The following is a 57,251-nucleotide window of genomic DNA, read 5'->3' on the forward strand; positions in this document are numbered from 1 at the left end:
ACCCACGCCATCCGCAATCCCACGATCAGGACCGCGCCGACCAACACCGGCCGAACCTCGCCGGTCTCCATTGCGACTTGGTTACCCGCCCGTACTTGTCGACTACCTCAGCGGCCCAACACCGGCCGAACCTGGCCGGTCTCCATTGCGACGGCGGCTTCGCGTGCTCGCTGGGCGAGGCGGGCGCGGGCCAACGCCGGCCGAACCTGGCCGGTCTCCATTGCGACCGTCGGCATGGCCCCCGAGGTCACCTACGGCACCTACGTCCAACACCGGCCGAACCTGGCCGGTCTCCATTGGGATTCGCTTGTGTAGACGCCGATGCGGAAGCCCGTTGCCCGGTCATAACTGATCTTGACCGCTCATTCTCCGCTCGTGGCCTCGCAGGCACGTGCAGGGAGTTTGTCGTACCCGTCAGGTAGGTGTTCCAATGCCATCAAAGTTGACGGGAGTGATCATGTCTGGGCTTGTTGATCGTCTTATCTCGGCGGTTGGTGCTGATCGTCGGGAATCGGGGATCGGATTCAACGCCGTATACCAGCCGGTAGGCGGTCAGGGTGGAAAGATCATGCCGCCGACACTTCCAGTGCCCGACGATGTGAAGCGAGCTGCCCAGCGGGATGGGCGGTCGCTGCGTCCGTACCTGTTCGAGGAGCGTCTGATCGACGGCGAGCGACGGGACACGGTGGTACTCGACCAGGTACCGTCGCAGGCCAACCGGGTAGAGGAAGCGCTGCTTGCGGCGCGTGACACGGGTCGGCTCGACCTTCCGATGTTCGAGCTGCTGATGAAGGACGAGGGCATACGGCTGACGTCGCTGGACTTCCCTCACCGGTACGCGGACGCGTATCTGCGCGACAGTGAAGTGGCCGGCGTACGGTTCGACAGCAGCGAAGTGGGCCAGGCGCTTCGACTGGCAAGCGTGAATGACGTTCGGCCGCTGTACCGGCGGGAGCCGTACTCGTTGATCTTCGGTGCGTGGGATTCGCACCGAAAGGGCAGGTGGCCGAAATTCGCCCGGCTCTACTCCTCGATGATGTTCGGCACCGAGTGGCTGACGGGGGAGCGTCGCGCGGGCCGGTTCGATCCGATGAACATCACGGGTGCCATCGACGACAAGGCAAAAGCCGAGGGAAACTGGCGTTTTCTGCCCGAGGGCACCAAGGCGAAGGGCGGCAAGCTCAGCGAGATCGGGCACGGACACATCGCCCCGAATGCCTCGCATGGTGGGGTGACCGTACGGGAGGTGCGTCGGCAGGGCTGGATCTCGTGTGCCGGTCTGGAACGACTGCGCTTCGGTGACGCCTCACCGGAAGCCGCGACCCTGGCTCGGGCGACGCTGGCGGCGCTGGCGCTGGCGGGGGACCGGTTGGCGTTCGGCCGCCCGTCACTGTGGCTGCGCTCGGGCTGTGACCTGACGAAGGTCTCCGAGACCCTGTTCTTCGAGGTTGTGGGCGGTGCGCAGGAGCCGATCGAGGCAAGCAGCGCCGAGATTCTCGCTGCGTTCGTCGAGCTGCGGGACCGGGCCGCTTCCGCCGGCATCGTCATGGAAGCCGACGTGATCGAGGTGGCCCCGACCAAGCAACTGGCCGAGGCGATCCGGTTCGCACTCCGGTCAGCCGCCCCGGACGCCGGGGAGTAAGCGGTGGCGTTGAGCATCACCGTACGACTGCGGGATGGCCGTTACGACGCGGCGTTTCCACCGGATCGGGTGGAGTGGCCACCCCATCCGGCGCGGCTGTTCTGCGCTTTGGTGGCCTCCGCGGATTACGACACCGGTACTACGGAACCGGCCGGAGCCAGTGCCGATGATGTGGCCCTGCGTTGGCTGGAGTCCGCCGGGCCGCCGTTGGTGTTGGCGACCCCGAGGAGCGAGGTCGGTCAGTTCGTGCGCGAGGGATTCGTGGTTTCCAACAAGACCAAGGCGCCCGACAAGAAGAATCCATTCGGCGGCAGCACTGTCTGGCCGGGCCGGACGAACGGGGAGAGCCTACGTCGAGGTGCGCTGCCCGCCGATGAGCACCTGGCCTTCATCTGGCCGGACGCACAGGCCGACGACGCGACCCTGTGGCGGCTGACCCGACTCACCCGGCGGGTGCCCTATCTGGGTCGCTCGACGTCGAGCGCCGAGGTGCTGATCCACGACGAAGTGGTGGCACATCGTCCTACCTGGACGGCGTACCGGCCGACTCGGATCGGCACCCCTCGGGCCATCGACCTGCGCGTTCCATATCCCGGCTACCTAGACCAGCTACGAGCCGCATACGACGATGGGCATCGCGCGTGGGAGGTTTGCCGGAGCATCGCCTACCTCGCCGACGAGGATGCCACCACCGACGAGGCAGCCGACGAGACGGCAGCAGCGGGGGCGGTCGGGCCGTACCGGGATCTGCTGCTGTGGCCGATCGAGCGGGGTACGGTCCCGATCAGCGGAGACCGACTGCTCGCCGTGACGGAGATGCTGCGTCGGGCGGCGATCAGTCGGATCGCCGACCCGGTGCCGGCCCAGGCCAGCGGGCATGGTGCCGACGGTCGCCCGCACGTGGCGTTCGTGCCGCTGCTCGATGCCGGTCACCAGCATGCCGACGGGCACCTGTTGGGGGTCGGGGTCGCCGTACCGGTAGAACTGGCCGGGGACGACCGGTTGGCGATCCTGCGTGGCCTGCTCGGTGCCGACGGCGAGGATCCGATCCGGGAGTTGCGCGGCGGCACCGCTGGTCTGGTGCGGCTGGGTGACCCGACCGACCTGCCGTTGACGTGGGGCCTGCGGCCCGACCGGTGGACCGGTCCACCGAGCGGCGGACATCGCTGGGTCAGCGTCACCCCGGTCATGCTGGACCGCTATCCGGGGCGTCGCGACCCCGCCGAAGTGCTCGCCGACGGGTTCGTGACCGCCGGTTATCCCCGGCCGACGTCGGTGACACTGCTCGAACGCCCGATAGTACGAGGAGCGGTGCAGATGCCCCGTCGAGGCAGCCTGCCGGACAAGCGGGCTCGACGCCCGATCCTGCACTGTCAGGTGGAGTTCCCCACCCCGGTACGCGGACCGGTGATCGCCGGTGCCCTGCGCTATCTGGGCTGTGGGATGTTCGTGCCGGAGGTGTCCCGTGCCGGGCGTTGAAAAACTGTCCACTGCCGATTTCGCCGAGTTCGTCCGTGAGGTGCACGGGCGGATGGTCCCCACGCCGAGAGGCGAGTGCCTGCGGGAGCCTTTCCCCTGGCAACAGGCGTTGCTGGAACGCATCGTCGCCGAGGAGCGCTGGCCGGACGTGATCGACGTACCGACCGGGCTGGGCAAGACCTCGGTGTTGGATGTCGCCGTGTTTGTGGCCGCACTCCGGCCACAACTGGCCCGGCGTCGCATATTTTTCGTTGTCGACCGGCGACTCGTGGTGGACGAGGCCCACGAGCACGCCAGCCGACTGCGGGACGCGCTGCGGGTAGCGACGGAGCCGATCAGTCGCCGGGTGGCGGCCGCCCTACGTGGACAAGACGCCGACCAGGGGCAGAACCTCGACCAGGAGCAGCACGACGACCAGGAGCAGAGCGACGACCAGAGAGCCGGGGACGTACTTTCCGTCACCCGGATGCGGGGCGGCGTCACCTGGGACCGGATCTGGGTGGACCGGCCCGACCGGTACGCCATCGTGACGGGCACCGTCGACCAGGTCGGCAGCCGATTGCTGTTCCGGGGCTACGGAGTGAGTGAGTTTGCCCGCCCCATCGACGCCGCCCTGGTCGGCACCGACAGCCTGATCATCGTGGACGAGGCACACCTGGCGACCGCGTTCCGCACCACCGTCAGCGCGGCGATCGGGCTCGACTCGTGGCCACTCGCTATCCGCCCCACGGTAGTCACCATGTCGGCCACCACACCCGACGAGGAGGACACTGGGCAGCCGGTGACCGTACACGGCATCACCGCCGACGACGAACAGAAACCGGCGTCCGGCGACCGCCTCCGGGCGGCGAAGCGACTGCGGTTGACCGAGGTGAAGACGACCCGCAAGAAAGCCGAAGTGGACGTACCCCGGGCCCTGGCCGACCTGGCCACCCGGCTGGCGTCCCGGGGCGTGGTCGGCGTCGTGGTCAACACTGTGTCCCGGGCCAGGGCGGTCCGCACCCTGCTCGCCGGCACGGTCGAGGTGATCCTGCTGACCGGCCGCAGCCGCCCGATCGACCGGGAGATCCTGCTCGGCAGATACTACGACCGGATCAAGGTCGGGCGGGATCGCGCCGACTCCCGGCCCCTGGTCGTGGTCGCCACCCAGACCATCGAGGTCGGGGCAAACATCGACCTGGACGCGCTGGTTACCGAGTCGGCGTCGCTTTCGGCGCTGGTCCAGCGCCTGGGCCGACTGAACCGGCTCGGGCTGAGCACGACCCCGGCCCCGGCCTACGTCGTACACCACAGCGCCGTCGACGCCGACGATCCGGTGTACGGCCCAGCCCGGCTCGTCGCCTGGCAGTGGCTCAGCAGCCACGCACCAGTCGAACGCGCTGTCGACGTCGACGTAGACCCGGCGCTCGGGCTGGACGCGTCACCGGCCGCCCTACGGGCACTGTCGGCCGCCGCGCCGGCAGCGGCCCACGCCGGGCAGCCGCCGTACGTGCCGATGCTGTCGGCGACGACCCTGGACGCCTGGACCCGTACCTCACCGACACCGCACCCCGACCCACCGGTCGCCCCCTTCCTGCATGGCCTACGGGACGAGGTGCCTCCGGTCACCGTGCTCTGGCGTACCGGGCTGCCCCTCGACGAGCCGAACCGCTGGGCGTCGACGGTGGACTTCGTACCACCCGTCACCGAAGAGTCGATCGAAATCCCCGTACGCGAGGTCCGTCGCTGGCTGCTCGGCGAGGCCAGCGACCAACCGGTGGCGGACATCGACCTTCCAGAACCCGACGCGTACGACGAGCAGCCCGCCGAGGCGGCCACGGACCGGGACGTACGTCGTGCCCGGGACACGCAGGGGCGACCGCTGGTCCTGCGATATGTGGGGCGCGGCGTCGCCGAGGTGATCCCCAGCGGGGCGATCCGGCCCGGCGACACGATCGTGCTGCCGACCGAGTACGGCGGCTGCGACCGGTTCGGTTGGGCCCCGGCGAGCACCACCGGGGTCGTGGACGTCGCTGACCTCGCCGCCCGGCGCGGGAAGCCGATCGTGCGAATCGGCCCCCACCTGCGGCAACTCGCCGCATATGCCGCCAGCTTCGACCCGGTGCCGGGCCTGTCGAGCATGTCGCACCTCGCAGCCCTCGACGACCTGCTCGACTTCGCAGGCACCGACGACGCCCCGGCTGCGGTCGCCTACGAGAAGCGACTCAGGGAACTTGTCTCGGCGCTGCCCGAGCGGGAGCCGCTACGTGCTGTCCTGGCGGCGCTGCCGGGCGGGCGGTGCACGGTCACCGCGACACGTCAGGTCATCCCGTCAACCGGCGAGACGTGGGCCCCCGAGTTTCCGATCGTGCTGTCCGCCGCCCGTTCTCGGCGGGCCGACGATGACACCGAGTCGGCCAGTTCCAGTCCGGCCTATCCCGGCAAACGCATCACCCTCGATCGACACCAGACGCAGGTCGCCGCACTCGCGGCCCGGATAGCAGCGAACCTTGCGCTGCCCGAGCGGGTGGTGGCGAGTGTGTGGGCTGCAGCCCGATGGCACGACGAAGGTAAACGGGACAGCAGGTTCCAGGTGATGTTGCACAAGGGCCGGCATGCCGCCGCCCAACTCGCACCCGAACCCCTGGCCAAGTCGGGTATCGACCCCACCAACCGGGCCGAGGCGCGACGTGCCCGCATCGCCGCCGCATATCCGGAGGGGATGCGACACGAGGCGCTGTCGGCCCGGATCGCCGCCCTTCGCCTGGTCGAGCATCCGGATGTGGTGGATGCGGCGCTGGTCGTACACCTGGTGGCCAGCCACCACGGACGCAGCCGGCCGCTGCTGCCGCCTGTCGTAGACAAGCGCCCGGTCCAGATCGACATAGCGGGACTGCCGGTGATCGACAGCCAGGAAACCGTGGACTGGGCGGCCCCCGCCCGGTTCGCCGACCTGACCGAGCGGTATGGGCGTTGGGGCCTGGCGCTGCTGGAAACCGTCGTCCGGCTCGCCGACATCTGGTGCTCCATCAACCCGGAGGAGACCGAATCATGACCGCTGCGGTCGAACTCCCGGCACTCGATGGCCGGGACACCCTCGGTTTCCTCGCCGCGCTCGGTGTGCTGCGACTACTCACCGACGAGGCGAAGATCGAGACACGGTTGTCGTTCAGCGAGTCCAACGCCAACGCCATCCTGCACAGTCCACTCACCTCGATAGACGAAGTGGTAGACATCCTGGTACACGTCGTCGACCACATTCCCTCGGCTGGCGCGATTCCCGGAGTGCCGGCCGGGTTCCCCCAGCAGCCGGGCACTGGCAAAGATCCGATGCGCGTGCCCCGAGACCAGCTCCGGCGAACCTTCGCACAGCTCGCAGATGGTCAACGCGGCCCGGAGGCCTGTCGTTGGCTGGCGGCATTGCTGACAGACCTCGCCGCTGACCGCGAGGGACGGGCGGCGCTCACCCCGTATTCCGCGCCGGGCGGCAAACAGAGCGTGCGCTCCTTTTTTGTCAAGCCGCTGGAACTGCTACGCAGCAAGGAACCCGCCACGCTCGTCCGTGAGGCGTTGGTCCGCTGGCGTCGAGTCGACAACTACACGGGCGAAAACCTTGACCATCGGGTGCTCAGAAGCGCTGCCGACCATCCCAGCGGTGAATCCGTGCCGGCCGGTGTGCCCGGAGCCACCTGGCTGGCCATCATGGCGCTGCCCATGCTCCGGTTGACCGGCAACGGCACCAACCCCCAAGCCACCCTGTGGCATAACGTGGTAGGCAGCCGGCAGCCGATTATGGTCTGGCCACTGTGGCGACAACCCCTTGATTCGTACGCGGTTGTCGCGCTGCTCGAACACCCGGCGCTGCGCCCACGGCAGGGCACCGACGCTCCCGTGGTGCCCCGAGCCGGCCTGGCCCCCCTCGGCGTGTTCTTCGTTGGTGCCGCCGCCCGGCAACCCGTCAAAGGCGCAAAGTCAGCGGGCGTACTGGCACCGACCCGGATCAGTCTCGTTGACTGACCTATCCCTCGCAGTCGACGGGCCAAGGTCAAGCGGTTCGAGGAAGCACGAAGGAAGATGGTACTGCCACTGCTCCATAGCGGTTGGCGAGTTCATTGATAAATGAAGAGATACGCCCGATTTGTCGCTCAGGTTAGGAACCCTAGGCTCGCACGCCTTGAGCGGGGGGTTCCGAACCGCAAAATGTCCACAAGAAAGGCAACTCGGACAGGATTTGGTTATCGTAATTTTGGTGGCTGCCTATATTCGCAGCTCGCGAGCCCCAACACCGGCCGAACCTGGCCGGTCTCCATTGCGACGTGTATGCGCTGCGCACATCGTAGCCGCACACCCCGGCGCCAACACCGGCCGAACCTGGCCGGTCTCCATTGCGACCTCGGGGAGGTCTTCGGCGTTGGCCAGTACGCAGCATCCCAACACCGGCCGAACCCGGCCGGTCTCCATTGCGACCCGGGCATCAAGCGGTATTCGCGCCGACTGATCAACCCCAACACCGGCCGAACCTGGCCGGTCTCCATTGCGACGGCTTCGGTGGCCGACCACGACGGTCTCGCAATTGTTCCACCAACACCGGCCGAACCCGGCCGGTCTCCATTGCGACGCGGTGTTCGGCCCAGGTGCCGTGCATGTCGGCGACGCCAACACCGGCCGAACCCGGCCGGTCTCCATTGCGACCCGGTCGACACGGACGACGAAGCTGCCTTTGCGACGTCCAACACCGGCCGAACCCGGCCGGTCTCCATTGCGACCCGAAGTGGTACTGCTCATCCACCTCGAAAGCGCTGTCCCAACACCGGCCGAACCCGGCCGGTCTCCATTGCGACACCCACGCGCGCACCGCGCAAGAAGCCCGCGATCAGGTCCAACACCGGCCGAACCCGGCCGGTCTCCATTGCGACGTCCGCCTTGGACAGCCAGATGTTGACTGCCCCCCGGACCAACACCGGCCGAACCCGGCCGGTCTCCATTGCGACTTCACCTTCCAGGCCCGCATCCCGCCGTACGAGTTGCCAACACCGGCCGAACCCGGCCGGTCTCCATTGCGACGAGGCCGGCATGCCTTCTCCCCTCTCGCGCTGCTATTGCCAACACCGGCCGAACCCGGCCGGTCTCCATTGCGACTTGCCTCTCTCGGCCTCGCAGCGGGAGGCATTGGAGCCAACACCGGCCGAACCCGGCCGGTCTCCATTGCGACAGGTCGAGGAAGCCATCGATCAACTGACTGCCACCCTGCCACCCTGCCAACACCGGCCGAACCCGGCCGGTCTCCATTGCGACATGCTCAGCCACAGCGGCACCGGTTTCCAACCCCAGCCAACACCGGCCGAACCTAGCCGGTCTCCATTGCGACCATCTGGCAGGAAAGGGCATGGGCGACGTGCGCAGTACCAACACCGGCCGATCCTGGCCGGTCTCCATTGCGACACGATGGGCGGCACCTACGAGTCCGGGCCGACCGGCCCCAACACCGGCCGAACCTGGCCGGTCTCCATTGCGACGCCGTCGGCCAACACCGGATGAACCTGGCTGGTCTGCTACATTGTGGCCAAATGGTTGTGGTTTTACTACTCTGTGCTCGGAGCGTTTTTTAGCGCAACTCCGTTGCTTAGATAAGGGGATTTGTCGGAATTGGAGATCGCGTATTGTACGCGATTCCACAGTTTTGGCTGTAAGAGTTCTTCTGCTTCCCTTGGTGTGCAAAATTTGTATTCGAGTAGCTCGTTGTCGGTTGGCTTGAGTTTGGTGGATTGCTGGGAAGAGATTGTGCCACCATCGAAAATAAACATCAGACTATCGTCCCATGGGCCATGTGGTGCTACCCAGTCGATGGCAAGTATCTTCCGCACCTGAATTTCGAGACCAAGCTCTTCTCTTAACTCTCTTTCGGCGGCCTTGTGTGGAGGTTCATTGGCTTCGACCATGCCGCCGGGTAAATCCCAGTCTGGCTTGTAGCGTGGATTGACCAGCAGGATCCGGTTGTCCTCATCGCGGATTAGGACGTCCGCTCCTACCCGCTTACGTGCCTGCTTGGCGTTCCCCTCTGCAAGATATGCGTTCCATGCCGCCGGATCGCGTTGGTACAGGGGGCGGTCGTCGTTCATGTGAGCTGCCTCGATAATTAGATTGAAACGTTGTTGACAATGTTGATCCAGTTGCGCTGCCGGACAGCATCGTCGATTCGGATGATTAACGCCGGGACTTCGGCGTGCCGCGACGCGTGTGGTCGCATGAGTATGGACACATGGGCGAGTTGCGCGGCAAAAACGGCTGATCCAAGGTCAGCGGTTCGATCCAACACCTCGCGGGTGATGCCGCATGCCTCATCGAGGTGGTCCCTTCCCAGTAGCGTAGTCACCAGCATGAGTCGGGCTAAGGCTTGGCTTCGGACACGCTCTTGGCTTTCGGCATCTACGACGATCTGGAGCCTTTGATGTGTCTCCGTCAGATCTCCGATTCTTTGGAAACAGCGCGCCGATTCGATGGCAAAAGAGATCTCGTCAAATGGGCTGAGCCAGGTGGATGCTCTGTCCAATCCAATGCTGAAGCTCTGCTCGGCTCTGCTTAGCGTTTGTGTTGCCTCGACATGGCGGCCGCTGCTGGCAAGACCGCGCGCTTGCATCGCCATTAATCTGGCTTTTAGTGGCCCGTATACCGGCCCGTCTTTCAGAATCTCCAATCCCTGGAATGCGTACGTCAGGGCCTCGTTCGCGTTGCCGTGATGACTCGCGAGGTGGCTGCGCCCAGCGTAGATTTGGGCAGCAAGTTGTGAATCGGCGCTCCTCTCGGCAAGCTCCGATGCAGTAAGTAAGTGTTTGTGGGCGGCAATGGCTGACCCTGTGTCATGTGCCATCCACCCTGCCATTTCGTTGAGTGACGCCCTGGCGGCCAGTGCTGTCGGCGAAAAAGCATCATTCTGGCTTTCGGCTCGGAGCGACTTGGCCAAATAGGCGCTGATGGCAGCGTAGAGGTGGCCCCCGCCGACCCTACGGTCTGCCCTTCGTAAGGATCGCAAAAAATCCAAATCGAAATCAGGCGAGTTGGCATGGTTGCTTGACGTGCTGGCGGCAGGTTCTGCCGGGGGCAGTGAAAACCACAACAAGTCTTCTGGAATACCGAGGAGGACAGCCCACGCAATCAGGCGTTCAATATTCCTGAGCGGTGGGCCGTTTTCCAGACGGCTGAGCTGGGCCTGAGTCTGTCCCATCCAACCAGCGACGACGTCCTGCGCTAGCGGTCGGGCACCGTGATGGGAGTGATGACGATAGACGCGGATGACGCGGCCCATGTGACGCGCAGACAACGCAGCGCGCATCTGGTCAGTGTTCCAACAGTCCCTCGGCATGGACGGTGGCTGTAGCAGGCGACGACTTCGTGCTCGTTGGCAGCTCTCGCATTGGCTCGTCCGGTTGTCCCGAGCTAGCCATGTTCCACACGAGCATCGGCGACGCGTTCCATCAGCCCGCATCAAGCACCTCGACGTCCAGTCGACAGCAGAGGCTATGAGGCTAGCGGATGTATGAGGTTTTCGTATGCATCGTAGTAGTGCAATGCATTCCGGTTTTTCTGATCCCTGACCAGGCTCATTGCATGGCCCGGGGCGGGTGCTGGCTCCGGTGGCGGGGCGATTCCCTGATCGATTGTGTCGCTGCTCCCGCCCGTCCCGGTGCCGTTCCAGGTTGTCGGGATGGTGCAGGGGTGAGCGCTTGTGGTGGGTGTGGACGGCGATGGGTTCGGCCGGTTGGGGTCGATAGGGGTACGGGATGCGGTGGGGCGCTGGTTGTGGCTGGTGGAGGCCGACACCGAGTTGAGGCCGTTCCTGGTGGGGGTGGATCGGGTCCGGCTGGCCGGGCATCTGGCGTTGTTGCTGACGGCGGCGTTGGGTGGCCCGACCGGTGACGTCGTCCGCCCGTGCGCAGCAGCATGGGCGGGGCTCGGTATGTCGGAGGGGCAGCATCGTCGGGCGGTCAACTATCTGGTGGGGACGTTGCGGGCGATGGGCGTGCCGCCGGCAGCCGCTGACCGGGCTGGCCGGGCGTTCACCGAGGAGACCCCGGTATGAGCGCGGGTAACGGACCCGAGTTGATGGCGTCGTGGGCAGCCACGCTGCAGCATGTCGACCAGGCAGCGGAGCATTTCTGGTATCTGGTGGAGGACTGCCGCCCCGGACTGCTGCCGGCCGGGGACGCGACGCTGTTCCTTACCGGGCTGGGACGGCTGGTCAGTGGTGGTGATGACGCGGCGGGTCGGGCGGCGTTGTTGGCGGTGTTGGGTCGGGCGTACCGGCGGATGCGGATGTTCACCCCGCATCATCTGCCGATCGGTGACGCGCTGATCGACACGGTGGCGAGGTTCGCCCGCCCGTGGTGGTCGCCGCGACTGGCGAGGGATTGGCAGCGGTTGTACGAGCCGACGATCCGGGCCCTGGCCCGGGTGGGTCGTCGGGTGGGGGAGGGGCCGGCCTGGTGGCCGGGCGAGGTGGTCGACCACGATCAGCCCGCGCCGGGCATCGCCATCGTTACCGTACGACCCGAGCGGCCGATGCCTGTCTGCCCGGGTCAGACGGTGCCGGTGACGGTGTCGCAGTTCCCGGGCCGGTGGCGCTGGTATTGCCCGGCGAACGCGCCCCGCCCCGATGACACCCTCGAACTGCATGTGCGGGCGGTCCCGGGCGGCAGTGTGTCCCATGCCCTGGTCGACCAGGTATGTCCTGGTCAGCAAGTGTGGCTCGGGCCGCCGTACGGTGATGGGTTGTTGTTGGACCCGGACAGTGACGCGGATCTGCTGTTGGTGGCCGGTGGCACCGGTCTTGCTCCGTTGCGGGCTCTGGTGGAGCAGGTCGCCGCCACTCCGGACAACCCTCGGCGGGTCACGTTGGTGGTCGGGTCACGCAACTTCATGGACCTGTACGACGCGACGAGTCTGGACAAGTTGCAGTGTGCGCATGACTGGTTGACGTTGGTGCCGGCGGTGTCACATGACCTGGAGAACACCGAACCGGAGGAGCGGGGTGACGCGTTGAGCCTCGCCGTGGCGCACTACCGCCCGGGGCAGGATGTGTACGTGTGTGGTCCGCCGGCGATGAACCGGGCCGCGATGCTGCGGCTGCTCGTTGCCGGGGTGCCAGCCGAGCGGATTCACCTGCCCGACGAGTACGAGAGCCTGCACCATGGGTACCTACCGCAGTCGTAACGGCGGCCCGTTGACCGCCGACGGCATCCGCAACGCGCGGTTGTCGTACACGAGGTTTGGTCGACGTGGCTACCAGCCGGCGCAGGTCGACGCCCTGCTTGCCCGGCTGGCGAAGGAGACCGCCGACCGCTGCCAGCAGATCCGACTACTCCAGGCCGAAAACGATCGGATCAAGGACGCTCTGCGCACCTGGCAGACCGAACAGGCCAACCACCAGCACAGGTGAGCGGTCGTGAGTGGAACACCAGATACCTCATCCGGGTGAGATGACGTATCTGGTGTGCCAGCGAGCATCAGCCGGAGCCGGGGCGCGTTGGTGGGTCTGCTCTGTATACGGCAAATTGAGCAGGTCGCCACCGCTCCGGGTAAGCCCTCGACGGCACTGCTCTACTATCAACCGGATGACGAGCGGGATCGATGCGCCGAAGCGGCGCTACCTTTCGTGGCTGCGACCGTTTCACGTCGTGTTACTCGGTACGGTCGTGATCGCGATTCTGTTGCTCGCGCCGATCCGGATCGGGCCGGGGAATCACGAGAAGGACACCAGTTGCGGCAGCGCCTTCGATATGGACCTGAGCCCGTGGCGGAGCGTGCCGCACGATTCGGAGCAGGCGTACTACCTGGATCTGGCGTACAAGACCTGCACCATCCGACGCATCGATCGGCTGGCTCAGGCGGTGGGTGTGCTGTCGGTGACCTTCCTGATCGTGGCCTTCATGACCCGACGCTCCGGATCGCCGAGATCAGACCGGTCGTCCGGGGGTCCGGACCCATCGTGACGCGAAGCCCGTTCATCACGTACCCGAAGGCGATGCCCTCGGCCGGATCGGCGTAGCCGAGCGAGCCGCCGTGGCCGGGGAAGCCGAAGGCAGTGGGTGACCACCAGGGCTGTTCCGGCAGCGGTAGGCCGAAGCCGAGCCCCGGTCGGGTCGGCACCATCAGTACCCGATCGACTCCGCTGGCCTGCTCACGGGTGGCGGTGGCGAGGGTGGTCGCGTCGAGGATCCGTACGCCGTCGACCTCGCCGATCAGGCCCGCGTAGAAGCGGGCCAGCGACGAGGCGGTGCAGATGCCGTTGACCGCCGGGATCTCCGCCGACCAGGTGCGCGGGTCGGTGAGGTCGAGTGGCGGGTCGGTCACCGCCATCGACCGGAGCACCAACGAGGTCGGATCGGTGTACGCGGCGAGAATCTCCCGCATCGCCTCGGGCATGGCCTCCGGCACCGCCTCGGGCACCGCCTCCTGCGTAGCCGCCCGTACCGCCTCCGGCTCAGCCTCGGCGGCGGCTGTGGGTGGGGTGACCGGCTGCTCGACGAGCCGGGCGACCCGGTGTGCCTCGGTGGCGGGCAGTCCGATCCAGAAGTCCAGGCCGAGGGGTTTGGCGATCTCGTCGGCGAAGTAGGTGCCGAGGCTGCGTCCGGAGACGCGGCGTACCACCTCGCCGACCAGCCAGCCGTAGGTGAGTCCGTGGTAGCCGTGCGCGGTGCCCGGCTCCCAGACGGGTGTCTGGGCGGCCAGCGCGGCGACCATCGGCTCCCAGGCCAGCGCCTGTTCCAGCGGTATCGGACGGTCGAGTACCGGCAGCCCCGCCTGGTGGGACAGGAGCCAGCGGACCGGAATGTGGCCCTTGCCCGCTGCCGCGAACTCCGGCCAGTACTCGGCGACGGGTGCGTCCAGGTCGAGTTGTCCACGTTGGGCCAGCAGGTGGGCACAGGCCGCCGGCACGCTCTTGGTGGTCGAGAAGATCACCTGGAGGGTGTCCTCCCGCCAGGCGCGGCCGGTGGTGGGATCGGCGAGCCCACCCCACAGTCGGACCACCTCCTGGCCGTGCCGGTAGACGCTGAGGGCCGCGCCGATCTCGGACCGCGTCTCGAAGTTAGCCAGGAACGCCTCCCGGACCGGCTCATAACCCGGTGCCACACTGCCGCTGACCACGGACATGTTTCTCCTTCCGGAGCGTCTAGCCCGGACGACGATCGGCCCGGACAATGCATGTCAGGGTATCCTGACAGTACATGTAAGGGAACCCTGACGAACATATGCTTGCGGGATGGTGGAGGAGCTGGTTCCCGGACATTCGGACCTCATCGGGTTCCGACTGCCGGACGGGACGCTGAACACCGACGCCGCAGCGCCTGCCGGCACGGTCGGCTACCGGGCCCGATGCAGTTGCGGCTGGGTCGGCACCAGCGACTATCCAGCCGCCGAAGAGGGACTCTGGATGGCCACCACCGAGTGGAGTGGACACATCAGGCCGATCCTGGTCGCCACCCCGCCCGGCTGGCTACTGAGCCGTTCCGACACCCTCCGGGACAACGTCGCCGAACTGGCTGCTACCTGGCCGTTGCAGGCGCTTGGCGTACTCGCCGAGGTGGAACGCTGGCAACGGCCGTTGATCGAACGGGCCGTGCTGGCGGCCCGGGAGGCCGGGCTTTCCTGGGCGGAGATCGGCAACGCACTCGGCATCAGCCGCCAGTCCGCGCACGAGCGCTTCCGTAACGTCGCCCCGGCCAAGCCACCCGCCTGACGGTCGGTCCGGCGAGCGCGAAGGGCCGCTCAGAGCCGGCCAGCCTCGATGATCCGGTGTAGGAACTGCCGGGTACGGGCCTCGGTCGGCTCGCCGAGCACCTGCTCCGGCGGCCCCTGCTCGATCACCCGTCCGCCGTCGAGGAAGCAGATCCGGTCGGCGACGTCCCGGGCGAAGCCCATCTCGTGGGTGGCCAGCACCATGGTCATACCCTCGGACTTCAGGTCACGGATCATGGTCAGCACCTCGCCGACCAACTCCGGGTCCAGGGCCGAGGTGACCTCGTCGAGCAGCAGCAGCCGGGGCGAGTTGACCAGCGTACGGACGATCGCCACCCGCTGCTGCTGGCCGCCGGAGAGCCGGTCCGGAAAGGCCCGTGCCTTGTCGGCCAGCCCCACCCGGTCGAGCAGGGCCAGCGCCTGTGCCTCGGCATCGGCCCGGCCGCGTCGGTGCACCCGCCGGGGTGCCAGGGTGATGTTGTCCAGCACGCTCAGGTGCGGAAACAGGTTGTACGACTGGAACACCATGCCGATGCGCTGACGTACCCGGTCCGGGTCGACCTTCGGGTCGGTGAGGTGCTCACCGTCCAGGTGGATGGTGCCGTCGTCGATGTCTTCCAGCAGGTTGACGCAGCGCAGCAGGGTCGACTTGCCCGAGCCGGACGCCCCGATCAGCGCCACCACCTCGTGTTCGGACACGTCCAGGTCCAGGCCGTCGAGGACGGCGTGGCCGCCGCCGTACGTCTTGCGCAGTCCTCGGCAGGTCAGCAGCGACATGTCACCTTCCCGCCTGTCGGCGCGCGGCCCGCAGCGTCACCCAGTCGGTGACCGCGATCAGCGGAATGGCCAGCAGCACGAAGAGCACCCCGGCCAGGATGTACGGGGTGTAGTTGAACGTCTCGGCGGTGGCGATCTGGGCGGCCCGTACCGCGTCGATCGGACCGGCCAGTGAGACCAGCCCGACGTCCTTCTGGAGCGCGACCACGTCGTTGAGCAGCGGCGGGGCGACCCGGCGGACCGCCTGTGGCAGCACCACGTGCCGCATCGCCTGCCGGTAGGTCAGACCCAGCGACCGGGCGGCGGCGATCTGACTCGGGTGGATCGACTCGATGCCGGCGCGGAACACTTCGGCGAGGTAGCCGCTGTAGGTGATCACCAGCGCCAGCCCGCCGAGCACCAGCACCGAGGGCATGCCCTGCAACCGCAGGCCCGGCACGCCGAGGGTGAGCACGTACAGGACGATGATCAGCGGCAGGCCACGGAACGTGTACGTGTAGCCGGTGGCCAGCATGCGGACCGGAAAGAACACCGCGCCGCGCAGGGTCCGCAGCACCGCGATCACCAGACCGAGGGCGAGCGCGCCCAGGGCGCAGAAGAACAGCAGCCGTACGTTGAGCCACAGCCCGGTCAGCACCTCGGGCAGCGCGTCCCGGGCGATGTCCAGGTTGAGGAAGGACTGCTTGACCCGATCCCATCCGGGAGCCCCGGTGACCGCCACCACCAGCAGGGTGCCGAGCACGGCGGTGGAGGCGGCGGCGACCAGCACCGAGCGGACCGTCTGCCGTCGCCGGTAGGCGGCCCGCTGGCGCTGGATCTGCGACGGCTGGTAGCCACCCGTCGTCTTGCTGTCGACCGGCGTCACGCCGATCCGGTCGTGCAGGGTCACGTCTGTGCGTCCAGGGTCACGTCGGAGTCGGCCGGGGTCACGTCAGTTCGGTCGCGCCCGCCGCCTGGGCGAGCCACTTCTTCTCCAGCTCGGCGAGGGTGCCGGCGTCGCGAAGTTCGTTGACCGCCTTGCTGACGCAGCCGGTCAGCGGCGAGTTCTTGTCCAGCAGCAGCCCGAACGCCTCCGGCACCCCGACCTGCGGCACCTGGCCGACGATGGTGGCGTCGGTGAGCTCCGCCCCGGTGATGTAGAAGGCGGTGGGCAGGTCGACGACGAGGCCGTCGATCTGGCCGTTCTGCAGTGCCTTCTTGGCGTCGTCGTTGCTGTTGTAGACCTGCGGCTTGGTGGTCGGCTTGATCACGTCGGTGATCGCCTGGTAGCTGGTGGTGCCCACCTGCGCGCCGAGCTTGGCGTCCTTCAGGTCGGCCAGCGACGCCTTGCCAGCGATCTTGGAGGACTTCAGCGCGATGACGGTCTGCCGGACCAGGTAGTACGGTCCGGAGAAGTCGGCGGCCTGCTTGCGTTCCTCCGTGATGGAGAACTGGTTGATGTCGAAGTCGAAACTCTTCGGCCCGGGGGCGATGGCGTTGTCGAACTTGACCCGGGTCCACACCACGTCGCCGCGGGCGTACCCGAGCTTCTCCGCCACGGCGTAGGCCACCGCTGCCTCGAAGCCCTCACCGTTGTCGGGCTTGTTGTCCTTGAACCACGGCTCGTATGCCGGGTCGTCGGTGCCGACGGTGAGCTTTCCGGCGGTCAACGTGCGCAAGGCGTCCTTGGTGCAGTCGGCCTGCGACTGGTTGGTCGGGGCCGGGTCTGCGTCCTGGGGAGCGCAGCCGGCGAGGGCGGCAAGGACGACGGTCGCGAGCGCGACGGGGGCGTATCGGCTGGCCATGGCCGACAGCATAGGGGTGGGAGGCGGAAACATTCCCCCCTGATGTGGTCGGGATCATCGGCGGGGTCGCAAGTCGGGGTTTCGGCGTCCACCTGGTGGGTGGGGGTGACCCGGCGGCAGGGTCCACGCGGTGTGGCTGCGAGAATCCGATTCCGTGAAGACGTTCGAGGAGCTGTTCGCCGAGTTGCAGGCCAAGGCCACTGCCGGCACCCCGGGCTCGGCGACCGTGGCCGCGCTGGAGCGCGGTGTGCACGCGATCGGCAAGAAGGTCGTCGAGGAGGCCGCCGAGGCGTGGATGGCGGCCGAGCACGAGGGCCCGGAGCGGACCGCCGAGGAGATCTCCCAGCTGCTCTACCAGGCCCAGGTGCTGATGATCGCCGCTGGCCTGGACCTTGAGGACGTCTACCGACATCTCTGAGTGCCCCGACCGATTCCGATCGAACTCGAAGGAGCACCGGAGAAATGCTGCGCATCGCCATTCCCAACAAGGGCACCCTGTCCGGCCCGGCCGCTGAGATGCTGCGCGAGGCGGGCTACCGCCAGCGCGCCGACAGCCGCGACCTGGTCTGCCGGGACGACGCCAACGACGTCGAATTCTTCTACCTGCGTCCCCGGGACATCGCCGTCTACGTCGGCTCCGGTGACCTCGACCTCGGCATCACCGGTCGGGACCTGCTCGTCGACGCGGGCAGCCCGGCCGAGGAGGCGCTCGACCTCGACTTCGGTGGGGCCACGTTCCGCTTCGCCGCCCGCGCCGAGGCCGTCTCGTCGGTGGAGCAGATCGCCGGGCAGCGCATCGCCACCGCGTACCCCGGGGTGGTGGAGCGCCACCTGGCCGACCGGGGCATCAAGGCCGAGGTGATCCGCCTCGACGGCGCGGTCGAGAACGCCGTACGCCTCGGCGTGGCCGACGTGGTGGCCGACGTCGTCTCCACCGGGGCCACCCTGCGCCAGGCCGGTCTGACGATCATCGGGGAGCCGATCCTCCGGTCGTCGGCGGTGCTGATCCGTCGCCTCGACGCCCCGGCCAACGCCCAGGCCGACCAGTTGCTGCGTCGGTTGCAGGGCGTCCTGGTCGCCCGCCGCTACGTGATGCTCGCCTACAACGTGCCGACCGAGTTGCTGGTGCGGGCCACCGCGCTGACTCCGGGCATCGATTCGCCGACCGTGTCGTCGCTGCACCGGGAGGGCTGGGTCGCCGTGCAGGCGATGGTGCTCCGCGACGAGGTGCACCGGATCATGGACGAACTCTACGATCTCGGTGCGCGGGCGATCCTCGTCACAGACATCCACGCCTGCCGGCTGTGAAGCTGAGCCGGTGATCATCGGCTCTGATCTACACCGTCCCGCCCGTCTACTCCGTTCCGCCCGGTCGGTACGGCGGTGAAGGTGCTACCGGCCTGGGCGGCGCTCATCCTGGCCGGCCTGGGTGGGGTCGCCTCGGCCGCGCAGAGTGCCGCCAACGCCGAACTGGGCGACCGGGTCGGCCACCCCGCCGTCGGGGCGGTGGTCAACAACCTCGGCGGCAGCCTGTTGGTGCTGGTCGGGCTTTCGGTGCTGCCGTCGATGCGTACCGGGCTGGGGCAGTTGCGCCGATCCGGGCTGCCGTGGTGGGCGTACCTGGGTGGGCTGGGCGGTGCCGCGATCGTGATCGTGGCGACCTATGTCGTACCGGTGCTCGGGGTGGCGGTCTTCACCATCGCCCAGGTCGCCGGCAACAGCGTGGGCGGGCTCAGCGTCGACCGGGCCGGGCTGTCCCCGGTCGGCCGGCTGGCGCTCACCGGCCCCCGGATCGCCGGGGCGGCGCTCGGCGTCGGAGCCGTCGCCCTGGCCCAGGTCGGTCGCCCGGTCGGTGACCTGGGCCTAGGCTTGGTGCTGCTCGCGGTGGCCGGTGGAGTGGCGGTCGCCCTGCAGGCCGCGCTCAACGGTCGGGTCTCGGCAGCGGGCACCATGGCCGCCGGTACGGCGGTCAACTTCGCGGTCAGCACCCCGGTGGTGATCGTCGCCGCCCTGGTGCTGGGGGCGCTCGACGTGCTGCCCGACGCGACCTGGCCAGCCGACTGGTATCTCTACCTCGGTGGGGCACTGGGCGTGTGCATCGTGGTCACCCTGCTGATCGGGGTGCGTTCGGTGGGCGTGTTCCGGACCGGTCTGGCCGTGGTGGCTGGACAGTTGGGTGGGGCGCTGCTGCTGGACGTGGTGCGTCCCGCCGGCCCCGGGGTGGGCCTGCCGGTGCTCGCCGGCACCCTGCTCACGCTGCTGGCGGTAGTGGTCTCCGGCCGGGCGATCCGGCCCGCGCCGGCCGGCACCTGACCGACGGATGGCAGACTAGACGGCGTGAGCGGTTCCGAGGTGGTACGACTGCGTCCGCAGCGCATCCGGGTGATGTGCTGGTCCCTGGCGGTAGCCGTGGTGGTGGTGTTCAGTCTGATCGCCACCTCGTTGACCGGGCCGACCGGTAGCGGGCCGGCCACCTTCCAGCGGGGTGACCAGTTCGCCATGATCGGGCTGGGGTTGCTGGTCGCAATCGGGATCCTGATGGTGACCCGACTGCGGGTCGAGGCGGACGCCCAGGGTGTCCGGGTCCGCAACGTGATCGGCTCCTACGACGTGCCCTGGGACGAGGTCCGGGCGGTACGGTTCAACCGTGGTTCGGCCTGGGCCAGCCTGGAGCTGGTCGGTGAAGAGCAGTTGAACATCCTCGCGTTGCAGGCGGCCGACAAGGAGCACGCGGTGGCCGGGGTCCGGGCGCTACGCGCGTTGCACGCCACCCACCAGCAGACCGTCACGCCGCAGGCCGGCTAGCCCAACCTCGGGCCGGCAACCCAACCGCAGGCCGGCTAGCCGAGCAGACCGTCACGCCGCAGGCCGGCTAGCCCAACCGCAGGCCGGGTCCCCGAATCGAAGGACGCCCGCGTCGCGAGCGCCGGGGTGGCCGAGTCGCAACCAGCGACCCCACCTGGTAACCTTCGTGGGTCGACCATGCTGGTGTGATGTTGTGACCACGCAGAGGCAATCGTGCGGACACACAATCACAGCAGCCATGAAGTGGAGCGCCTGCTCCCACCCGAGTCGCCACTAACTGGTGGCCGGGTCCGGTCACCGGATCGGTTCGTCCGATCCGGTTGTGCGGCACCTGGTGCCGCCGTCGACCGGTCGAGCGGGCCCTGGCATGCGCCGGGGCCTTCTGCTTTCCGGGTTGGTTCCCACCGGGGGACCCACCGGGGTCGGCTCAAGTTGAGGAAACGGACTTGAGGAGGCCCCATCAGCGTCGAGCCACGCGTGAACGAGCAGATCCGGGCACGAGAGGTCCGGCTGGTCGGCCCAGAGGGCGAGCAGGTGGGCATCGTCCCCCTGGAACGCGCTCTGCAGCTGGCCGCGGACGTCGACCTGGACCTGGTTGAGGTTGCGCCGATGGCGCGCCCGCCGGTGTGCAAACTCATGGACTTTGGCAAGTTCAAGTACGAGAGTGCACTCAAGGCGCGCGAAGCCAGGCGTAACCAGCAGCAGACCGTCATCAAGGAGATGAAACTCCGGCCGAAGATCGACCCGCACGACTACGAGACCAAGAAGGGTCACGTGGTGCGGTTCCTCAAGGCGGGTGACAAGGTCAAGGTGACGATCATGTTCCGCGGTCGCGAGCAGAGCCGGCCGGAGCTGGGCTACCGGCTTCTGCGGCGGCTCGAATCGGAGATCTCGGACCTTGGATACGTCGAGGCCGCACCGAAGCAGGACGGCCGAAACATGATCATGGTTCTGGCTCCGCATCGGGCCGTCAAGGCGTCCGCAACGGCCGCCAAGACGGGCTCGCCGCGTGAGCGGGAGGCCGGTGCCGTCGAGGTAGAGGCACCACCGGCCGAAGCGGCCGGACCCGCCGGGACCACCGGCGAGTAACAGGGGAGAAACGGTTCACATGCCGAAGATGAAGAGCCACACCGGAATGGGCAAGCGGGTCAAGGTGACCGGTCGTGGCAAGATCGTGGCGGAGCAGGCCGGCAAGCGCCACCTGCTGGAGGGCAAGCCCTCCACCCGCACCCGCCGGCTGACCGGCACGGTCGAGGTGGCCAAGGCCGATGTCAAGCGCATCAAGAAACTGCTTGGCCGCTGACGCGCGCCACTTTGACCTGAAGGAGAAGTTGAGATGGCACGCGTCAAGCGGGCTGTGAACGCCCAGAAGAAGCGCCGTACCCTGCTGGAGACCGCCAGCGGCTACCGGGGGCAGCGCTCCCGGCTTTACCGCAAGGCCAAGGAGCAGGTGCTGCACTCGATGCAGTACGCCTACCGGGACCGTCGCGACCGCAAGGGCGACTTCCGGCAGCTGTGGATCACCCGGATCAACGCGGGCGCCCGCGCCAACGGGATGACCTACAACCGGCTGATCCAGGGCCTGCGGCTGGCCGGTGTCGAGGTGGACCGGAAGATCCTGGCCGACCTCGCCGTCACCGACGAGGCGGCCTTCGCCGCCATCGTCGAGATCGCCCGTGCCGCCGTGGCGGCTGAGGGCACCGGTGGCGCGGCCGCTCAGGCCGCCTGACCCAACCCGCTACACCTGGAAGAGGCGCTCCCCATGACCGCACGACAGTCCGGGGGGCGCCTCGCTCCGGGTCCAGCCCCGGAGACCTCGCTGTTCACCCCCCGTACGCCCCGGGTGGTCGCCGCCCGTCGGCTGCACCGCCGGCGTGACCGGGACACCACCGGCCGGTTCCTCGCCGAAGGGCCGCAGGCGGTCCGGGAGGCGCTGGTCGGACCCGCCGGGGTGGTCGAACTCTTCGGCACCCCGGCCGCCCTGGATCGCTACGCCGACCTGGCCGCACTCGCCGCCCGCGCCGACGTACCGGTCTCGGCGGTGACCGACGAGGCGCTGGCCGCACTGACGGAGACGGTCGCACCACAGGGCCTGGTGGCGGTCTGCCACCACCTCGACGTCCCCCTGGCCGCCGCGCTGGACCGGGCACCCCGCCTGGTCACCGTGCTCGCCGGCATCCGCGACCCGGGCAACGCCGGCACGGTGCTGCGCACCGCCGACGCCGCCGGGGCGGCTGCGGTGGTGTTCGCGGGCGAGACGGTCGACCCGTACAACGGCAAGAGCGTGCGCTCCTCGGCGGGCAGTCTGTTCCACGTCGACGTGGTCCGCGCCGACGACCCGGCCGGGGTGGTCGCCGCGCTGCGCACCGCCGGCCTGACCGTGTTGGCCGCCTCCGGCTACGGCGAGACCGACCTGGACGACCTCGCCGACTCCGGTGGCCTGGCCACCCCGACCGCCTGGCTCTTCGGCTCCGAGGCGCACGGGCTCCCCGCCGAGCTGGCCGAGCTGGCCGACGCCCGGGTACGCGTGCCACTACACGGCCGCGCCGAGAGCCTCAACCTGGCTGCCGCCGCAGCGGTGTGTCTGTATGCTTCAGCCAGAGCACTGCGACGTGGGCTGTGAGCCCGCAGTCGCGAATCTGGGAGAGGTGACCACCCCGTGATGAGCGCCGTACGGCACTCGTTTAGCCAGCCCGCCGGTCGCGGCGGGCGGCAGGGCTGACCTTTCCCCTGTGCACCTCCCACCGGCGGGCTGCGGCGAAGCCGCGTGTCCGTAAACTCGCCATCGCCGCCCGACGAGGGCCGGCGCCGCCGTGAGGGAGTGCCCGTACGCCATGACCTATCGCAACGATCCGTACGACCCGAAGCAGGTCGCCCTGCTCGACCAGAGTGCCCTGGACGAAGCCGTCGCCGCCGCCGAGCAGGCGTTCGCCGCCGCCGGTGACCCCGACGAGCTGGCCGCCCTGCGGCACCAGCACCTGGGCGACCGGGCCCCGATCTCGCTGGCCCGCCGGGAGATCGGCGCGCTGCCCCCGGCGGCCAAATCCGACGCCGGCAAGCGGGTCAACGAGGCCCGCCGGGCGGTCGAAGCCACCTTCGCCAGCCGCCGCGAGGAACTGGAGCGGCAGCGGGCGGAGCGGGTCCTCGCCGACGAACGGGTCGACGTCACGCTGCCGTTCGACCGCCGACCGCAGGGCGGCCGGCACCCGCTGAACACGCTGATGGAGGAGATCAGCGACCTGTTCATCGGGATGGGTTACGAGATCGCCGAGGGCCCCGAGGCAGAGCTGGAGTGGGCCAACTTCGACGCGCTCAACATCGGACCGGACCACCCGGCCCGGGGCCTGATGGACACCTTCCATCTGGACCTGCCCGGCCTGGTGATGCGTACCCACACCTCGACGGTGCAGGCACGCACCATGCTGACCCGGCAGCCACCGATCTATGTGGTCTGCCCCGGGCGGGTCTACCGCACCGACGAGCTGGACGCCACGCACAGCCCGGTCTTCCACCAGGTCGAGGGACTGGTGGTGGACAAGGGCATCACCATGGCCCACCTGCGGGGCACCCTGGAGCACTTCGCCCGCTCGATGTTCGGCGAGTCGGCGCAGCTGCGCTGGCGTCCGCACTACTTCCCGTTCACCGAGCCGTCGGCCGAGTTCGACGTCTGGTTCCCGGAGCACCGGGGTGGGGCGCAGTGGGTCGAGTGGGGCGGCTGCGGCCTGGTCAACCCCCGGGTCCTGCGCGCCTGCGGCATCGACCCGGACGTCTACTCCGGATTTGCGTTCGGCATGGGCATCGAGCGGACCCTGATGGTCCAGCACGGCGTACGGGAAATGCGGGACATGGTCGAGGGCGACGTGCGGTTCACCCGCGCGTTCGGGGTCGGGGCGTAGCGAGATGCGGCTTAGCGGGATGCGCCTCGGCGGGATGCGGAACGAAGCAACGGAGACGGTGGTCTGAGTCATGCGAGTGGGAATTTCCTGGCTACGGGAGTACGTCGACCTGCCCGCCGACCTGTCGGTCGAGAACCTCGAACAGGCCCTGGTCGAGCTCGGCATCGAGGTCGAGTCCGCGGTGGATCTGCGGACCACGGTCACCGGGCCGCTGGTGGTCGGCGAGGTGCGCGAGATCGAGGAGCTGACCGGGTTCAAGAAGCCGATCCGCTTCTGCCGGGTGGACGTGGGCACCGCCAACGGCACCGGCGAACCGCAGGAGATCGTCTGCGGCGCGACCAACTTCGCCCCCGGTGACCGGGTGGTGGTGATCCTGCCCGGCGGCGTACTGCCCGGCGGGTTCGCCATCGGGGCCCGCAAGACGTACGGGCGCAACTCCAACGGCATGATCTGCTCGGCCCGCGAACTGGGCCTCGGCGACGACCACTCGGGCATCATCGTGCTGCCGGCGGAGAGCCCGGCCAAGCCCGGTGACGACGCCCGACCGGTGGTGGGGCTCGACGACATCGTGGTCGAGTTGGAGATCACCCCCGACCGGGGGTACGCCATGTCGGTGCGGGGTGTCGCCCGCGAGCTGTCCCACGCGCTCGGGCTGCCGTTCCGGGACCCGGGTGTCGTGCCGGCACCGGGGGCGACCGCCGAACCGGCGTATCCGGTGCGGGTGCTGGACACCGTCGGCTGTGACCGGTTCGCCGCGCGGGCGGTGCGGGGCATCGACCCGCTGGCGCAGAGTCCGCAGTGGATGCAGCAGCGGCTGACCGTCGCCGGGATCCGGGTCATCTCCCTGCCGGTCGACATCACCAACTACCTGATGCTCGAACTGGGCCAGCCGATGCACGCCTTCGACCTGGACCGGATCTCCGGACCCCTGGTGGTCCGCCGGGCCGAGGCGGGGGAGCGGCTGACCACCCTGGACGGGGTGGACCGGAAGCTGGCCACCGAGGACATGGTGATCTGCGACGACACCGGTCCGATCTCCCTGGCGGCGGTGATGGGTGGCGAGACCAGCGAGGTCATCGCCGGCACCACCAACGTGCTGTTCGAGGCGGCGCACTGGGACCCGGCGATGGTCGGCCGGACCGCGCGGCGGCACAAGCTGTTCAGCGAGGCGGCCAAGCGCTGGGAACGGGGCGTCGACCCGGCCCTGCCGCTGGTGGCGATCGACCGGGCGGTCGCGCTGCTGACCGCACATGCCGGCGGCACCGCCAGCGCCGAGATCCTGGACCTCGACCACGTGTCGGCCCCGACGCCGATCGTGTTCGACCCGCAGCTTCCCGGCCGCCGGATCGGCGTCGACTACGCCCCGGCCCGGGTCACCGAGTTGCTGGAGCAGGTCGGGTGCGCGGTGACCGAGGGCATCGACCGGTTGGCCGAGGACCCGGGGTCGGTCGCCGCTGCACCGGCCTCCGCCGCGCCGAGGGCCTCCCGGAACGGCAGCGCCGAGCCGGCCGGTCTCGTCGTCACCCCGCCCAGCTGGCGGCCGGACCTGACCGAACCGATCGACCTGGTCGAGGAGATCGTCCGGCTGGACGGCTACCACCGGGTGCCGGCGATACTGCCCCAGGCCCCAGCCGGGCGAGGACTGACCGCCGAGCAGCGGCGTCGCCGTTCGGTGGCCCGGAGCCTGGCCGACCACGGCTACGTCGAGGTGCTGGCCTACCCGTTCGTGGCACCCGAGGTGTTCGACGCGCTCGGGCTGCCCGCCGACGATTCGCGCCGGTCCGCCGTACGACTGGCCAACCCGCTGTCGGAGGAGGAGCCGCTGCTGCGTACCACGCTGCTCGGCCCACTGCTCGGCGCGCTGCGGCGCAACATCGGCCGGGGGCAGCGGGACCTGGCGCTCTACGAGATCGGCCTGGTCTTCGAGCCGAAGCCGGGGGCCGGTGCGCCGCCGGCCATGGGGGTGGACGACCGGCCGTCGGACGCCGACCTGGCCGCCGCCGAGGCGGTCGTGCCGCGCCAGCCGTGGCACGTGGCGGCGGTGCTCGCCGGCGAGCTGGACCCGGCCGGCTGGTGGGGGGCGGGCCGCCCGGCCGGCTGGGCCGACGCGGTCGCCGCCGCCCGGCTGGTGCTGGCCACCGCCGGTATCCCCGACGAGCGGGTCACCGTCCGGCAGGCCGACCGGGCACCGTGGCACCCGGGGCGCTGTGCCGAGGTGCTGGTCGACGATGTGACCGTCGGGTACGCCGGTGAGCTGCACCCGTCGGTGGTCGACGCGATGGAGCTGCCGAGGCGTACCAGCGCCATGGAACTCGACCTCGACCTGCTGCCGCCGGCCCCGGTGGTGCCCGCCCCGTTGATCTCCAACTTCCCGCCGGCCCTGATCGACGTGGCGTTGGTCGTCGACGACGAGGTACCCGCCGCCGAGCTGCGCCGGACCCTGGCCGAGGGGGCGGGGGAGCTGCTGGAGTCGATCCGGCTGTTCGACGTTTACACCTCGGCCGAGCAGTTGGGGCAGGGGCGCAAGTCGTTGGCGTACAAGCTGACCTTCCGTGCGTCGGACCGGACGCTCACCGCCGAGGAGGCGGTGGCCGCCCGGGACGCGGCGGTTGCTCGGGCGGCAGCCCGGTTCGGCGCCACCCTCCGGGGGGCCTGACCCGGTGGGTACGGCGGTCGTCGTCATCGTGGTGGCCGGCGTCCTGGCGTCGGTCGTCGCGGCGCTGGTCTGGCTACGGCGGCGGCTGCTGATCGTGTCGGTCGTGGGTCGCAGCATGGAGCCCACGCTGCGGCCCGGCGACCGGGTGTTGGCGCGGCGGGTGCCGCTCGCCGCCATCCGACGCGGCGACGTCGTGGTGGTGGTGGCCCCGGTGCGGGCGACGACTGACTCGACGCGACTAGAGACGGGCGCGCCCGCCCTGCTCATCAAACGGGCGTACGCGGTGCCCGGTGACCCGGTGCCGGTGGATCGGGTGCCGATCCTGCGCCGGGAGCCGGAGCCGGTGGTGCCGGCGGACCGTCTTGTCGTGCTCGGCGACAACCCGCCGGTGAGCTACGACTCGCGCGAGTGTGGCTACATCACCGGGCAGGGCGTGCTCGGTGTGGTGATCCGGCCCCGCCTACCGTCCCGATAGTCCGGCACGGCGCGCCGGGTGGATCCGGCCCCGGATCCACCCGGCGCGCCTGGTGTCGTCAGCACAGCGAGGTCATCGTGACCCCACTGGCACTGCAGTAGTAGCCGCACGAGCCGCAGGTCGTCTTACACGTGGGCGTGTAGCTGCAACGCTTGAAGTGGCAGGTGCCGCAGGTCGCGCACCACGGGTCCGGCGGGCAGCCGGCGGCAGCCGTGACCTTCGGCACGACCAGCCCGAGCATTTTTTCGCCGAGGGCTTCCAGGCGACGGAACATCTCGTTCACCTCCTTCCGAGTCCGAGGAGGTCCGAACCTACGGTGGCCCGCTACAGCGGAGATACAGCCTGCTGGGGCAGCCTGCCGGTGACCGGGCAGGAGCGGTAGTCAATCGATGTATGTCGACTGTAGGTCGGGCTCCTACGGTGGGCCTCCCGAAGCTGATCGTGGAGGCAGTCGGAATGGGTTACCTCGAATTGACCGGCCGATGTCTGCTGGGCCTGGTGTTCCTGGCCGCGGTCGTCGGAAAGCTCCGTAACCGGTCCGCGATCGACGAGTTCGCCGACTCCATCGTCCAGTTCGGAGTGCTGCCGGCAACGTGGACACGACCCGCTGCCCGGCTGGTGCTGGGTGCCGAGGGCGTGATCGTGCTGCTGTTGGCCGTACCCGGCACCATGCCCGTGGGCTACCTGCTGGCCATCGGGCTGCTCGGCGTACTCACCGGCGCGATGCTGGTCGCCGTACGGCGTGGCCGCCGGCCGGCCTGCCTGTGCTTCGGCACCGCCGGTACGCCGATCGGTGGTCGGCACGTGGCCCGGAACATTCTGCTGATGGCGGTCGCCGTCGGCGGCCTGCTGGTGACTGTCCTCAACGACCCGCCGACAGGTATCGGCGAGGTGCTGCTGGCCGCCGCGACGGCCGTCCCGCTGGCCGCCATCGTCGTGCGTCTCGACGACATCGTCGACCTGTTCGCCCCGACCTCGGCATCGCCGACCACCCCTAGCCGGACCTGAAGGAGTGTCTGATGTGGTATCTCACCGTTGCCGTCGTTCTGGTCGCCGTGCTCGGCCTGGTGAACCTGGTCTTCACCCTCGGGGTGGTCCGCCGGCTACGCGAGCACACCGAGCTACTCAGCGGCCAACAGGCCAAACAGCCGGAGGCGATGCTTGAGGGGGGCGGCGTGCCGGCCGAGTTCCGGTCGACATCCACCGACGGTCGGGTGTTCACCCGTGCCGAACTCCGGCCGATGACCCTGGTCGCGTTCGTCTCTCCCGCCTGTGACCTGTGTGAGGAGCAGATACCCACCCTGCTCGACCGGGCCCGGCATATGCCCGGCGGACCGGAACACGTGTGGGTGGTCGTGGTGGGCAAGGGACCGGAGACGGAACCGTACGCCGAGCGCTTCCGGGAGGTGGCCACGGTCTTCATCGAGCCAGGCAACGGCGACCTTCCGCTCGCCTTCAAGATCAATGGATATCCGGCGTTCGGCCTCGTCGACGAGAGGGGCGAAGTAACCAACAGCACCTTCGGCATCGCCAGGTTGGACCTGCCGGTGGCCCGATGAATGTCGGAACGGGGGCCGGGGTGCGACTCGCCCCGGCCCGGGCCCTCCGGCACGCGCGCGACGCCCTCGGGCTCACCTGGCGCGCGGCCCCCGTCGGAACCGCGGCCGACCTGGGACTCGCGGTACTCGTCGGCCTGATCCCGGTGCTCGCCGCCTGGCTGACCAAACTCGTGCTCGACCGGCTCGTCACGGGCACCGGCACCGGGCTGGTCGTACTCGGAATGGGCCTGGCGGGCACAGCGGCGGCCGGGGCGGTCCTCCCGCACGTGCGCAAGTACGTCGAGGCCGAACGGTCCCGGGCGGTGGCCCGGATGGTACGCCGACGGCTCTATGCCGCGCTGCAACGCTTCGTCGGCCTGGCCCGGTTGGAGAACCCCGCGTTCCAGGACCAACTCCAGGTGGCGCAGCAGACCGGGCACCTCGGTCCGGCACAGCTCACCGGCAACGTACTGGCCACCGTGCAGAGCGTCATCGGAATGACCGGCTTTATCGGCGTACTGCTGGTGCTGAACCCGTGGATGGCGGTGCTGGTGCTGCTCGCCGCCCTGCCGACCCTGTGGATCCAGCTTCGGCTCAATCGGGGTCGGGCGGCGATGCTTCTGCGGCTGGAACACTTCCAGCGCCGGGACCTGTTCTTCTCCCAACTGCTGATCGGCATTCCGGCCGCCAAGGAGATCCGCCTCTTCGGCCTCGGCCGGTTCTTCGGCGACCGGATGCTCGGCGAACTGAGCGGGATGCACGATACCGAGCACCGGCTGGACCGTCGGGAGATGCGGGCCCAGGTGCTGTTGGGTTTGTTCGGCGCGGCGGCGGCCGGCACCGGGATCGTCTACACGATCGGGGTGGCCAGCGACGGGCGCCTGAAGATCGGCGACCTGGCACTCTTCCTCGCCGCCGTACCCGGGGTGCAGAGCGCCCTGGCCAGCCTGGTCGGCCAGATCGGTGCCATCCACCAGGCACTGCTGCTCTTCGACCACTACGACGCGGTGGTACGTGCCGAGCCGGACCTGACACTGCCAGCAGCCCCCCGCCCCGCCCCGCCGCTGTGCGCCGGTATCGAGCTGCGCGACGTCTGGTTCCGCTACGCCGAGGACCACCCGTGGGTGCTCCAGGGCGTGAACCTGCACCTGCCGTACGGATCGACGACGGCACTGGTCGGGCTCAACGGCGCGGGCAAGAGCACCGTGGTCAAACTGTTGTGCCGGTTCTACGACCCGGAGCGGGGATCCATCCACTGGGACGGGGTCGACCTACGAGACCTGGACCCGGTCAGCCTGCGGTCGCGGCTGGGCGCGGTCTTCCAGGACTTCATGGCGTACGACCTGACCGCCGCGGAGAATATCGCGGTCGGTGACCTGGCCGCGATCGAGGACCGGTCGAGGTTGCGGGCCGCGGCCGACGACGCCGGGATCGGCGACCGCCTCGATGCCCTGCCACGCGGCTACGACACCCTGTTGACCAGGATCTTCTTCGACCACGGGGACCGGGAGGACCCGCAGACCGGGGTGGTGCTCTCCGGTGGACAGTGGCAGCGGGTGGCGCTGGCCCGAAGCTTCCTGCGGGCCGGCTGTGACCTGCTTATCCTGGACGAGCCGAGCGCCGGTCTGGACGCCGAGGCCGAACACGACCTGCACCGGCGGCTTCGGCGGTTACGGCAGGGCCGGACCAGTCTGCTCATCTCCCACCGGCTCAACGCCGTGCGTGAAGCCGACGTGATCGTGGTGCTCGATGGCGGGCGGGTGGTCGAGCAGGGCGGTCACGACGAACTCATGACGGTCGGCGGCGACTACGCCCGGCTCTTCGACCTCCAGGCCAGTGGCTACCGGGAGGAGAACGCCGGCGTCTCCTGACCGGGGCAGTGGCCGCTCCGGATCCGGCGGACCGCCGCGTCCCGTACCTCCTGGGGGTCGTCCGCGGCCAGCTCCGCGGCGTACAGCCAGAGCAGGCGGGACATCCGAAACCTGCCGGCGTCGACCGGGTCGACGAGCTGGGCTTCGACCAGCCGGTCGAGGGTGACCCCGGCCCGGTCCGGGGTGGTGTCCAGCAGCGCGGCGAGAACGTCTGCCGTGACGGGCCCGAACCGGAGCAGGCCGAGCCGCCGGAAGGCGACAGCAGTGTCGCCGAGGGACCGGTAACTCGCGGCCAGCCGTGACCGGATCGCCAACTCGTCGAGGCGATGCCGCTCGTCGCGTAGCCGGGCGGCCAGGCTGGCCACCGACCGGTGCGGATGCTGGGCCAGTCTGCTCCCGGCGGTCCGTACGGTCAGCGGAAGCCGTTCACAAAGGTCGACCACGACGTCGGCCGGACCGTCGTTGATCCGGTGCGGACCAGCCGAACGGAGCAGCAACTCGACGGCGTCCGCCTCGGCCAGCGGACCAAGCCGCAGGTGTGGCCCGCCGATGGCGGACAGCCGTGACCGGGCGGTAAGCAGCAACGCGGAGCCCCCGCGCACGGGTAGCAGGTCGGCTACCTGGGCCGGATCGGCGACGTTGTCCAGCACCAGTAGGACGCGTCGACCGAAGAGCAGCGAGCGCACCAGGGCGCGGGCCTCGGCCAGGGTCGTCGGCGTCGGTGTCGTGGGGCCGCGGAGCGACCGGACCAGACGGGCCGACAACTCCGCGGGGGCCAGCGGTGGCGTCTCCAGCTCGGAACCACCGAGGTCGAGGTAGATCTGCCCGTCCGGAAAGTGGTCGAGAACCGCCGCCGAGGCGCGTATGGCCAGCGCCGATTTGCCGATCCCGGGCGTACCGGAGATTGTCACCGTGATCGGCCGGTCGCCCACCCCGGTCAGGGTGGTGTGTAGCCGGGTCGACTCGATTGTCCGGCCAACGAAGGTGTCGACGTCGTACGGCAGCTCGTGCGGCACGATGGATGCCGTTGCCTCGGTCGGGACGCCACCCGCGATCCGAGCCGGAGACGAGTCCCGGCTGACGGCTCCGGCGGACCGGTCGGCCGATCGCTGGCGTGGATGTAGCAGGTGCGGATCCCGGCGCAGCATCGCCTGGCGCAACCCATACAGCTCGGCGCTGGGCTGCACGCCGAGGTCGGTGGCGAGGATCGACTGGACGGCGGTGAAGGCCTCCAGGGCACCGGCGATGTCACCGAGCCGGTAGAGCACGGTCATCAGCTGTGCCCAGGCACGCTCCCGGAGCGGGTTTTCGGCGACGTGTGCCCGTAGGCGCGCGACCAGGTCGGTGCAGTTGCCGGCCCAGAGCTCCAGATGGCAGGCGAAGTACGCCTCCAGCGCGCCGATGCGCCGTTCCCGTAACCGGTCGAGTGCGGCGGTCACCATCGGGCCGCCGGTCGGCGCGGCCGGCATCGGCGTGGGCCACATCGCGAGCGCCTGTTGCAGGGTGGTCGTAGCGGTGGTCAGCTCGCCCCGGCCCAGTGCCGAGTGTCCGTCGGAGACGAGCCGGTCGAACTCGACGGCGTCCAGCTCGCCACGGTGGGTCCGCAACTGGTAGCCGCCGGTGCCGGCGATCAGTCGAGGTGGTCCTGGCGTCGAACCGGACAGCAGCGTACGGAGCTGGCTGATGTGGCTGCGCAGGTTGGCCACCGCCGAGGGAGGTGGTCTGTGGCCCCACAGCTCGTCCACCAGCGTGCCGACCGGTACGGGCTGGTTGGTGTGCACCAGGAGGGTCACCAGCAGGGCTGTCGGACGTCCGGCCGGTAGGCGTAGCGGTTGTCCGTCGCGGTGCACGCAGGGCGTGCCGAGTACCCGAAAGGTCAGTGCCATGCGCGGCCCCCGTGAACCTACCTGGGCAGACGGGCCCACGGTCCTGGCACCACGTCGCGTCCCAGCCATCGATGATTGTGCCAGGAGTTGTGAACGTCGTGTTGCCGCTGGCGGGACAGTCCCGATCTGGCTCAGTCGTCGACTTCGAACTGCGCCAGCATGCGGAGGCCGGTGAGGTCACGGACCGTGATCCGCCGGTAGTCGGTGTCGATCAGGCCGTCGCTACGTAGTTCCCGGAGCGCCTTCTGCACCGTCGTCTCGGCCGCGCCGCAGATGGTGGCGAGTTCCGGTTGGGTCAGGCGTACGTCGATGACGAGGCCGTTCGGGGTACGTCGTCCGTGGGTGCGGGCGATCTCGGCGATGATCCGGGCGACCCGGGTCGGCACCGGATAGGACATGAAGTCGATGCGGTGACGGTTGGACTGGCGTAGCCGGTTGGCCACCATCGCCGCGAGTTCGACGGCCGCCTCCGGATGGGCTGCGAGGAACGGCTTGAACTGTCGCATGTGGATGATGCGAACCAGAGCGGGGCTGCAGGTGGTGACCGTTGCCGAGCGTGGCTGGTCGTTCAACGCTGACATCTCGCCGACGAGGTCGCCACCGACCCGGATGGCGAGCAGTGCGGTGCGACCGTCCGCCGTTACCACCGTGACCTTCGCCAGCCCCTGGCAGATCAGCACCAGGTGCGAGTCCAGGTTTCCCTCCCGGAGCAGAATCTCGTCGGAACCGACGCGTTTCGCCGTGCCGAGGGTCAGCAGCTCCGCCAGGCTCGTCGAGTCGGCCGAGCAGCGTGCCGAACGGCCAACGCGGGTCGGGATGGCGGGATTCGTCTCGCACAGGCGCTCCTATCCGGCGATGATCCGAGGCAGGTAACGGCAGCCTAGCTGCACAGTGACGAATGGCGATCTCTCGGTATCCAGAATCGTTGCGTCGACCCACCGCGACGAGACAACCAGCGGTGAACCGGAGAAGGAGCAGGAGACCCAGTCGGTAGATCGGGTCGATGTCCGCAGGAAGGACCAGCGACGTCAGGTCGAAGGGAGCGGTGCGACCAGCCAGTGCTGGCACCGACATCAGGACGATGAGCAGATAGGCGAGAACGGCGCGGGACCGGCGGAGGACGGCTGAGTTCGGCATGGCTCCACCACATACGACTCCGCCATCGCAGATGCCTCCCCAGGAGGGGATGACAGCTTCCCGACCGTACCTTCGGCTGGTCTGCCCGCACTCGTGGCCGATAGCGGCCGACGTTCGTGGCGAAGCCGTATTTCTACGAAGTCTGTACGTCGGAAGTCCGTTTACCTGTTGATCCGTGCCCGTCATCCGGACGGGCCGGTTGTCGAAAGGTGATCCGGTATGGCCGACCCCAGTTCCCCGAACCGTCGACTGCTGATATCGGTGGACATGGAGCGATACAGCCGGCGGGGCAATCTCTTGCAGTACGAGGCGCAGCGTGCGTTCCAGCAGATGCTGCACGACGCGGCGCGCGGTGTGGGGCTCGATCGGGTGGACTGGAAGACCCAGCAGGCCGGTGACGGTGAGCTGGCCATCCTCCCGGCCGAGGTGAAGGAGCCGACGGTCATCGGCAGGTTGGTGCCGGCGTTGAACCGGTTGCTGCGTCAGTACAACAGCAGCCGGCTGCCGGAGGCGCGGATCCGGCTACGGGTCGCGCTGTACCAAGGGCTGGTGCACCTCGACGGGGCCAACGGGTTCCCGGGCAACGCGGTGAACAACGTCTGCCGGCCGTGCGACGCCGCACCGCTCAAGCGGGCGCTGAAGGCATTCCCCGACGCGGGGATAGCCCTGATCGTGTCGTCGGACATCTATCGCGATGTGGTGACCGAATACCCGGAGGAGTTGCGGCCGGAGCGGTTTCGTCAGGTGGAGGTGCACCACCCGGACAAGGACTTCCGCGAGTTCGCCTGGATCTGCGTGGTGGACGAGGACCTGGGGCAACTGGCCACCCTCGATCCGACGGCGGCCGAATCGCTCGGGCTGATCGGCCCGCAGACCGCGACCGGACGACCCGAGACGCCGGCCAGTCCACAAACACCCGGCCCACATCCGCCCCGCGGTCCGGGTGCGGCGGATGTGCGGTCGGCCGATGGTCCGGGTGCGGCGGGTGGGCCGCTGCCGGGGGGAACCGAGCCGGGCGCGATCCGTACCGGTGACATCCGGGTGGAGGGCCAGAACGCGGTCGGGCACGGCAGCATGGCCATCGGCTCGATCGGCGGCGACTACCGGCCCGACGGCCCGGCGCGACGGTGAGCCTGATGCTGGACGAGAACCAGCCCGGCGATCCTGAGCCTGGGGAACACCGGTCACCGGCTGAACCACCATCGCCAGCGCCACCGGACGAAGCCGAGGACGGTGCGGTCGGGATCGACCGGCCGGAGCATGGCCACCGGGATCCCCGATCCGCACCGGAGGCTGGCACCCCCACGCCGGGCGACTTCACCGACGACCAGGACGACCAGCTGAAGCCGCACGACCTGTTCCAGCGACTCCAAGCGTTCGTCGAGCCGAGCGGCGGAATCGAGGTCGGAGACCAGTCGGTCCACGGGCAGAACGCGACCGGCCACGGCGCGACCGCCATCGGTGTGGTCAACATAACCACCGCCAGCGAAACGACCGAGGCGGCGGCCTGGCTTGAACAGATCTCCACTCGCCGGTTGCGCCGGTTGGCGGACGGCTACGCTCCAGCCGACAGCGACGGCGAGCTGAATCAGCGGCTGCGGAGTCAGCGGCTGGTCTTCCTGACCGGTAAGCCGGGTAGCGGCCGGCACACCTCCGCCTGTCTGGCGTTGGCCCAGCGGCACGACCCCGACCGGATCGGTGAGCTGTCGGCCACCCGGATCCGTGCCCTCCTCGGTGCCGCTACTCCGCTCCGCAAGGCATGGGGCTACATCCTGCAACTGGACAAGAGCACGAACCTGGATGAGATGGCGTTTATCGACCTGGCAGCCCGGTTGGAGGTGTTGGAGGCCAGCGTCGTCGTCATCGACGAGACCAGAGCTGGCTCGTACGAGTTGGACGACCACCTGGTGACGCATCGCGCCGCCGCACCGGAGACCGTATTCCGGGTCGGGCTGACCCACCGCCTCAAGGGTCGATGTGTGGGCGACTGCGTCGACTGCCAAGGAAGCTGTGTCGACAGCTACGTACGGGATGAGTGCGGGAAGAACCCGTCGCTGATCGCCTACCTCGCCACCCGGCCCCGTAACGCGGAGATAGCCCACGTCGTGCGTCGGATCGCGGACCGGGCACCCCGGGGAGCGGCGCTGACGGCACTGCTCGAACACGAGCTTCCGGTCAAGCTACGGGCCCGGGCCGAGGAGATCCTGCATCCGGCGCGGAGCGGGAGTACTACGGTCCTGGCAGCTGACGAGGCCGACCGACTGTGCGCGTTCCGGATCTCCTGTGCGGTGCTGGAGGGGGAGCCGGTCGCGCAGCTGAGCCGATCGGCGCACCGACTGCTCCACCCGGGGACCGGTGCGGCGGCGGATCTCTCTGGCGGCCTGCTGCGCCAGCCAGATCTGCGTGAACTCCTCGGTGACCTGCTCTGGCAAGCCACCGGCCGGGACGACCATGGGGCAGCGGCGGGTCGTACGGAGTCCATCCGGTTCACCCCCGCCAACCAGACACTGCCCCTGCACATGTTGGCGGTCGCCTGGCGGGACTGGGGTGCCGAGCGGATGCTCAGCTGGCTGGACGAGCTGGTCCGGACCGAGGCGCCCGGGGTACGGCTGGCGGCGGCCCGAGTGGTCGGCTGGTCCGCCGGGCAGGACTTCGATGCCGCCGTGACGGTGATGGGCCGACTGTCCCGGGAGCGTAGAGCCGGGTTGCGCCAGGCGGCCGGGGTGGCGATGGTCGGTGCCGCGACACAGCCGGTGCTGCGCACCCGGCTACGACGGGTGGTAGGCGGCTGGGCCACCGGCTCCGCCTACCAGCGCGACACGGCTGCGCGGGCCTACGCGCTGGGGTTGAGCTGGCTCTGGCCCGAGGTGGCGATCGAACAGCTACGCCTGGTATCGGCGGATCGGATGCAGCGGTACACGCACGTGGTCGCACGTGCCATCGATGAGGTCTATCAGGCGGGATATGCCCCGGTACTCGTACCGGCCCTGGTCGACTGGGTGAACTCGGTGAACCGGGAGGTGCGGATCCAGGCCGCTCGTGCGCTGCGCCTGCTCGCGGCCCGCTGGGCGGAGCCACACCGTCCACACTGGCCCGCTCTGCTCGACCTGGTCGATGACGGAGTGTTGAAGCTTCCGGACGTGGCCGCGCTCTGGGCGGCGGCGCTCAGTCTGCCTGAGACCGCGTACCGGTCCTGGCGGCTGCTCGGGCACTGGATATCCCGCGCACACCCCTATCCGGATGTCGTCGACGCGGTCACCGCTCTGCTCGCCGCGGTGATCGTCGACGCTCGGCTCGGGCGTCGTCTCGCCCACCAGTACCTGCACGTGTGGCAGCCGAACATGCCGCAGAACCATGTTCTCGACCGTATTCCACAACTACTGGCAAGGGGCTGACCGTGTCCGTTCCTCCCCTCCCCATCGATCCCGGGCCGGCTCAGCCCCGGTCCTTCGGCCAATGGCTGCGGGACCTGGTGGGGGCCCCGCCCGCCTACGTTCCGCCGCCGCCACCACCGCTTCCGGCTCCCCCTCTGGTGGCCGTCACCCAGCAGATCGAGCCGGACGAGCCCATCCTCGTGCCGGCCGAACGCGACGCCTTCGACTTCTACATCCATCCGGTCTACATCTGGTCCGGTGTCGGCCTGCCCGTCCAGCAGCTCCGGCAGTACGCGCACCAGTTCGAGGGCTGGGCACGCCGGACGGTACGCGACGAGGCCATCGGAATCTCCCGGCAGCACGCCCCGCACCAGGGGCGGGCCCTGGAATGGGCACTCAACGAGCGGTTCGACAGCCAGAACTGGCCGAGGAGCTATCGCATCGACGGGCTGGTCCTCAAGTTCCGCCCCCGGGTACGGGTGGTCCTGGACCAGCGGATCCGGGAGTATCTGCGCCCCTACTGGCAGGAGCGGATCAGGATGGAGTGCGACCACGAACTGGGGCTGCTCCGGACGAGGCTGGTGGCCGAGCTGACCCGGGAGTGGTGCGAGGTGCTGCGAAGGTTGGGGCAGGAGCCGACGGCGGCGCATGCGTCGCGGTTGACCGACGAGCGGTTCGCGAAGGTGTTCCGGGAGTTCGTCGAGGAGCAGCGCCAGGTGGTGCCGGACATAGTGGATCTGCTTCGGTACGCGGTCGGGAAGCACGACGACCTGGGGCTCGGCCCGTCGGAGTACACCCAGGCGTGGGATGTGGCGCTACGGACGTATCAGAAGCAGCATGGCTTGACGATCGGTGCCCAGCCGGACCGGTGAGGGCTGCGTCGCCGCACCCGGCGGGGTCGGCGGGCTGGTGTGGTCCAGTCCGCCGATCCCGCCCCGGTCGACTCATTCGTCGCCGGGCTCCGTCGCGTCCGGCTGGTTGCCGCTGACCAGGTTGAAGGCGCCGGTCAGCAGGTTGAGCGCGACCAGCCCGACGACCTCGGCGATGACCCGGTCGCTCCACCCGTGGGTGCGCAGCTCGGCGACCTCCTCGTCGGTGATCGAGGCTGGTTCGACCAGGACACGTACACCGAAGGACAGGAGCGCCGCCTCGCGTACGTCGGTGGCGGTGCCCTGCCGGGCCAGGCTGATGTCGGTGTCGGTCAGGCCGGCTGCTCGGCCGCCCTGGGTGTGCGCGACCAGGCAGGTGCCGCAGCCGATCCATTCCTGGAGGGCGAGGGAGATTCTTTCGCTCAGCGAGCGGGGGAGCTTGATGCGTTTCATCGCCTTGGAGAGGTCCAGGTAGCCCTGGAGCAGCGCGGGGGAGTGGGCCATGGTACGGACCATCGTGCCGGCGCTGCCGTGCCGGCTGATGATGTCGCCGAGGAGCTCACCGGACTTTCGGGGGGCTTCGGCAGGGTCGAGGGGCTGAAGTCGACGCACGGAAACCTCCATCTCGGACGGAAGTGGGATCATACCCCCTGGGGGTAATTGCTCGTATGGCGAGCTGTTGGGGGGTTGATGTGTTGACAGCCGGGGCGCGTGGTCCGGTAGCATGGCGGACATGATCATCGAATTCATCCGCCTGCGTTCCGCCTGAGGCGGCGCGTCGTGCCGGTCGACTCTCGGCCGGCTCTTGGGTGACCTGGTCGAGCCCTGCCTGTTAAGGCCTGTGGCCCGGGTCGTTTCTGCGTCGTGTCGCCATCGGATGACCTTTTTCCTCCGAATCGACAGGACCCTTTTCTCATGCATAAATCACGTCATATCGCCATGGTCGGCAGCACCACGCCGAGCCACATCTATCCGTCGCTTGGCCTGATCCGCGAGCTGGTCGACCGGGGGCACCGGGTGACCTACGCGGTCGGCGAGCCGCTGACCGACCTGGTCGCTCCAACCAGGGCCGAGCCGATCACCCACCCAACGATCCTGCCGCAGGGCGACACCGCCTGGCCGGAGGACCCGGGTACGGCGATGCGGGTGTTCCTCGACGAGGGCATCGCGGTGCTCCCGCGCCTGACCGCCCGCTACGACACCGACCGGCCGGATCTCGTGCTCTACGACATCGGCGGTCTCCCCGGACCGTTGCTGGGGGTCCGGTACGGCGTACCGGCGGTGCAGCTGTCGCCGACCATGGTCGCCTGGGACGGCTACGAGGAGGACATGGCCGAGATCCTCACCGCCATCTCCGAGTCCCCGTCCGGGCGGGACTACTACGCCACCCTCGGCAGGTGGCTGGTCGAGAACGGGATCCACGATGATCCGCGCTGGCATCTCGCCCATCCGGAGCAGGTGTTGTCGCTGATCCCACGGGTGATGCAGCCGAACGCCGACCGGGTGCCGGATTCGGTGCGGTTCGTCGGTCCGTGCCTCGACCCGGCCCGACTCGCGGATACGAGCTGGACCCCACCCGCCGGCGGCCGACGGGTCCTGCTGGTCTCCTTCGGTACGGCCTACAACGACCAGCTGCCGGTCTACCGGGCGTGTCTGAGCGGGTTTGCCGACTCGCCGTGGCACGTCGTACTGGCCATCGGTGACAAGGTGGATCCGGCCGACCTGGGGCCGCTGCCGGAGAACGTGGAGGTGCACCGCCGGGTGCCGCAGTTGGCGGTGCTGGCCCACGCGTCGGCCTTCGTCACGCACGCGGGGATGGGCGGCTGCACCGAGGCGCTCTGGTTCGGCGTGCCCACGGTGGCGATTCCGCAGGCGGTGGACCAGTTCGGCAACGCCAACCTGTTGGTCGAGAACGGCGTTGGCCGGCAACTGTCGGCCGACGAGGTCACCGCGGAGACGCTGCGCGCGGCGGTGGACGCGGTCGCCGACGATCCGCAGGTACGGCGCCGGCTGGCCGATATCCAGGTCGAGGTACACGCCAACGGCGGCCTGGGCCACGCGGCCGATGCGGTGGAGACGTTCCTGGACCAGTAACTACGGCGACTAACTGAACGAGTAGTTGCCACATCAAGGGTGCCCGCCATCAGAACGTGGTGGCGGGCACCGCCCTGTGGTCGTACCTCGTTTCTCAATTCGGGTCAGTGCGGGAAGGCCGAGGCCCGCGAGTTGTCAGCCCACTGGCATATCCTGGCCGCCCCTCAGGGATCCAGTGAGAGATTCGAGAGAATGACTGACCTGTCTGCTTTTCCGCTGCCCTTTCTGGCTTACCACAGGGTGCCGGTCGCCCCGCCCCGGACGCTGCGCGAACTTCAGATGATGCGGCTGAGCGCCCACATTCGGGCGAAGCCACAGTGGTTCGTCAAGATGAACGACGCCGACATCGTCGCCAGGTGGACGCGGGAAGCGGCTGCTCAGGGCCTGACCGAGGCGCAGATTCGTTATGTGCTCGCGGAACTGGCGTACTACGCCGAGCTTCGAGACGAGCGGACCGGCATCGAGGTGTCCGCTGTCGACGGGGTGTGGCAGTCGGACACTCTGATCGACAACGACCTGAGGTCCCGGCTGCGGGAGGCGGTGCGGGCGCTGGAAGAGGTCCCCGAGGCGGAGCAGGATTGGCATCCGGGATCGAACGGACAGGTGCTGGACCTGGTGCACCCCTCACTGTTCTGCCTCGTGCGTCACAAGAGCCGCGTGGACGACCTGGCATGGCAGACTCCGGCATTCGTTGTGGGGTACGCGTACTCGAAGAAGTACCAGTGGCTACCCACCGATGTCGAGGTCGACGACGACGGCAACGCTGTCTTCGGTTCGTACGTCAACAACGTCCACCCCGTGGCCCACCGCGAACTCGAGTCTGTCCTTCCGGTGCTCTTTGCGCGCCTCCGTCCGCTGTTCGAAAGAGTGCTCACGGATCTGCGCCAGCCGCGGCCCCTGCGGATCGAGGCTGATCCCTGGACCTGGTATGACGATGCCCCGGGCCAGCCGGTCGAACCATCCGATGGCGACGAGGCGGCCCGTGATGCATTCGACGTAGCCATGGACGAATGGTGGGAGACTCGCCGCCCGGTCGTCCCGGACGCCCCCGTCTTCAGCCCGCCCGCATTCCCTGACAACTCCGCTCGGGTCGACCTGTGCGGCCGCCGGCTACAGGTCATCGTCAAGCTCGCCAACATCCACCTCACCCCGGGCAAGCCCGAGTACCCCGGCGGTAGCTGGCATGTCGAGGGCATGATGAACGAGCGCATCGTTTCGACCGGCATCTACTACTGGGACAGCGAGAACATCACCGCCAGTCAGCTAAGTTTCCGGGCGGCGATCGAAGACCCGGAGTACGAACAGAACGACGCCAACGGTGTGCGTGAGGTCTACGGTCTGGATGACGAGGACTCGCTGAATCAGGTGCTGGGGTCGGTGGACACCCACGCGGGCCGCTGCCTGGCGTTCCCGAATATCCTCCAGCACCGGGTCGCCCCGTTCCGCCTCGCGGACCCCACCCGGCCGGGGCATCGCAAGATCCTGGCCTTCTTCCTGGTCGACCCCTCGGTAAAGATCACCTCGACATCCGACGTGCCGCCACAACAGCCATGGTCTCCGACCTCGACCATGACGCTGGAGCAGGCCAAGGGGTACCGCGAGCAACTGATGCGGGAACGGAAGTTCCTCGTCGACGAGCACAACGAGACGCTGTACGAGCGAGAGTTCTCCCTCTGCGAGCACTGAGTCGTCTCGGCCGCCGAGTCTCTGCCGGGGCGGTAGGAGCCCCTGCGGGCAGCAACCTTATCCGTGACTCTCCGTAGCGACTCGCATCACCCGGTGGGGGAGCTGTCGGATGTTGGGCTTCCCGCCGAGTGTGCTGCATGATCATGCGAGCGCATGTATGGGCTTGCGACGGTCGGGAAGCCCCTGCTACCTTTCTTGCATATTAATGCGGAGGTAGTTATGGGCATTCGAGTCGCGGTGGCTGGGGCGAGTGGCTACGCGGGCGGGGAACTGCTGCGTCTGATCGTCGGACACCCCGAGTTCGATCTGGTGACCGCCACCGCGCACAGCCAGGCCGGTGCGCCGGTTGCTGCCGTACACCCGCAGCTCACCGGCCTCGACCTGGTGTTCGGCGCGACCGATCCGGCGGTGTTGGCCGAAGCCGATCTGGTCTTCCTGGCCCTGCCGCACGGCCAGTCGGCGACGTTGGCCGCCGCCCTGCCCGAGACGGTCAAGGTGGTCGACCTCGGGGCCGACCACCGGTTGCGCGACGCGGACGCCTGGACCCGCTACTACGGCGGCGCGCACGCCGGGGCCTGGACCTACGGCCTGCCCGAGCTGCCCGGTCAGCGGGCCGCCATCGCCGAATCGAGCCGGGTGGCCGCCACCGGCTGCTACGCCGTGGCCACCATCCTCGCGCTCGCCCCGCTGATCGCCGCCGGGGCCGTCTCGGCCGAGGACGTGGTGGTGGTCGCCGCCTCCGGCACCTCCGGCGCCGGTCGGGCGGCCAAGGTCCACCTGCTCGGCAGCGAGGTGATGGGTGACCTGTCGGCCTACAAGGTCGGCGCGCACCAGCACGTTCCGGAGATCAAACAGGCCACCGGTGCGACCAGCCTGTCGTTCACCCCGGTGCTGGCCCCGATGCCGCGCGGCATCCTGGCCACCGTCACGGCCCGTCCGACGGGGACCGGCCCGGACCCGCGCACGGTGCTGACCGAGGCGTACGCCGACGAGCCCTTCGTGCGGGTGCTGCCCGAGGGGACCTGGCCGCACACCAGCGCCACCCTCGGCGGGAACTCCTGCCACGTCCAGGTCACCAGCGACGTCGACTCCGGTCGGGTGATCGTCTCCAGCGCCATCGACAACCTCGGCAAGGGCGCCGCCGGCCAGGCCGTACAGTGCGCCAACCTGATGCTGGGCCTGCCGGAGACGGCCGGCCTGCCCGCGTACGGGACCACCCCGTGAGCGGCTGCACCATCCGGATCGACGAACGGATCGAGGAAACGGCATGAGTGTCACGGTGCCGAGGGGGTTCCGGGCGGCCGGGGTCGCCGCCGGCCTCAAGACCAGCGGTGCGGCCGACGTCGCACTGGTTCTCAACGACGGGCCGGACGCCACCGTCGCCGGTGTCTTCACCGCCAACCGGGTCAAGGCCGCGCCCGTGCTCTGGTCGCAGCAGGTCGTCCGAGGCGGTGTGGTCCGAGCGGTGGTGCTCAACTCCGGCGGAGCCAACGCGTGCACCGGAGCCCCGGGATTCCAGGACACGCACGCCACCGCCGAGCACACTGCGGCCAGTCTCACCAACTCCCTGCCCCGGATGATCGTCGGGGCCGGTGAGGTGGCGGTCTGCTCGACCGGGCTGATCGGCGAGCGGCTGCCGATGGACAAGTTGCTGCCCGGCGTCCGCTCGGCGGTCCGCGGACTGTCCCGGGACGGCGGCCCGGCCGCCGCCAGTGCGATCATGACCACCGATACCAGGTCGAAGATGACCGTCGTCGCCGGCACCGGCTGGACCGTCGGCGGGATGGCCAAGGGGGCTGGCATGCTGGCCCCGGCCATGGCCACCATGCTCTGCGTCCTCACCACTGACGCGGTCGCCGGTCCGGACCTACTCGACGCGGCGCTGCGGGAAGCGTGCCGGGTGACGTTCGACCGGATCGACTCCGACGGCTGCATGTCGACCAACGACACGGTGCTGCTGCTGGCCAGCGGAGCGTCCGGCATCGAGCCGACCCAGGCTGAGCTGACCGCCGCGGTGACCTCGGCCTGCCACGATCTGGCCCAGCAGCTCCTCGCCGACGCCGAAGGGGCGACCAAGGAGATTGCCATCGAGGTCGTCGGAGCCGCCGACGAGACCGAGGCGGTCGAGGTCGGCCGTTCGGTGGCTCGTAACAACCTGGTCAAGACCGCACTCTTCGGCAACGACCCGAACTGGGGTCGGGTCCTCGCCGCAGTGGGCACCACCAGCGCCGTGTTCGAGCCGGACGAGATCGACGTGGCGGTCAACGGGGTGTGGGTCTGCCGGTCCGGTGCCGCCGCCGAGGACCGGTCGAAGGTCGACCTCTCCGGCCGGTCGGTGACCATCCGGATCGACCTGCACGCAGGCCCGGCCATCGCCACCGTCTGGACCAACGACCTGTCCCACGCGTACGTCCACGAGAACTCGGCCTACTCGACATGAGCGCACCGCTGTCCCGCGACCTGAGCCAGGCACAGCAGAAGGCGGCCACGCTCATCGAGGCGCTGCCCTGGTTGGCCCGGTTCTCCGGGTCCACCATCGTCGTCAAGTACGGCGGCAACGCCATGGTCGACCCGGCGCTGCAACGGGCGTTCGCCGCCGACATGGTCTTCCTGCGCTACGCCGGGCTGAAGCCGGTCGTCGTACACGGCGGCGGGCCACAGATCTCGGCGATGCTGGGCCGGCTCGGCATCGTCAGCGAGTTCAAGGGCGGCCTGCGGGTCACCACGCCCGAGGCGATGGACGTGGTCCGGATGGTGCTGGTCGGCCAGGTCGGCCGGGAACTGGTCGGTTTGATCAACCAGCACGGGCCGTACGCCGTCGGCCTCTCCGGTGAAGACGCCGGGCTGTTCACGGCGGTGCGCCGGCCGGCGTACGTCGATGGCCAGCCGGTGGACGTCGGGCAGGTCGGTGACGTCGACGAGGTCAATCCCTCGGCGGTGACCGACCTGATCGACGCCGGCCGGATTCCGGTGATCTCCACCGTCGCGCCGGACGCGGACGGGGTGCTGCACAACCTCAACGCCGACACCGCCGCCGCCGCGCTGGCGATCGCGCTGGACGCCCGCAAGCTCGTGGTGCTGACCGATGTGCCTGGCCTGTACGCGGACTGGCCGGACACCAGCAGCCTGGTCTCCCAGATCACCACCGACGAACTGGCCGAACTGCTGCCCAGCCTGGAGTCCGGGATGGTGCCGAAGATGGAGGCCTGTCTGCGGGCGGTGCGCGGCGGGGTTCCGGCCGCACATGTGGTCGACGGCCGGGTCGCCCACTCCACGCTGTTGGAAGTCTTCACCTCGGAAGGATTCGGAACGATGGTGGTACCCACAGAGGTGGGCGAGTCATGACCACGCTGGTCGACCGCTGGTCGCAGTCAATGATGGACAACTACGGGACGCCGCAACTCGGCCTGGTCAGCGGCAGTGGTGCCGTCGTGGTCGACGAGGCCGGTCGGAAGTATGTCGACCTGGTCGGCGGGATCGCGGTCAACTCCCTCGGTCACGCGCACCCGGCCGTGGTGGCGGCGGTGTCCAAGCAGATCGCCACCCTCGGGCACGTGTCCAACCTGTTCGTGGCCGAACCGCCGGTGGCGCTGGCCGAGCTGCTGCTCGCCCTGGCCGGCCGGCCAGGGCGGGTCTTCTTCGCCAACTCGGGGGCGGAAGCAAACGAGGCTGCCTTCAAACTGTCCCGCCGCACCGGCCGTACCCACGTCGTCGCCACGTACGGCGGGTTCCACGGCCGTACCATGGGGGCGCTGGCGCTGACCGGGCAACCGGCCAAGGCCGACCCGTTCCGGCCGCTGCCCGGCGAGGTCACCCACGTCCCGTACGGGGATGTGACCGCCCTGGAGAACACCGTCACCGACGGCACCGCCATGGTGATCCTGGAGCCGATCCAGGGCGAGAACGGTGTGATCGTCCCGCCCCCCGGCTACCTTGCCGCTGCCCGGCGGATCACCGCCGAGCACGGTGCGCTACTGGTGCTCGACGAGGTGCAGACCGGCATCGGGCGGACCGGGCACTGGTTCGCCCACCAGGCCGAGGGCGTGGAGCCGGACGTGGTCACCCTGGCAAAGGGGCTCGGCGGCGGGCTGCCGATCGGTGCCTGCCTGGCCTTCGGACCGGCGGCGGAGCTGTTCGGTCCCGGCATGCACGGCACCACCTTCGGCGGTAACCCGGTCAGCTGTGCCGCCGGCCTCGCGGTGATCTCCACGATCGCCAACGAGGGGCTGCTCGACCACGTCAAGCGGGTCGGGGAACGGCTGCGGCACGGCATCGAAGCACTGGGACACCCACTGGTCGCCGAGATCCGCGGCGCGGGCCTGCTGCTCGGTGTGGCGCTGAGGGCCCCGGCCGCCGGTGCGCTCGCCGGTGTCCTACGCGACGCCGGTTTCCTGGTCAACCCGGTGCAGCCGGACGTGATCCGGCTGGCCCCGCCACTGATCCTCACCGCCGAGCAGGCCGACGCCTTCCTCGCCGCGCTGGCCCCGGCGCTCGACGCGGTCGCACCGTCCCCGCTGCCCACCCACGATGACCTGGACCAGCCCTCATGATTCGGCATTTCCTGCGTGACGACGACCTGACTCCGGCCGAGCAGTCGGCCGTGCTCGACCTGGCCGAGCAGATCAAGACCGACCGGTTCGCCCGCCGCCCGCTGGCCGGTCCCCGGGCCGTCGCGGTCCTGTTCGACAAGCCGAGCCTGCGTACCCGGGTCTCCTTTGAGACCGGCATCGCCGAGTTGGGCGGTCACCCGATCATCGTGGACACCCAGACGACCCACTTCGGGCGCGGTGAGTCGCTGGTTGATGCCGGTCAGGTGCTGTCCCGCTATGTCTCCGCCATCGTGATGCGGACCCATGGTGACGACCGGCTGGCCCAGGTCGCGGCCGGCTCGGGTGTGCCGGTGGTGAACGCGCTCACCGATGGTTTCCACCCGTGCCAGCTCCTCGCCGACCTGCTCACCATCCGGGAACGGTGCGGCGGGACCGCCGGCCGGTCCCTGGCCTACGTCGGTGATGCGGCGAACAACATGGCCAACTCCTATCTGCTGGCCGGGGTTACCGCCGGGATGCACGTACGGGTGGCCGGCCCGCCCGGCTACGACCCGTCGCCGGCCGTGGTCAACCGAGCCGAGGAGATCGCCGCCTGGACCGGTGGGTCGGTGCAGGTGCTGCGCGACCCGGCCGAGGCGGTGGACGGGGTGGACGTGGTCGCCACCGACACCTGGACCTCGATGGGGCAGGAGGGCGACGGTCGGGACCGGCTCACGCCGTTCTGGCCGTACCAGGTGAACAAGTCGATGCTGGCGCTCGCCGCGCCGACCGCGATCGTGCTGCACTGCCTGCCTGCGCACCGGGGCGAGGAGATCACCGACGAGGTGCTCGACGGCGGGCAGAGCGCCGTGTTCGACCAGGCGGAGAACCGGCTGCACGCCCAGAAGGCGCTGCTGACCTGGCTGCTCTCGACCGGGCGGCCGGAGTCGGCGCAGGCGCCCGGGGCGGCGTCATGACCAGCCCGGTCACCCGTACCGCCCGGCACGCCCGGATCGTCGAGCTGATCCGGGACCGGACGATCCGCTCGCAGACCGAGCTGGCCGAACTGCTGGCCGGGGAAGGCGTGCAGGTCACCCAGGCCACCCTCTCCCGTGACCTGGAGGAGTTGGGCGCGGTCAAGGTGCGCGGTGGCGACGGACCGGCCGTCTACCTGATTCCGGAGGACGGCAAGCGTCCCCTGCGCGACGCCGAGCAGGCCCCGGCCCGGCTGGTCCGGCTGCTGCGGGAACTGCTCACCGGATTCGACGCCAGCGGCAACATCACCGTGCTGCGCACCCCACCGGGCGCGGCACAGTACCTGGCCAGCGCGTTGGACCGAGCGGGCCTGCCCGAGATCGTCGGCACCATCGCCGGCGACGACACCATCCTCGTCGTCGCCCGCGAGGCCGTCGGTGGCGCCGAGTTGGGAGCGAAGCTCTCCGCCTGGGCCGGCCGGGAGGAGAACGTCGAAGGGAACACCACACCATGACCGAGCGGGTCGTCCTGGCGTACTCCGGGGGGTTGGACACCTCGGTCGCCATTCCCTACCTGGCCGAGCAGACCGGTGCCGAGGTGATCGCGGTCGCGATCGACCTCGGGCAGGGCGGCGAGGACCTGGCGGCGATCCGGCAGCGGGCGCTGGACTGCGGTGCGGCCGAGTCGGAGGTGGTGGACGCCCGTGAGGAGTTCGCCGCCGACTACTGCCTGCCGGCGGTACGCGCCAACGCCCTCTACATGGACCGCTACCCGCTGGTGTCGGCGCTGTCCCGGCCGCTGATCGTCAAGCACCTGGTGGCTGCGGCCAAGAAGTACGGCGGCACGATCGTGTCGCACGGCTGCACCGGCAAGGGCAACGACCAGGTCCGGTTCGAGGTCGGTCTGGGTGCGCTCGCCCCGGACCTGAAGGTGATCGCCCCGGCCCGGGACTTCGCCTGGACCCGGGACAAGGCGATCGCGTACGCCGAGGAGAAGGGGCTGCCGATCGACGTCACACACAAGTCGCCGTACTCGATCGACCAGAACCTGTGGGGTCGCGCGGTGGAGACCGGCTTCCTGGAGGACATCTGGAACCCCCCGATCGAGGACCTCTACTCCTACACCGCCGACCCCGCCGAGCAGCGTGACCCGGACGAGATCGTGATCACGTTCGATGCTGGCGTACCGGTGGCGATCGACGGCGAGACGGTCACCCCGTACCAGGCGATCCTGGAGCTGAACCGGCGGGCCGGCGCGCAGGGCATCGGCCGGCTGGACATGGTCGAGGACCGGCTGGTCGGCATCAAGAGCCGCGAGGTCTACGAGGTGCCGGGCGCGATCGCGCTGATCATCGCCCACCAGGAACTGGAGAACGTCACGGTTGAGCGTGAGGTGGCTCGGTTCAAGAAGGGCGTCGACCAGCGCTGGGCCGAGCTGGTCTACGACGGACTCTGGTTCTCTCCGCTCAAGCACGCCTTGGACGCGTTCGTGGACGACACCCAGAGGTACGTCTCCGGTGAGGTGCGGATGGTCCTGCACGGCGGTCGCGCCGTGGTCACCGGCCGGCGGTCCGAGGCGAGCCTCTACGACTTCGGGCTGGCCACCTACGACACCGGCGACACCTTCGACCAGTCCCTGGCCAAGGGCTTCGTGCAGCTGTTCGGCCTGCCCAGCCGGCTGGCGGCGGCTCGGGACGCTCGGCTGGGCGGCTCCGCGCAGTAGCCCCGCAGTCGCGAACGAAAAGGAGGCGTGGTGAGCGTGAGGAGTGAGGGAGCGTAGCGAGTGAGCCCCGCAGTCGCGAACGAAAAGGAGGCGTGGTGAGCGTGAGGAGTGAGGGAGCGTAGCGAGTGAGCCCCGCAGTCGCGAACGAAAAGGAGACTCAGCAATGATGGTCGGCGTGGACGACAAGAGCCTGACCGAGAACAGCGCCGGAACCAACCGTACGAGCCTATGGGGTGGCCGGTTTGCCGGTGGCCCTTCGGAGGCGCTCGCGCGGCTCTCCGTCAGTGTTCAGTTCGACTGGCGACTGGCCCCGTACGACCTGGCCGCATCCCGGGCACACGCCCGGGTGCTGGCCCGGGCGGGGCTGCTCGACGCCGAGGAACTGGGCAAGATCCTCGCCGCCCTGGACGACTTGGAGGCCGCCTGCGCCTCCGGGTCGTTCCGCCCCACCATCGACGACGAGGACGTGCATACCGCCCTGGAGCGGGGGCTGCTGGAACGGCTCGGCAGCCTCGGCGGCAAACTGCGCGCCGGCCGGTCCCGCAACGACCAGGTCGCCACCGACCTGCGGCTCTACCTGCGTGACCACGCCCGGGGCGTGGCCGAACGGCTGGTCGAACTGGCCGATGCGCTGGTGGAGCAGGCAGGCCGGCACGTCGACACGCCGGCACCGGGCATGACCCACCTGCAACACGCCCAGCCTGTCACCTTCGGGCATTGGCTGCTCGCCCACGTACAGCCGCTGCTGCGGGACCTGGACCGGTTGCGTGACTGGGATACCCGTACGGCGATCAGCCCGCTGGGTGCCGGGGCGCTGGCCGGCTCGTCGCTGCCGCTGGACCCGGTGCGGGTTGCCCGGGAGTTGGGCTTCACCGCCTCGGCGGCCAACTCGATGGACGCGGTCGCCGACCGGGACTTCGTCGCCGAGTTCCTGTTCATCACGGCACTGGTCGGGGTGCACCTGTCCCGCCTCGGCGAGGAGGTGGTGCTCTGGACCTCGCAGGAGTTCGGCTGGGTGGAGCTGGACGACTCCTTCGCCACCGGTTCGTCGATCATGCCGCAGAAGAAGAACGCGGACATCGCCGAGCTGGCCCGGGGCAAGTCCGGCCGGCTGGTGGGCGGGCTGATGAGCGTGCTGACCATGCTCAAGGGCCTGCCGATGACCTACGACCGGGACATGCAGGAAGACAAGGAGCCGGTCTTCGACGCGGTCGACACCCTGGAGCTGCTGCTGCCGGCCCTGGCCGGGATGATCTCCACGATGACCGTACGGGTCGACCGGCTGGTCGCCGCCGCGCCGGTGGGCTTCTCGCTGGCCACCGAGGTGGCCGACTGGCTGGTCCGCAAGGGCGTGCCGTTCCGCGACGCGCACGAGATCACCGGTCGGCTGGTGGCGCTATGCGCGGCTCGGGACTGTGCCCTGGACGAGGTCTCCGACGAGGACCTGACCACGGTCAGCGAGCACCTCGACCCGGGGGTACGCGAGGTGCTGTCGGTCCGTTCGGCGCTGGCTGCTCGTACCACGCCCGGCTCGACCGGCCCGGGGCCGGTGGCCGACCAGCTCGCCGCCGCCGCCGACAAGCTGGTCAGCTGGCGGGAGTGGGCGGCCGAGCAGGTCGTACCCCGTTGAGCGGGTGGGGTTAGAAGAGGGTCAGCGGCTCGGCGGGGATCGGTTCGGGCAGCGCCGCCAGCCCGGGTACGCGGGCCCGGACGTCGTCGTGGAAGCGACGGGCGAGTACGGGGGCGTCGGCGTTGTCCGGGGTGTGGATGAACACGGTCGGCGACCGGCCCTCGCGTAGCCACTGGGCGGTGACGTCGACCCAGCGCTGCCAGCCTTCGACGGTCTGGGCGGTGTCGTCGCGGCCGAGGTACCGGACGATCGGACGATCGGTCAGTGCGTGCGTCCGCAGCGGCAGCCGCGGTTTCTTGATCCAGGCGTCCCGTTCGGCGTCGCTGCTCGGCGGGGCCTGGAAGAACGCGGTGGTGTCGAACGGTACCCACTCGGCGGCTGCGGTGGCGAGGACCCGTTCCAGGAGTTGGGTGGAGCGTGACTCGGTGAAGAAGGCGGGGTGGCGGACCTCCACGGCGTACCGGTGGGCGGTGGGCAGCCGGCGCAGGAAGCGGGCGAGTGCTGGTACGTCGTGGGGCGCGAACGCACCCGGCAACTGGATCCAGAGGGCGTGGGCCCGTGGCCCGAGCGGCTCGATGGCGTCGAGGAACACGCGTAGCGGCTCGTCGACGTCGTTGAGCCGGCCCTCGTGCGTGACGATCTTCGGTAGCTTGACCACGAACCGGAAGTCGGGATCGGTTTGCCGCGCCCACGAGGCCACGGTGTCCCGGGACGGGGTCGCGTAGAAGGTGGTGTTTCCCTCGACGGCCGTGCACCAGCTGGCGTAGTGCCGGAGACGTTCGTGGGCCGGCAGTGGGTGGGCCACCAGACGTCCCTGCCACGACCTGTGGGTCCACATCGCGCATCCCACGTGAAGACGCATCCTCGATCCCTCCGACAGTTGCCTCGGCGGCTCGGCCGAGTTTCCCGCGCGGTTCTCGGCCTCCGGATGATCACGCTATACGGGCGCGTTGTGATGGGTGGATGGCCGTGCGGCCTGGTGTAATCGCGGGGTGAGCCGTGCGGTCGAGGAGTCCAACCGCCGCCTGCTCCGCGCCCGCGACGCGATGGATCGCGCGTACGCCGAGGCGCTGGACGTTCCGATGTTGGCCCGGATCGCCCACGTCTGCCCGGCGCACTTCATCCGCACGTTCCGGGCCACGTTCGGCGAGACACCGCATCGCTATCTGCAGCGGCGGCGGGTGGAGCGGGCGATGTTCCTGCTGCGGGAGACGGAGCAGAGCGTGACCGACATCTGCCTGGCGGTTGGCTTCACCAGCCTTGGCACGTTCAGTCGGACGTTCCGCGACGTCACCGGCGAGTCGCCGACGGGGTACCGGAAGCGGGCCGTGCCCCCGGCCGCACCGGGCTGTTTCACGATGGCCTACTCGCGCCCCGCGTCGTTTTCGGAGAGGCCCGGCCCGCCGTCGATGGACGAGAAGACCGCCGAGCAGGTCCGGGAGTTGATCGCCAAGGGGGCCAGCGGCTTTTCGATCGGCTTTACCACCGACGACGCCCGCAAGACGTACGAGGACCTCAAGGCAAAGGGGGTCGAGATGGTGGACGGGCCGAACGAGCAGTCGTACGGCATCGACTTCGGTGCCCGGGACCCGTTCGGCAACCACTTCCGGGTGGTCCAGCCCCCCGCTGCCTGACCCATCGTGCTCCGGGTGCCCCGGTGAGAGCTGCCGGGGCACCCGGAGCACGATGGCGCACAGCCTTGGGGTGGGTGCCGGATCGTCGTGGGAGTTGTTGCTGCTCGCGGGTCAGTTACCGGCGATCTGGCCCGCGCCGTTGAGGTAGGCGAGAACGGCGAGGACTCGGCGGTGCCCACTGTCGGTGACGGCGAGGCCCAGCTTCTGGAAGATGTTGCCGATGTGCTTGTGTACGGCATTGTCGGTGATGACAAGCCGGTCGGCGATGGTGTTGTTGTCGTGTCCCTGTGCCATCAGCGCGAGTACCTCGCGTTCGCGGGGGGTGAGGACGGAGATCGGGTCCCGGCGGTGGGCGAGGAGTTGGGCGATGACCTCGGTGTCCATGGCGGTACCGCCGGCGGCCACCCGGCGCAGCGCGTCGACGAACTCATCCACCCGGCTGACGCGGTCCTTGAGGAGGTAACCGACGCCGCCACCGGTGGTGGCGAGTAGTTCGGCGGCGTACTGCTGCTCGACGTACTGCGACAGGACCAGGACCGGTAGGCCGGGGTGTTCCCGCCGGGCCTCCAGGGCGGCTCGGATGCCCTCGTCGCGGAACGACGGCGGTAGCCGGACGTCGACGATGGTGACGTCGGGCTGATGGTCCCGCACGGCGGTGAGGAAGCCCGCCGCATCCTCGGCGATGGCGGCGATCTGGAAGCCCACGCGGGTCAGCAGCAGTTCCAACCCGGTGGACAGCAGGACGTTGTCTTCGGCGATCACTACCCGCACGGCAGCTCCAAGGTGATGGTCGTCGGTCCGCCGGCCGGGCTGTCGACCTCGACGGTGCCGTCGAGCGCGAGCGCCCGGCGGCGGATCCCCGCCAGGCCGGTGCCTCGCCGATGGTCGGCGCCGCCGGTGCCGTTGTCGGTGATCGCCACCGACAACCGGTCTGCCGTACGGCTCACCCGGACGCCGGCCGTGGTCGCGTGACTGTGCCGGGCGACGTTGGTCAGTGCTTCGGCGACGGCGAAGTAGACGACGGCCTCCACGGCCGCCGGTACCCGGTCGAGGTCACCGATGTCCAGTCGGGTGGGCACCCCGCAGCGGGCGGTCACCGCGGTCAGGGCGCCGGCGAGGCCCCGGTCGGCGAGGATGGGCGGATAGACGGTGCGGATCACGTCACGTAGTTCGGTCATCGCCTCCTCGGTTCCTTCGTGTGCGTCCCGAAGAAGTCCTTCCAGGAACTGCTCGTTCCGCGGATTGTCGGACAGTGCCTGCCGGGCCACGGCCAGCCGCATGGCGATGGCCACCAGCCGGGCCTGGGTGCCGTCGTGCAGATCGCGCTCGATCCGGCGCAGTTCTGCGCCGTGTGCGTCGAGCACGTCCGCCCGGGTGCGGGTCAACACGGCGACCCGGTCGGTGAGCTGTTCGGCCGTCGAGGGCGACAGCGTCGCCAGGCAGATCCGGGCGTGGGCGCGAGCCATCGGCGGAAGGAAGAGGTATGCCAGTGCGGTGAGGAGGAGGAGTTGTAGGGGACCGAGGATGAGGGCATCAGCCCAGTCGGTTACCGGGATGTCGATGAACAGCCGTGGCCGGTCCTCCGGCTCGAATGCCCACCACAGTGGTGTGGCGACTGCGGCGGGCAGCAGGTTGCCTACGCACAGCAGCGCGGCGAGGCCGAGCGCTACGCCGGTTGCCGCGTTCACCGGTAGCCATAGCAGGTTCCGGCGGGTGGTCGGATCGGTCCAGGTCCGACGTGCCGTGGCGGGCGGGGCCGGACGTGGTGCGATGGGCGTGTCGAGTAGCCGGCCGGCGCGGTCGCGGTGCCAGCCCGCCCACCGTCGGGCAAGCCTCGGATGGCACAGCAACGGCAGCGCGAGCGCCGTGACGATCCCGGAGCCCAGTGACCCCAGCAGGTAGACCCCGCCGCGCCACGCCTGCGACCACCGCCGACCCGACGTCACACCGCGTCCCGTCGTGTACCCGCTGCGGTACGGTCCCTCCGCGTGTTCCGACACGAGATCAAGTCTGCGGTATGGCCAACCTGCGGGCACTACAGCCAGCTGTAACTCACATGCGGTGGTACGGGGTATCGGTATGCGACGACGCCGAACCTAGCGTCGGACGCATGAGGTTGAGCGGCAGGAACCCATCGAGACGACGCGTGGCGCTGGTCGGGGCCACCGCGACCGACTCGCTATCCCCGGGTTCGACAACGGCGACCCGGTCGTACGCGGTGCGACTGGAGTCGGTGTCGAAGGTGTACGAGTCGGGGAAGAACGAGGTACGCGCTCTGGACGGGGTGACAGCCGGATTCCGGCGTGGCACGTTCACCGCCGTCATGGGTCCGTCCGGGTCCGGCAAGAGCACGCTGCTGAACTGCGCGGCAGGTTTGGGCCGGCCGACATCGGGCCGGGTCGTGCTGGCGGACACGGAGCTGTCCGGCCGTTCGGAGACCGAGCTGACCGAGCTCCGGCGGGACCGGATCGGGTTCGTCTTCCAGGCGTACAATCTGCTTGGCGCGTTGACCGTGGCGGACAACGTCACGTTGCCCGTCCGGTTGGCCGAGAAGCCTATCGACCACGAACGCCTGGCGAGCGTCCTCGCCGCGGTCGGGCTGGCCGAACATCACGACCGCCGTCCGAGCCAGCTCTCCGGTGGCCAACAGCAGCGGGTGGCGATTGCCCGAGCGCTCATCAACCGGCCCGACCTGGTATGCGCCGACGAGCCGACGGGTGCGCTGGACAGCCGCAGCGGCCGCCAGGTCCTGGCACTGCTCAGGAGGATCGTCGACGACCTGGGGCAGACCGTGCTGATGGTCACGCACGATCCGGTCGCGGCCGCGCGGGCCGACAGTGTGGTGTTCCTCGCCGACGGCCGGTTGGCCGGTGAGATGACCGAGCCGTCCGCCGAGCAGATCGCCGAGCGGATGACGCATCTGGGGGAGCCGTGAGCCGCGGTGTCTTGTCGAAGCGGACGCTGGCGCTGGCGTGGCGCACGGTGAAGGGACGGAAGGGCGGTTTCGTCGCGGCGTTCGTCGCGGTGCTGTTCGGCTCGGCGGTGATCACGGCCTGCGGGATCCTGCTGGAGAGCAGCCAGCGCCTGGTCGTACCGACCGAGCGCTACCAGGCTGCCGACCTGGTGGTGGGTGCCCCACAGGCACTGCCGGTGGCCGACGACGTGGATCCCAGGTTCGGTGAGCGGGCCACCCTGGCGGCCGACCGGGCCGGCGACATCGCGCGGGTGCCCGGCGTCCGGGCGGCGATCGCCGACGTCAACGTGCCGGTCAGCCTCGTGGCGGCGGACGGCCAGGTGCTCGCCGGGCCGGACGGCAACCCGGCGCTCGGGCATGGCTGGCGGTCGGCCGCACTCGGCCCGTTCGTCATGCGCGCCGGCCATGCCCCGACGGGGCCGGACGAGGTCGTGCTGGACTTCGCGCTGGCCGAGCGAGCCGGCGTCACCGTCGGCGCGTCGGTTCGACTCGCGGTCGGCTCGAACACGTCCACCTACCGGGTGACGGGCATCGCGGGCCTGCCTGGAGGCAAACTCGTCCGGCAGTCCGCGCTGTTCTTCACCGATGACCGGGCCCGGCAACTGACCGGCCAACCGGACCGGGTGGACGTGATTGGCGTGCTGGCCGTACCCGGTGTCCGTGCCGACGAGTTGGCCAGTGCCATCGAGGCGGCAGTCTCCGGTGTGGTCGTCTACACCGGCGGTGCACGAAGCGAGGCAGAGTTCCTCGACATCGGCAGCGCGCGTTCGTTCATCAGCGAGCTGTCCCTGGCATTCGGCAGCAGCATGGTTCTTGTGATCATGGTCGTTGTGGCGAGCACACTCGCCTTCACCGTTCGACACCGACTGCGGGAACTGGCGCTGTTGCGGGCGATCGGCGCGACCCCGAAGCAGGTGCTCGGCATGATCGCCGCCGAGACCACGGTGGTGGGCGCGCTCGGGGCAGTGTGCGGGGTGATCCCCGGCATCGGGCTGAGCTTCCTCCTCCGCGAAACCTTCACCCTGGTCGGCGCGATACCAGGCGACTTCGAACTGTCGATCAGCCCGCTGCCGGTGCTCGGGGCGATGGTGCTGTGCCTGATCGGTGCCCGGCTGGGCGGCTGGATAGCCGCCCGGCGCGCGGCCAGGCTCAGGCCGGTGGACGCGCTTGGCGAGGTCGCGGTAGAGCCGCCCGAACTCGGATGGCTCCGATTGACCGTCGGTGTGCTGCTCGTCCCCGCCGGTCTCGCCGCCGCGTTCGTGCTACCGCTGGTGCTACCCGGTGACGGGGCCGCTGAAAGCGCAGCCCTCTCGGCGTTCCTGCTCATCTTCGCCATCGCGCTGCTGGGGCCACGGTTGCTCGGCGGCGCCGTCACCGTGCTGGGCCCCTGGCTGAACCGCAGGTCGGGCGTCAGCGGGTTCCTCGCGACCGCGAACGCGCACGCCAACTCGCGGCGGCTCGCCGCGGCGACCACTCCGCTGATCATGGGCATCACCCTGGCCGCCGGGCAACTCTTCAGCGGAACGACCGCGAGCGCGGCGGCACAGGATCAGGCCGTGGCCGGCCTACGCGCGGACTACGTGGTCACCTCCAGGTCCGCCGGCCTGTCACCCGAGGTCGTGGACGTGCTCCGGAACGTGCCCGGCGTCTCGGCGGTGACCCCGGTCGTCCGTACCCGGACACTGGCGACCTTCACCTCGGAGGACAGCCTTCAGATCAGGACGTACGCGGCACAGGGGGTCACCGGTGACCAACTCGCCGAGACCCTGGATCTCGGCGTTCTCAAGGGTGATGTTGCGGACCTGCGAGGCGACACGGTGGCGTTGAGCCGGATCGCGGCGGGCACCCTCGGTGCTGCTCTCGGTGACACCGTCGACCTCCGTCTCGGTGACGGCACACCGATCACACCCAGGGTGGTGGCGCTCTACGAGCGGGGCCTCGGCCTCGGTGATGTCACACTGCCGCACGATCTCGTCCTCGAACACACCACCGACCGGCTGGACTTCGCGGTGCTGGTCACGGCGGCCAGCGGAACCGACGTCGGGGCACTCGGCGATGCGTTGCGATCCGCCGCCCGCCACCTCCCGACCATCCAGGTCGACAATC

At 69.3% G+C, this 57,251-nt stretch carries 52 protein-coding genes and 2 CRISPR repeat arrays (2 of these 54 only partly in view); of the genes, 39 read left to right on the plus strand and 13 right to left on the minus strand.

What is annotated here, in order from left to right; all coding sequences use genetic code 11:
- Positions 1–303: direct repeats of the CRISPR family, unit length 37 nt; unit sequence CCAACACCGGCCGAACCTGGCCGGTCTCCATTGCGAC; it begins 783 nt to the left of the window's first position.
- 154 nt (positions 304–457) lie between these two features.
- From cas7g to FHR38_RS26935, 4 genes are read left to right on the plus strand one after another with little or no spacing between them, the layout of a single operon-like run.
- The gene (cas7g, locus tag FHR38_RS26920; protein WP_184537455.1) at positions 458–1,642 is read left to right on the plus strand and encodes a type I-G CRISPR-associated RAMP protein Csb1/Cas7g; all 1,185 of its coding nucleotides are present in this window, start codon (positions 458–460) and stop codon (positions 1,640–1,642) included.
- A 3-nt stretch (positions 1,643–1,645) separates the two neighbouring features.
- On the plus strand, positions 1,646–3,121 hold the full coding sequence (gene csb2, locus FHR38_RS26925) for a type I-G CRISPR-associated protein Csb2 (RefSeq protein WP_184537458.1): 1,476 nt from the start codon (positions 1,646–1,648) through the stop codon (positions 3,119–3,121).
- Positions 3,108–6,155: a type I-G CRISPR-associated helicase/endonuclease Cas3g gene (gene cas3g, locus FHR38_RS26930; protein ID WP_312882426.1), complete on the plus strand. Its 3,048-nt coding sequence runs from the start codon at positions 3,108–3,110 to the stop codon at positions 6,153–6,155. The genes csb2 and cas3g overlap by 14 nt, the downstream gene beginning before the upstream one ends.
- A complete protein-coding gene (locus FHR38_RS26935; protein ID WP_184537460.1) occupies positions 6,152–7,117 on the plus strand; it encodes a type I-G CRISPR-associated protein, Cas3-extension family in 966 nt (321 codons plus the stop codon). The genes cas3g and FHR38_RS26935 overlap by 4 nt, the downstream gene beginning before the upstream one ends.
- A 262-nt stretch (positions 7,118–7,379) precedes the next feature.
- Positions 7,380–8,616: direct repeats of the CRISPR family, unit length 37 nt; unit sequence CCAACACCGGCCGAACCTGGCCGGTCTCCATTGCGAC.
- A 66-nt stretch (positions 8,617–8,682) separates the two neighbouring features.
- Here the strand turns inward: FHR38_RS26935 and FHR38_RS26940 are convergent.
- The gene (locus FHR38_RS26940; RefSeq protein ID WP_184537462.1) at positions 8,683–9,219 is read right to left on the minus strand and encodes an NUDIX domain-containing protein; all 537 of its coding nucleotides are present in this window, start codon (positions 9,217–9,219) and stop codon (positions 8,683–8,685) included.
- A 17-nt stretch (positions 9,220–9,236) separates the two neighbouring features.
- Positions 9,237–10,430, minus strand: a complete 1,194-nt coding sequence (locus FHR38_RS26945) for an NsdA family TPR-like regulatory protein (protein ID WP_184537464.1) — start codon at positions 10,428–10,430, stop codon at positions 9,237–9,239.
- A 396-nt stretch (positions 10,431–10,826) separates the two neighbouring features.
- Between FHR38_RS26945 and FHR38_RS26950 the strand changes: the two genes are divergently transcribed.
- The 4 genes from FHR38_RS26950 to FHR38_RS26965 all read left to right on the plus strand — a co-directional run bounded on the left by FHR38_RS26950 (position 10,827) and on the right by FHR38_RS26965 (position 13,086).
- Positions 10,827–11,177, plus strand: a complete 351-nt coding sequence (locus tag FHR38_RS26950; RefSeq protein WP_312882427.1) for a hypothetical protein — start codon at positions 10,827–10,829, stop codon at positions 11,175–11,177.
- Entirely contained in the window at positions 11,174–12,307 is a 1,134-nt protein-coding gene (locus FHR38_RS26955) for an FAD-binding oxidoreductase (protein WP_184537466.1), read from the plus strand. Before FHR38_RS26950 ends, FHR38_RS26955 begins: the two co-directional genes overlap by 4 nt.
- Positions 12,285–12,533 (plus strand): DivIVA domain-containing protein, encoded by a 249-nt coding sequence (locus FHR38_RS26960; RefSeq protein ID WP_184537468.1) that lies wholly within the window; start codon positions 12,285–12,287, stop codon positions 12,531–12,533. The genes FHR38_RS26955 and FHR38_RS26960 overlap by 23 nt, the downstream gene beginning before the upstream one ends.
- A 175-nt stretch (positions 12,534–12,708) precedes the next feature.
- Positions 12,709–13,086 carry a hypothetical protein gene (locus FHR38_RS26965; RefSeq protein ID WP_184537470.1) on the plus strand — a complete coding sequence of 126 codons (378 nt, stop codon included), beginning with the start codon at positions 12,709–12,711 and terminating at the stop codon, positions 13,084–13,086.
- Here FHR38_RS26965 and FHR38_RS26970 read toward each other — a convergent pair.
- Entirely contained in the window at positions 13,022–14,248 is a 1,227-nt protein-coding gene (locus FHR38_RS26970; protein WP_184537472.1) for a serine hydrolase domain-containing protein, read from the minus strand. The genes FHR38_RS26965 and FHR38_RS26970 overlap by 65 nt on opposite strands.
- 109 nt (positions 14,249–14,357) lie before the next feature.
- Here FHR38_RS26970 and FHR38_RS26975 point away from each other — a divergent pair, with 109 nt between their 5' ends.
- Positions 14,358–14,834, plus strand: coding sequence for a hypothetical protein (locus FHR38_RS26975; RefSeq protein WP_184537474.1), 477 nt, complete (start codon positions 14,358–14,360; stop codon positions 14,832–14,834).
- Between the two features lie 29 nt (positions 14,835–14,863).
- Here FHR38_RS26975 and FHR38_RS26980 read toward each other — a convergent pair whose 3' ends face one another.
- Genes FHR38_RS26980 through FHR38_RS26990 form a run of 3 tightly spaced genes read right to left on the minus strand, consistent with a single transcriptional unit; the run spans position 14,864 to position 17,394 of the window.
- A complete protein-coding gene (locus FHR38_RS26980) occupies positions 14,864–15,610 on the minus strand; it encodes an amino acid ABC transporter ATP-binding protein (RefSeq protein WP_184537476.1) in 747 nt (248 codons plus the stop codon).
- 1 nt (position 15,611) lies between these two features.
- Positions 15,612–16,499 (minus strand): amino acid ABC transporter permease, encoded by an 888-nt coding sequence (locus tag FHR38_RS26985; RefSeq protein WP_312882428.1) that lies wholly within the window; start codon positions 16,497–16,499, stop codon positions 15,612–15,614.
- A gap of 37 nt (positions 16,500–16,536) precedes the next feature.
- Positions 16,537–17,394 (minus strand): ABC transporter substrate-binding protein, encoded by an 858-nt coding sequence (locus FHR38_RS26990; RefSeq protein WP_184537478.1) that lies wholly within the window; start codon positions 17,392–17,394, stop codon positions 16,537–16,539.
- 154 nt (positions 17,395–17,548) lie between these two features.
- Between FHR38_RS26990 and FHR38_RS26995 the strand changes: the two genes are divergently transcribed.
- The 11 genes from FHR38_RS26995 (at position 17,549) to FHR38_RS27045 (ending at position 27,226) form a co-directional block, all read left to right on the plus strand.
- Entirely contained in the window at positions 17,549–17,812 is a 264-nt protein-coding gene (locus FHR38_RS26995) for a phosphoribosyl-ATP diphosphatase (RefSeq protein WP_184537480.1), read from the plus strand.
- Positions 17,813–17,856: 44 nt separating this feature from the next.
- Positions 17,857–18,702 carry an ATP phosphoribosyltransferase gene (gene hisG / locus FHR38_RS27000; RefSeq protein WP_184537482.1) on the plus strand — a complete coding sequence of 282 codons (846 nt, stop codon included), beginning with the start codon at positions 17,857–17,859 and terminating at the stop codon, positions 18,700–18,702.
- A gap of 75 nt (positions 18,703–18,777) precedes the next feature.
- Positions 18,778–19,707 (plus strand): DMT family transporter, encoded by a 930-nt coding sequence (locus FHR38_RS27005; protein ID WP_184537484.1) that lies wholly within the window; start codon positions 18,778–18,780, stop codon positions 19,705–19,707.
- A gap of 24 nt (positions 19,708–19,731) precedes the next feature.
- Positions 19,732–20,199, plus strand: coding sequence for a PH domain-containing protein (locus FHR38_RS27010; protein ID WP_312882429.1), 468 nt, complete (start codon positions 19,732–19,734; stop codon positions 20,197–20,199).
- Between the two features lie 477 nt (positions 20,200–20,676).
- Entirely contained in the window at positions 20,677–21,288 is a 612-nt protein-coding gene (infC, locus tag FHR38_RS27015; protein WP_184537486.1) for a translation initiation factor IF-3, read from the plus strand.
- A gap of 19 nt (positions 21,289–21,307) precedes the next feature.
- The gene (gene rpmI / locus FHR38_RS27020; RefSeq protein WP_184537488.1) at positions 21,308–21,502 is read left to right on the plus strand and encodes a 50S ribosomal protein L35; all 195 of its coding nucleotides are present in this window, start codon (positions 21,308–21,310) and stop codon (positions 21,500–21,502) included.
- A gap of 33 nt (positions 21,503–21,535) precedes the next feature.
- Complete coding sequence (gene rplT, locus FHR38_RS27025; RefSeq protein ID WP_184537490.1) at positions 21,536–21,928, plus strand: 50S ribosomal protein L20; 393 nt, start codon at positions 21,536–21,538, stop codon at positions 21,926–21,928.
- Positions 21,929–21,961: 33 nt separating this feature from the next.
- Positions 21,962–22,822, plus strand: a complete 861-nt coding sequence (locus FHR38_RS27030; RefSeq protein WP_184537492.1) for a TrmH family RNA methyltransferase — start codon at positions 21,962–21,964, stop codon at positions 22,820–22,822.
- A gap of 211 nt (positions 22,823–23,033) precedes the next feature.
- Positions 23,034–24,095: a phenylalanine--tRNA ligase subunit alpha gene (locus tag FHR38_RS27035; protein ID WP_184537493.1), complete on the plus strand. Its 1,062-nt coding sequence runs from the start codon at positions 23,034–23,036 to the stop codon at positions 24,093–24,095.
- Between the two features lie 70 nt (positions 24,096–24,165).
- Positions 24,166–26,751 carry a phenylalanine--tRNA ligase subunit beta gene (locus FHR38_RS27040; RefSeq protein ID WP_184537495.1) on the plus strand — a complete coding sequence of 862 codons (2,586 nt, stop codon included), beginning with the start codon at positions 24,166–24,168 and terminating at the stop codon, positions 26,749–26,751.
- Positions 26,752–26,755: 4 nt separating this feature from the next.
- Positions 26,756–27,226, plus strand: coding sequence for a S26 family signal peptidase (locus FHR38_RS27045; protein WP_184537498.1), 471 nt, complete (start codon positions 26,756–26,758; stop codon positions 27,224–27,226).
- 58 nt (positions 27,227–27,284) lie between these two features.
- On the opposite strand, the gene FHR38_RS27050 is transcribed toward FHR38_RS27045, so the two are convergent.
- Positions 27,285–27,500 carry a hypothetical protein gene (locus FHR38_RS27050; protein ID WP_184537500.1) on the minus strand — a complete coding sequence of 72 codons (216 nt, stop codon included), beginning with the start codon at positions 27,498–27,500 and terminating at the stop codon, positions 27,285–27,287.
- Between the two features lie 146 nt (positions 27,501–27,646).
- On the opposite strand from FHR38_RS27050, the gene FHR38_RS27055 reads away from it, so the two are divergent.
- Genes FHR38_RS27055 through FHR38_RS27065 form a run of 3 tightly spaced genes read left to right on the plus strand, consistent with a single transcriptional unit; the run spans position 27,647 to position 30,635 of the window.
- Positions 27,647–28,234 carry a MauE/DoxX family redox-associated membrane protein gene (locus tag FHR38_RS27055; protein ID WP_184537502.1) on the plus strand — a complete coding sequence of 196 codons (588 nt, stop codon included), beginning with the start codon at positions 27,647–27,649 and terminating at the stop codon, positions 28,232–28,234.
- Between the two features lie 11 nt (positions 28,235–28,245).
- Positions 28,246–28,785 carry a TlpA family protein disulfide reductase gene (locus FHR38_RS27060; protein WP_184537505.1) on the plus strand — a complete coding sequence of 180 codons (540 nt, stop codon included), beginning with the start codon at positions 28,246–28,248 and terminating at the stop codon, positions 28,783–28,785.
- The gene (locus tag FHR38_RS27065; protein ID WP_184537507.1) at positions 28,782–30,635 is read left to right on the plus strand and encodes an ABC transporter ATP-binding protein; all 1,854 of its coding nucleotides are present in this window, start codon (positions 28,782–28,784) and stop codon (positions 30,633–30,635) included. The genes FHR38_RS27060 and FHR38_RS27065 overlap by 4 nt, the downstream gene beginning before the upstream one ends.
- On the opposite strand, the gene FHR38_RS27070 is transcribed toward FHR38_RS27065, so the two are convergent.
- Positions 30,605–32,521 (minus strand): AfsR/SARP family transcriptional regulator, encoded by a 1,917-nt coding sequence (locus FHR38_RS27070; RefSeq protein WP_184537509.1) that lies wholly within the window; start codon positions 32,519–32,521, stop codon positions 30,605–30,607. The genes FHR38_RS27065 and FHR38_RS27070 overlap by 31 nt on opposite strands.
- A 131-nt stretch (positions 32,522–32,652) precedes the next feature.
- Positions 32,653–33,201, minus strand: a complete 549-nt coding sequence (locus tag FHR38_RS32585) for a Crp/Fnr family transcriptional regulator (protein ID WP_312882430.1) — start codon at positions 33,199–33,201, stop codon at positions 32,653–32,655.
- 676 nt (positions 33,202–33,877) lie between these two features.
- Here FHR38_RS32585 and FHR38_RS27080 point away from each other — a divergent pair.
- Genes FHR38_RS27080 through FHR38_RS27090 form a run of 3 tightly spaced genes read left to right on the plus strand, consistent with a single transcriptional unit; the run spans position 33,878 to position 37,904 of the window.
- A complete protein-coding gene (locus FHR38_RS27080; protein WP_184537512.1) occupies positions 33,878–34,789 on the plus strand; it encodes a hypothetical protein in 912 nt (303 codons plus the stop codon).
- Positions 34,790–34,794: 5 nt separating this feature from the next.
- Positions 34,795–37,053, plus strand: coding sequence for a hypothetical protein (locus FHR38_RS27085; protein ID WP_184537514.1), 2,259 nt, complete (start codon positions 34,795–34,797; stop codon positions 37,051–37,053).
- A gap of 2 nt (positions 37,054–37,055) precedes the next feature.
- Positions 37,056–37,904, plus strand: coding sequence for a hypothetical protein (locus FHR38_RS27090; protein ID WP_312882431.1), 849 nt, complete (start codon positions 37,056–37,058; stop codon positions 37,902–37,904).
- 72 nt (positions 37,905–37,976) lie between these two features.
- Here the strand turns inward: FHR38_RS27090 and FHR38_RS27095 are convergent, their stop codons facing one another.
- The gene (locus tag FHR38_RS27095) at positions 37,977–38,513 is read right to left on the minus strand and encodes a carboxymuconolactone decarboxylase family protein (protein WP_184537516.1); all 537 of its coding nucleotides are present in this window, start codon (positions 38,511–38,513) and stop codon (positions 37,977–37,979) included.
- A 303-nt stretch (positions 38,514–38,816) separates the two neighbouring features.
- On the opposite strand from FHR38_RS27095, the gene FHR38_RS27100 reads away from it, so the two are divergent.
- The 10 genes from FHR38_RS27100 (at position 38,817) to argH (ending at position 50,537) form a co-directional block, all read left to right on the plus strand.
- On the plus strand, positions 38,817–39,995 hold the full coding sequence (locus FHR38_RS27100; protein WP_246446762.1) for a macrolide family glycosyltransferase: 1,179 nt from the start codon (positions 38,817–38,819) through the stop codon (positions 39,993–39,995).
- Positions 39,996–40,187: 192 nt separating this feature from the next.
- Positions 40,188–41,681 (plus strand): DUF4246 domain-containing protein, encoded by a 1,494-nt coding sequence (locus FHR38_RS27105; protein WP_184537518.1) that lies wholly within the window; start codon positions 40,188–40,190, stop codon positions 41,679–41,681.
- A 219-nt stretch (positions 41,682–41,900) separates the two neighbouring features.
- Complete coding sequence (argC, locus tag FHR38_RS27110; RefSeq protein ID WP_184537520.1) at positions 41,901–42,905, plus strand: N-acetyl-gamma-glutamyl-phosphate reductase; 1,005 nt, start codon at positions 41,901–41,903, stop codon at positions 42,903–42,905.
- A gap of 43 nt (positions 42,906–42,948) precedes the next feature.
- Positions 42,949–44,121: a bifunctional glutamate N-acetyltransferase/amino-acid acetyltransferase ArgJ gene (gene argJ, locus FHR38_RS27115; protein WP_184537522.1), complete on the plus strand. Its 1,173-nt coding sequence runs from the start codon at positions 42,949–42,951 to the stop codon at positions 44,119–44,121.
- A complete protein-coding gene (argB, locus tag FHR38_RS27120; RefSeq protein WP_184537524.1) occupies positions 44,118–45,026 on the plus strand; it encodes an acetylglutamate kinase in 909 nt (302 codons plus the stop codon). The genes argJ and argB overlap by 4 nt, the downstream gene beginning before the upstream one ends.
- Positions 45,023–46,231 carry an acetylornithine transaminase gene (locus FHR38_RS27125; protein WP_184537526.1) on the plus strand — a complete coding sequence of 403 codons (1,209 nt, stop codon included), beginning with the start codon at positions 45,023–45,025 and terminating at the stop codon, positions 46,229–46,231. The genes argB and FHR38_RS27125 overlap by 4 nt, the downstream gene beginning before the upstream one ends.
- Positions 46,228–47,187 (plus strand): ornithine carbamoyltransferase, encoded by a 960-nt coding sequence (gene argF, locus FHR38_RS27130; RefSeq protein WP_184537527.1) that lies wholly within the window; start codon positions 46,228–46,230, stop codon positions 47,185–47,187. The genes FHR38_RS27125 and argF overlap by 4 nt, the downstream gene beginning before the upstream one ends.
- Positions 47,184–47,699: an arginine repressor gene (locus FHR38_RS27135; protein ID WP_184537528.1), complete on the plus strand. Its 516-nt coding sequence runs from the start codon at positions 47,184–47,186 to the stop codon at positions 47,697–47,699. The genes argF and FHR38_RS27135 overlap by 4 nt, the downstream gene beginning before the upstream one ends.
- Complete coding sequence (locus tag FHR38_RS27140) at positions 47,696–48,907, plus strand: argininosuccinate synthase (protein WP_184537529.1); 1,212 nt, start codon at positions 47,696–47,698, stop codon at positions 48,905–48,907. Before FHR38_RS27135 ends, FHR38_RS27140 begins: the two co-directional genes overlap by 4 nt.
- Before the next feature lie 166 nt (positions 48,908–49,073).
- The gene (gene argH / locus FHR38_RS27145) at positions 49,074–50,537 is read left to right on the plus strand and encodes an argininosuccinate lyase (protein ID WP_184540280.1); all 1,464 of its coding nucleotides are present in this window, start codon (positions 49,074–49,076) and stop codon (positions 50,535–50,537) included.
- 10 nt (positions 50,538–50,547) lie between these two features.
- On the opposite strand, the gene FHR38_RS27150 is transcribed toward argH, so the two are convergent.
- A complete protein-coding gene (locus FHR38_RS27150; RefSeq protein ID WP_184537530.1) occupies positions 50,548–51,399 on the minus strand; it encodes a DUF72 domain-containing protein in 852 nt (283 codons plus the stop codon).
- Between the two features lie 130 nt (positions 51,400–51,529).
- On the opposite strand from FHR38_RS27150, the gene FHR38_RS27155 reads away from it, so the two are divergent.
- Entirely contained in the window at positions 51,530–52,171 is a 642-nt protein-coding gene (locus FHR38_RS27155; protein WP_184537532.1) for a helix-turn-helix domain-containing protein, read from the plus strand.
- Positions 52,172–52,282: 111 nt separating this feature from the next.
- On the opposite strand, the gene FHR38_RS27160 is transcribed toward FHR38_RS27155, so the two are convergent.
- Both FHR38_RS27160 and FHR38_RS27165 read right to left on the minus strand, forming a co-directional pair.
- Complete coding sequence (locus tag FHR38_RS27160) at positions 52,283–52,942, minus strand: LuxR C-terminal-related transcriptional regulator (protein ID WP_184537533.1); 660 nt, start codon at positions 52,940–52,942, stop codon at positions 52,283–52,285.
- Positions 52,933–54,171, minus strand: a complete 1,239-nt coding sequence (locus FHR38_RS27165; RefSeq protein ID WP_312882432.1) for a sensor histidine kinase — start codon at positions 54,169–54,171, stop codon at positions 52,933–52,935. Before FHR38_RS27165 ends, FHR38_RS27160 begins: the two co-directional genes overlap by 10 nt.
- Positions 54,172–54,281: 110 nt before the next feature.
- On the opposite strand from FHR38_RS27165, the gene FHR38_RS27170 reads away from it, so the two are divergent.
- The gene (locus FHR38_RS27170) at positions 54,282–55,106 is read left to right on the plus strand and encodes an ABC transporter ATP-binding protein (protein ID WP_184537535.1); all 825 of its coding nucleotides are present in this window, start codon (positions 54,282–54,284) and stop codon (positions 55,104–55,106) included.
- Positions 55,103–57,251, plus strand: partial view of an FtsX-like permease family protein gene (locus FHR38_RS27175; RefSeq protein ID WP_184537537.1) — the 5' portion only. 434 nt of this gene lie beyond the right edge of the window; the window shows 2,149 of its 2,583 coding nt (coding positions 1–2,149); the start codon lies at positions 55,103–55,105; its stop codon lies beyond the right edge, outside the window. The genes FHR38_RS27170 and FHR38_RS27175 overlap by 4 nt, the downstream gene beginning before the upstream one ends.

It is taken from the genome of Micromonospora polyrhachis, from assembly GCF_014203835.1.
Taxonomy (GTDB): Bacteria; Actinomycetota; Actinomycetes; order Mycobacteriales; family Micromonosporaceae; genus Micromonospora_H; species Micromonospora_H polyrhachis.

Coding starts and splice junctions, on each gene's coding strand:
- cas7g (WP_184537455.1), top strand. CDS start 458: ATGTCTGGGCTTGTTGATCGTCTTATCTCGGCGGTTGGTGCTGATCGT.
- FHR38_RS26935 (WP_184537460.1), top strand. CDS start 6,152: ATGACCGCTGCGGTCGAACTCCCGGCACTCGATGGCCGGGACACCCTC.
- FHR38_RS26940 (WP_184537462.1), bottom strand. CDS start 9,219: ATGAACGACGACCGCCCCCTGTACCAACGCGATCCGGCGGCATGGAAC.
- FHR38_RS26945 (WP_184537464.1), bottom strand. CDS start 10,430: ATGCGCGCTGCGTTGTCTGCGCGTCACATGGGCCGCGTCATCCGCGTC.
- FHR38_RS26955 (WP_184537466.1), top strand. CDS start 11,174: ATGAGCGCGGGTAACGGACCCGAGTTGATGGCGTCGTGGGCAGCCACG.
- FHR38_RS26960 (WP_184537468.1), top strand. CDS start 12,285: ATGGGTACCTACCGCAGTCGTAACGGCGGCCCGTTGACCGCCGACGGC.
- FHR38_RS26965 (WP_184537470.1), top strand. CDS start 12,709: ATGACGAGCGGGATCGATGCGCCGAAGCGGCGCTACCTTTCGTGGCTG.
- FHR38_RS26970 (WP_184537472.1), bottom strand. CDS start 14,248: ATGTCCGTGGTCAGCGGCAGTGTGGCACCGGGTTATGAGCCGGTCCGG.
- FHR38_RS26975 (WP_184537474.1), top strand. CDS start 14,358: ATGGTGGAGGAGCTGGTTCCCGGACATTCGGACCTCATCGGGTTCCGA.
- FHR38_RS26980 (WP_184537476.1), bottom strand. CDS start 15,610: ATGTCGCTGCTGACCTGCCGAGGACTGCGCAAGACGTACGGCGGCGGC.
- FHR38_RS26990 (WP_184537478.1), bottom strand. CDS start 17,394: ATGGCCAGCCGATACGCCCCCGTCGCGCTCGCGACCGTCGTCCTTGCC.
- hisG (WP_184537482.1), top strand. CDS start 17,857: ATGCTGCGCATCGCCATTCCCAACAAGGGCACCCTGTCCGGCCCGGCC.
- rpmI (WP_184537488.1), top strand. CDS start 21,308: ATGCCGAAGATGAAGAGCCACACCGGAATGGGCAAGCGGGTCAAGGTG.
- rplT (WP_184537490.1), top strand. CDS start 21,536: ATGGCACGCGTCAAGCGGGCTGTGAACGCCCAGAAGAAGCGCCGTACC.
- FHR38_RS27030 (WP_184537492.1), top strand. CDS start 21,962: ATGACCGCACGACAGTCCGGGGGGCGCCTCGCTCCGGGTCCAGCCCCG.
- FHR38_RS27035 (WP_184537493.1), top strand. CDS start 23,034: ATGACCTATCGCAACGATCCGTACGACCCGAAGCAGGTCGCCCTGCTC.
- FHR38_RS27040 (WP_184537495.1), top strand. CDS start 24,166: ATGCGAGTGGGAATTTCCTGGCTACGGGAGTACGTCGACCTGCCCGCC.
- FHR38_RS27050 (WP_184537500.1), bottom strand. CDS start 27,500: ATGTTCCGTCGCCTGGAAGCCCTCGGCGAAAAAATGCTCGGGCTGGTC.
- FHR38_RS27060 (WP_184537505.1), top strand. CDS start 28,246: ATGTGGTATCTCACCGTTGCCGTCGTTCTGGTCGCCGTGCTCGGCCTG.
- FHR38_RS27065 (WP_184537507.1), top strand. CDS start 28,782: ATGAATGTCGGAACGGGGGCCGGGGTGCGACTCGCCCCGGCCCGGGCC.
- FHR38_RS27070 (WP_184537509.1), bottom strand. CDS start 32,521: ATGGCACTGACCTTTCGGGTACTCGGCACGCCCTGCGTGCACCGCGAC.
- FHR38_RS27080 (WP_184537512.1), top strand. CDS start 33,878: ATGGCCGACCCCAGTTCCCCGAACCGTCGACTGCTGATATCGGTGGAC.
- FHR38_RS27085 (WP_184537514.1), top strand. CDS start 34,795: ATGCTGGACGAGAACCAGCCCGGCGATCCTGAGCCTGGGGAACACCGG.
- FHR38_RS27100 (WP_246446762.1), top strand. CDS start 38,817: ATGCATAAATCACGTCATATCGCCATGGTCGGCAGCACCACGCCGAGC.
- FHR38_RS27105 (WP_184537518.1), top strand. CDS start 40,188: ATGACTGACCTGTCTGCTTTTCCGCTGCCCTTTCTGGCTTACCACAGG.
- argC (WP_184537520.1), top strand. CDS start 41,901: ATGGGCATTCGAGTCGCGGTGGCTGGGGCGAGTGGCTACGCGGGCGGG.
- argJ (WP_184537522.1), top strand. CDS start 42,949: ATGAGTGTCACGGTGCCGAGGGGGTTCCGGGCGGCCGGGGTCGCCGCC.
- argB (WP_184537524.1), top strand. CDS start 44,118: ATGAGCGCACCGCTGTCCCGCGACCTGAGCCAGGCACAGCAGAAGGCG.
- FHR38_RS27125 (WP_184537526.1), top strand. CDS start 45,023: ATGACCACGCTGGTCGACCGCTGGTCGCAGTCAATGATGGACAACTAC.
- argF (WP_184537527.1), top strand. CDS start 46,228: ATGATTCGGCATTTCCTGCGTGACGACGACCTGACTCCGGCCGAGCAG.
- FHR38_RS27135 (WP_184537528.1), top strand. CDS start 47,184: ATGACCAGCCCGGTCACCCGTACCGCCCGGCACGCCCGGATCGTCGAG.
- FHR38_RS27140 (WP_184537529.1), top strand. CDS start 47,696: ATGACCGAGCGGGTCGTCCTGGCGTACTCCGGGGGGTTGGACACCTCG.
- argH (WP_184540280.1), top strand. CDS start 49,074: ATGGTCGGCGTGGACGACAAGAGCCTGACCGAGAACAGCGCCGGAACC.
- FHR38_RS27150 (WP_184537530.1), bottom strand. CDS start 51,399: ATGCGTCTTCACGTGGGATGCGCGATGTGGACCCACAGGTCGTGGCAG.
- FHR38_RS27170 (WP_184537535.1), top strand. CDS start 54,282: ATGAGGTTGAGCGGCAGGAACCCATCGAGACGACGCGTGGCGCTGGTC.